A 55,070-nucleotide genomic window follows, 5' to 3' on the forward strand; every position below is an offset into this window, starting at 1 on the left:
CGGTGATCGGGTTGCCGGCGACGACGCCCATCATCAGCCGCGAGCCGGTGCCGGCATTGCCGAAATCGAGCGGCGCGTCGGGCTGGGTCAGGCCACCCACGCCCACGCCCTCGACGCGCCACTCGCCCTCGCCAAGGCGCTCCACCGTGGCGCCGAGCGCGGCGCAGGCCCTGGCGGTGCCCAGCACGTCCTCGCCTTCCAGCAGCCCGGAAATGCGGGTCTCGCCCACGGCCAGCGTGCCGAAGATGAGCGAACGATGCGAGACCGACTTGTCGCCCGGCACGCGGACCGTGCCCTTGAGCGCCGGCGAGAGGCCGGCACGCGCGGGCATCGGCGCGCCGGCATGGCCACTGGCGACCGGCGCGGCCGTCGTGATGGAGGGCGAAAGGGGGCTCGTCATCTCGCTGGCCTTCTCAAACGGCGATGGTAGTCTCAACCATCCTAGCGGAAGTAATCTCCGCCGGGAGCGAAGTTCGTCGGGGCGGGCGCACGCCGGCGCGCCATCCCGGCGGGCGCCGTCCTAGCACGAGCGCGTTATCGCCGTCACGGTCCTGCAATTGCGCGCTTGACTCGGCCGGAACGGCAGTTCAATGGGTGCACCCCTTTTCATCACCACTCCCGAGGTTGCCAACCGTGGTGAAACCTGAACTTGGTACCAAGCGCATCTGCCCGGTCACGGGGCGCAAGTTCTACGACCTGAACAAGGATCCGGTGATCTCGCCCTATACCGGCCAGATCGTGCCGATCGCCGTGGCCATTGCCAGCCGCGCGCGGCCGGAAGCCGCCCGCCCCGTCGAGGAAGCCGAGGTGGAGGAGACCGCCGAGGTCGAACTCGTCTCGCTGGAGGATGCGGACGAGGAAGCCGCCGGCAGCCCGACCAAGGCCGCCGCGGCCGATGACGACATCGAGATCGACGAGGACGTCGAAGCCGATGACGATGACGACACCTTCCTCGAAGAAGACGAGGATGGCGATGATGACGTGGCCGACCTGATCGGCGACGGAATCGAGGACGACGAGGAAGCCTGAGGAAAAAGCGCTGGGGACAGCGCGGCCAACACGAAGTGAAGGCTTGCAGTCCTCATCGTCCTGTGGTTTACGACCATCCCGCTCCGGTCACTGCGCCGAAGCGATCCGCCGGGTGAGACACCCAAGGCGCTGAGCGAAAGCCCGGCGCCCATCCGGCAACCCCCGGTGGGGCCATAGCTCAGTTGGGAGAGCGCTTGAATGGCATTCAAGAGGTCGGCGGTTCGATTCCGCCTGGCTCCACCAATCTTCCCTCCCGGAAATTCGGGATCCTGAAATTCACCCTCGCCGGCCACCGGCATCGCACCGGGATATTGCTCCCGCCGCGCCTACCTCTCCTGACCCTGCTCCGTTCCCGGCAAGACGCGCGAATCACGTTCGGCGATGGGCGGCTTCACGCCCCGCCCCGCAAACGCGCCCCTGTCGGGAGGGCCCACGTCCGGCGCCTCAAAGGCACGGCGGGTGATTCGCACGCGGGCGACACACGCGGGCGACACCGGCCCTTTGCTCGCTTTGCGCCGCGCGTGATCACCGTTCGGATATCCCGGCGCGAGGGAACAACCCGCCATCGCTCTCGTTGCCCATGGGGTAACGGAGAGGCACGACGTGTTCATCAAGCTGCTTTCGGAAGTCGATGGGCTGCGCACCTTCGCGGTCATCCTTGAAACCGGCGACGAGGCGATGACGGCGCTTCGCGACGTCGCCGAGCGGGAGGGCCTCACGGCCGCCCATGTTTCGGCCATCGGCGCCTTCAGCCAGGCCACGATCAGCTATTTCGACTGGGAGCGGAAGGAATATGAGAAGATTCCGGTGCGCGAGCAGGTCGAGGTCGCCGCGCTCTCGGGAGACGTCGCGATCGGGCCGGACGGCAAGCCGGCCGTTCATATCCATGTGGTTCTCGGCAGGCGCGGCGGCGTCGCGGTGGCCGGCCATCTGGAGGACGGCATGGTCCGGCCGACGCTTGAGGTCATCCTGACCGAGACGCCCGCTCACCTGCACAAGCGGGTGGATGCGGCGAGCGGCCTCGCGCTCATCTCGCTATAGGCGGCCCGTGCGACGGGCGTAGCGCGGCCGACCCGCGCCCGGCTCAGCCCGCGACCTTCGCCAGTTCGCGCCGGGCGGCCTCCAGCCGTGCCCAGGTCGCCTGACTGGCGCGAATCAGCTTGAGCCGCTCCTGCGGTGACAGCGCCGGGTTGCGGGCCCTGGAGATGGCGAAGGAGTAATCCTCCAGCTCGATATCGACTTCCAAGAGCAGTTCGCGGACTGACCGCATCTTTTGTTCCTCCCGGGGCTCTGGCGAAGCAGCCCCGCCGACGCGGAGCCGCAGAAATAACCCGAGCGTGCGGCTTTGGTTTCCTCGCCGAACACCCAGTCCGGCGGCGATCATCGCCAGCAAGGTGGCCAGCAGGGTGGCCAGCAGGACGGCGCCAAGGACAATCCGGGCAGTTTCGGCAACCATCCCGAACGCGACAGCGAGGCCGGCCGAAAGCGCGGCGAGCCCGGCAAGGGCGGCACGACATAGCCCAGCCCGCCTCGGGCCGAGACGATGAAACCCGCTCCGACCCGTGTCGGGGCGGGTTTTCCATGTCTTGCAGGCGGCATAGGGAACCGGATCGGGACCCGACCGCGGCGTGTGGGAGGCGCCACCCGCCGCCATGCCGGCTACGCCGCGCCGCGAGGATCGACGCGGCGCATGCGCCGGCGGCTGGCTGGAGCGTCCACCCTTTCCCGGACGATGGCGGATACGGTCCGCGCCGAACGTGGCGGGCTGGAGCCACGCCCGCCGCTCAGCGGCGCTTCAGCAAGGCCTCGTATTCGCGGCTCAGCGTGGCGATTTCCTCCGCCGCGAAGGGCCAGGCGCCGACAGCGACGCCCTGGCGAATCTCATGGGCGAGCACCGGCCAATAGCGGTCCACCAGAGGGGGGATTTCGTCGTCGCGCACCCCCACCCCCTTGAGATCCAGGGTGCAGATGGCGCGGGCGGTTTGTTCTGTGTGACGCATTTACCGCCAATAGCATGCGGCACCTGTCGCTTGTGTTCACCAGTGCACACAAAATCGAGGCCCTCCGGCGCGCCGGGTGACGCACACCGGCACCGCCTGCACCGTCGGCAATTGCCGTTAACGCCACGCACGACGTTTCAATTGTCGCATCTCCGGCATAGGGTTGCCGGAAGGCGCCGATTGCCCGGCGCGCACCGCCGGCGCGAACCAGTCGGCATCCATCACTCGGCACCAGACACTCGGGAGAGACAACGATGCAGCTCGGAATTGTCGGTCTTGGCCGCATGGGCGGGAATATTGCACGCCGGCTCACGAAGGCCGGCCATGCCTGCGTGGTCTGGGACCGCAACGAGGACGCCGTGAAGGGGCTGGCCGCCGAAGGCAATACCGGCGCCTCCGGCCTTGCCGATGTCGTCGCCAAGCTGGACGCGCCGCGCGCGGTGTGGGTCATGCTGCCGGCGGGCGGGCCGACCGAGGCGACGGTGACGGAGCTTGCCGCGCTGCTCGCGCCGGGCGACATCATCATCGACGGCGGCAACAGCTTCTACAAGGACGACATCCGGCGCGCCGCCAGCCTGGTCGAGCAGGGCATCGCCTATGTCGATGTCGGCACCTCGGGGGGCGTGTGGGGGCTGGAGCGCGGCTATTGCATGATGATCGGCGGCGCCAAGGCGGCGGTGGATCATCTCGATCCGATCTTCGCCGCGCTGGCGCCCGGCCGCGGCGAGATTCCGCTCACCCCCGGCCGCGAGGGGCGCGACAAGCGGGTCGAGCAGGGCTACATGCATGCCGGCCCGGCCGGCTCAGGCCATTTCGTCAAGATGGTGCATAACGGCATCGAATATGGGCTGATGCAGGCCTATGCCGAAGGCTTCGAGATCCTCAAGCACAAGGATTCGACCGCGCTGCCCGAGAACGAGCGCTTCTCGCTCGACATGGCCGACATTGCCGAAGTGTGGCGGCGCGGCAGCGTGGTCTCGTCCTGGCTGCTCGACCTCACCGCCATCGCGCTGACCAAGGACGACACCCTCGGGGACTTCCCGGGTGAAGTCGCCGATTCGGGCGAGGGACGCTGGACGGTCATGGCCGCGATCGAGGAGGCGGTGTCGGCGGAAGTGCTCTCGGCCGCGCTCTACACCCGCTTCCGCTCGCGGCAGGAACACACGTTCGGCGAGAAGATGCTCTCGGCCATGCGCTTCCAGTTCGGCGGCCATACCGAATTCAAGAAGTGATCCCGCGGCCAGCAAGCGAGTAGACAAGTTCCATGGGAAGCGAGACCGTCGTTCTCGGCCAGAAGGTGCTGGCGCCCGATGCGGCGCGGGCACCGGCCTCGACCTTCTTCATCTTCGGTGCCTCCGGCGACCTGACCAAGCGACTGCTGCTGCCCTCGATCTACAACCTCGCCAATGAGGGCGTTCTCGACGACAACTTCGCCGTCATCGGCGTCGATGGCGTCGAGCGCAGCGAGGAGGATTACCGCGCCTATCTCACGGACGAGGTGAAGAACCTGCCAGGCTCGCTCGACACCGAGGGCGAGACCTGGAAATGGCTGATGAATCGCATCGGCTACATTGCCGGCAACTTCGAGGACCCCGCCACATACGGGCGCATCCGCGAACGCCAGGCGGCGCGCGCGCAGCAAACCGGGAACGCGGTGTTCTACCTCGCGGTGGCCCCGCGATTCTTCGCCACCATCTCCGAGCAGCTGGGCGCTGCCGGCCTGCTCAACGAGGAGGCCGGCGCCTTCCGCCATGTCGTGGTGGAAAAGCCGTTCGGCACCGACCTGCCCTCGGCGAAGGCGCTGAACCGGCGCCTGCTGGCGGTGGCCAGCGAGCGGCAGATCTACCGGATCGACCATTTCCTCGGCAAGGAAACGGTGCAGAACATGATGGCGCTGCGCTTCGGCAACGGCATCTTCGAGCCGATCTGGAGCAAGGAATATATCGACCATATCCAGATCACCGCCGCCGAGACGGTGACGGTGGAGCAGCGCGGGCGTTTCTACGACGCGACCGGCGCGCTGTGCGACATGGTACCGAACCACATGTTCCAGCTCCTCGCCATGACCGCGATGGAGCCGCCCAATTCCTTCGACGCCGACGCCGTGCGCACCGAAAAGACCAAGGTGATCGAGGCCATCCGCCACATGCGCCCGAGCGACGCGATCGGCAGCGCCGTGCGCGGCCAGTACCGCGCCGGCTTCGTCAATGGCGAGGCGGTGAAGGACTATCGCGCGGAGAAGGATGTCGATCCGAAGAGCCGCACCGAGACCTATGTGGCGCTGAAATGCTTCGTCGATTCGTGGCGCTGGAACGGCGTTCCCTTCTATGTGCGCACCGGCAAGGCGCTCGGCGTGCGGCGCACGGAGATCGCCATCCAGTTCAAGCGCGCGCCGGGCGTGCTGTTCCGCCATCTGCCGACCGCGCTCAAGCCGAACCTCATGGTCATCCACGTCCAGCCGGACGAGGGCGTCTCGCTGCGCTTCGCCGCCAAGGTGCCCGGCCGCAAGGTGCGGCTGTCCGAGGTCGAGATGGACTTCCGCTACACCGACTACTTCAAGGCGGCGCCCTCCACCGGCTATGAGACGCTGATCTATGACTGCCTGTGCGGCGACCCCACGCTGTTCCAGCGCGCCGACACGATCGAGGCCGGATGGGAGGCGGTGGAGCCGATCATCGAGGCGGTCCGGGGCGGCGAAGACGACGTGCAATTCTATTCGGCCGGCTCGAACGGGCCGGCAATGGCCGACGTGATGCTGGCCCAGGATGGTTTCCAGTGGCTTCCGCTGGAACGGGAGCGCCCGCGATGAGCGATATCAAGAAAGACCTGCCCCGCCGCATCCGCCTCATGGTGTCGGATGTCGACGGCACGCTGGTGAACCGCGAGAAGCAGGTCGCCCCGGCAACGGTCGAGGCGGTGGCGCGGCTGCGCGCGGCGGGCGTCGCGTTCGCCGCCGTCTCGGCCCGGCCGCCGCGCGGCATGAAGATCCTGGTGGAGGCGCTGGGGCTGGATATTTTCGGTGGCTTCAATGGCGGCTCCATCCTGAGCGGCGGCTTCGACGTGCTTGAGCAGCATTTCGTCGCGGAAGACGCCGCGCGCCGCTGCATCGAGATCATGGCCCCGCGCGGCGCCTCGATCTGGGTGTTCGCCGACAATGAGTGGTACCTCACCGATCCCGACAACACCTATGTGGCCGGGGAAATCCGCACGGTCGCGTTCCAGCCGACGCTGGTCAGCGATTTCGGCGACCACCTCGCCCGCGCCGGCAAGATCGTCTTCTCCTCCACCGATTTCGACATGCTGGCGAAAAGCGAGCCGGAGCTGCAGGCGCTGGTGGGAGACGGCGCCACGGCGCGGCGCTCGCAGAACAAATATCTCGACCTGACGCCGCCCGGCACCGACAAGGGCCATGCGGTGCGGGCCTTTGCCCGGCATTACGGCGTGGCGCTGGACGAGGTGGCGGTGATCGGCGACATGGCGAACGACCTGCCGATGTTCGAGGTCGGCGGCCTTTCCATCGCCATGGGCAATGCCTCCGACGCGATCAAGCAGCAGGCGGATCTGGTCACGCTGAGCAATGCCGAGGATGGCGTCGCCCACGCCATCGAGCAGTTCGTGCTGCCGCGGGCGTAACAGGCCGCGCGGGGCCACGGCCATGAAGCCGAACCGCCCCGCGCGCCAAACTCAGCCCGAGAATTCGGTCTCGTGCTTGAGCACGTCTTCCGCCTCGGGGTTGAGCGGCTGGGCGGCGCGCTCGGGCGGCATGAGCGGCTCGGGCTCGACAAAGCCGATCTGCCCGTCATCGGTCGGCTGCAGGCGCTGACGGCGCAGACGCTCGACATCGCGCTGGCGCACGTCGACGATCGTCGCCTGGGCGGTCTCGGCGTCGATGCCGTTGGCGCGCAGCGTGGCTTCGCCGAAGGCGAGGGCCGATTCAAAGGTCTCGCGGATCTCGTAGTCCACGCCCTTCTCCCGCAGGGTGATGGCGTGGGTGCGATCATAGGCCCGCACATGCAGCCGGACGCCGGGCACGTTGGCCTGCAGGATCTCGACGATGCGGTCGGCGGTGTCGCGCTTGTCGACGCAGATCGCGACCACGCGCGCGCGCTCGACGCCGGCCGCGCGCAGCACGTCCAGCCGCGTGCCGTCGCCGTAATAGATGCGGAAGCCGAAGCGCCCGGCGCTCTGGATCATCTCGACATCATTGTCGATGATGGTCACTTCCAGCCCCTGCGCCAGCAGGCATTGCGAGGCGATCTGGCCGAAGCGGCCGAAGCCGACGACCAGAACCGAGCCATGCGCCTCGCTGAAATCGGCCTCGGGCGGCTCGCTGCCCGCCGCCGCGCGATCCAGCCGCTGGGCGATGCGCTCGCCGATCAGCGCCACGGGCGGGCCGAGCAGCATGGTCATGGCGGCGCAGGCGGCCAGCATGTCGCTCTGGCGCGCGGTGATCAGCCCGAGCCCGAGCGCCAGCGGAAACAGCACGAACGAGAATTCGCCCGCCGGCGTCAGCACGGAGGCCGAGCGCACGGCATCGGCCCGGCTGCCATCCGAGAAGCGGAACACCGTCCACACCGAAACCGCCTTGACCAGCGTGATCAACAGCGTCCCGACGATCAGCAGCGGCGCATTGGCGAGCACCACGTCGAGATTCATCGACATGCCGACGCCCATGAAGAACAGCGCCACCAGCAGCCCGCGGAAGGCATCGACATTGGCTTCCAGTTCGTGGCGGAAGCTCGATTCGGACAGCATCACGCCGGCGAGGAAGGCGCCCATCGCCATCGACATGCCGACCGAGGCCATCAGCCCGCCGGCGCCCAGCACCACGAGCAGCGCCGCCGCCGTCATCACCTCGCGCGCGCCGGAATGGGCCAGCACGCGGAATAGCGGGGTCAGCAGATAGCGCCCGGTGCCGATGACGACGGCGATGGCCGCGACGATCATCAGCACGTGGCCCATCGATTCGGTGAAGGTCTGCTCCTCATGCCCGCCCGGCGCCAGCAGCGGCAGGAAGGCGATGAGCGGCACCACCGCCATGTCCTGGAACAGCAGCACCGCGAAGGCGCGCTGGCCATAGGGCTGGGCGAGGCCGTTATTCTCCCCCAGCAGCTGCAGCGCGATCGAGGTCGCCGACAGCGCCAGCGCGAGCCCCGCCACGGTGGCGGCGCGCCAGTCGAAACTGTCGCCGGCATAATGGGTGAGCACGGCGACGGCCGCCCCGGTGAACACCAGCTGGGCGGTGCCCATGCCGAAGATCGCCTTGCGCAGCGCCAGCAGGCGCGAGACCTGCAATTCCAGCCCGATGATGAACAGCAGCAGCACGACGCCGATCTCGGCGACGGTGAGGATTCGCTCGGGATCGCGGAAGGCGCCGATGCCGGAGGGGCCGATGGCGACGCCGGCAAGAAGATAGCCGACTATAGGCGAGAGCCCCAGACGCCGGGCGACGGGAACCGCGATGACGGCGGTCGCCAGGAAGATCAGCGCCGCGATCAGGAATCCCTGGCCCTCACCGTGCATTGCTCATCCGCTCCCTCGCCACTGCCCGCCGCGCCGTTCTACCGCCAGGGATGCTGCCGCCGCATGGCAGAACAATGGTGCTTTATGGACCTTATGGCGCTGGTCCGCTTCCCCATCGGAGCATCTTTCGGCCCGGAGGAAAATGGCTGGTGAGCCTGCGCCGGCCGGAAGGCACAGATTGCCGTGCGGACGCAATAATGGCGCGGGCGCATATGCCAAAACGCCCGGTCAGGAGCCGGGCGTTCGTTCTCAGAAGCGGATCGGAGCCGGGCCGGTCCCGGCGTCAATGCGCGGGGTGATGCGCCGAGGTCGGGCCGGGCGGGTTTTCCGTGGGATGGGCGGTGGGAATCGAATCACGCTTCACCGGCGGCAGGCTCTTCAGCGCCTCGAACACCAGCGGGGAGAGGCCCTCGCCGCCGGCAGCCAGGTGATCCTCGATGCGCGCGCGCATGCGCGGATCCCAGAAATCCTTGATGTGCTTGGCAATGCCCGGCACGGCGCGGCCGTGCTTCTGCGCCTCGAAGAACTTGCCGATCTGGTTCGCCATGTAGACGAGCCGTTCCATCGTATTAGCCGACATGGGCGGCCCGCTCCTTCTCTGCCCCGTCCAGCGCGATGCGATGGGGGTGGGTGAACACTTCGAATCCGTCATCGCGGGCGATCGCCGCCAGCGTGATGCCCGCCGCTTCCGCCGTGCGGACGGCGAGCGCGGTGGGCGCGGAGACCGCCACCAGCACGGATGCCCCGAGCATGGCGGTCTTCTGCACCATTTCGATCGACACACGGCTGGTCAGCAGCACGATGCCGCCGTCCGCCTCGCGGCCCTCGCGCAGGAGATGGCCGACCAGCTTGTCCAGCGCGTTGTGGCGCCCGACATCCTCGCGCACCGCCACCAGCCCGCCATCCCGCTCCCAGAAGGCGGCGGCATGCACCGCCCGCGTCTGGTGGTTGAGCGTCTGCGCCGGGGACAGCGCGGCAATGGCACGGGAAATGTCCGCCGCCGTGAAGCGCCGCCCCTCCCCCACCGCCCGTGCCGGCTTGACGGCGAGTTCCAGGCTTTCCACGCCGCACAGGCCGCAGCCGGTGGGCCCGGCGATCTGCCGGCGGCGCGCCACCATCTGGCCGGCACGCTCGGCATTGATCCACAGGCGAATCTCGACGCCGACGACACCGTCCTCGTGGTCGAATTCCAGCGTCTCGATCGATTCGACATCGGACAATTGGCCGATGACGCCCTCGGTGAGGCTGAAGCCGTAGCCGAAATCGGCGAGATCGGCCGGCGTCGCCATCATCACGGCATAGGTCGAGCCGTTATGCACGATGGCGACCGGCGTCTCCTCGGGGATCGCCCGCTCGCCCGCCCTCGCGCCGGAGGGCCCGACGGCAAGGCGGGAAACGCGGACGACCGGGGGGATCATCGCTCGCCCTCCGCTCACTCCGCCGCGGCGGCGATGCGCCGGCTCTGGCGGGTGAAGGCGTCATAATCCTCCTGCCACTCGGACGGGCCGTTGGAGCGGGAGATCTGCACCGCCGTCACCTTGAACTCGGGGCAGTTGGTCGCCCAGTCCGAGAAGTCGGTGGTGACGACGTTGGCCTGCGTGCCCGGGTGATGGAAGGTGGTGTAGACCACGCCCGGCGCCACGCGGTCGGTGATCTCCGCGCGCAGCGTGGTGCCGCCGGCGCGGCTGTCGACCCGCACCCAGTCGCCGTCGCGCACGCCGCGCTGCTCGGCATCGTGCGGGTGGATCTCCAGCACGTCTTCCGGATGCCAGGCCACGTTCGCCGTGCGGCGGGTCTGCGCGCCGACATTGTAATGGCTGAGGATACGCCCGGTGGTGAGCAGCAGCGGGAAGCGGGCGCCGGTGCGCTCGTCGGTCGGCACATATTCGGTGACGACGAACTTGCCCTTGCCGCGCGCGAACCCGTTGATGTGCATGATCGGCATGCCATCGGGATTGGCATCGTTGCACGGCCACTGCACCGAGCCCATCTCGTCCAGCTTCTTGAAGGAGACGCCGGCAAAGGTCGGGGTCAGCGCGGCGATCTCGTCCATGATCTGCGAGGGGTGGGTGTAGTTCCACCCCAGGCCCATCGCATTGGCGAGCAGCTGCGTGACTTCCCAGTCGCCATAGCCGTTCTTGGGCGCCATCACCTTGCGCACGAGCTGGATGCGGCGCTCGGCATTGGTGAAGGTGCCGTCCTTCTCGAGGAAGGTGCAGCCCGGCAGGAAGACATGGGCGTAGGCGGCGGTCTCGTTCAGGAACAGGTCCTGCACGATGACCAGTTCCATGGCCGCGAGGCCCGAGGCGACGTGATGCGTGTCCGGGTCGGACTGCAGGATGTCCTCGCCCTGGATGTAGATCGCCTTGAAGGTGCCGTCGACGGCGGCGTCCAGCATGTTGGGAATGCGCAGGCCCGGCTCGGGATCGAGCGGACGGCCCCACATGGCCTCGAAGGTGGCGCGGGTGGCGTCGTCGGAGATGTGGCGGTAGCCCGGCAGCTCATGGGGGAAGGAGCCCATGTCGCACGAGCCCTGCACGTTGTTCTGGCCGCGCAGCGGGTTCACGCCGACGCCGCGACGGCCGATATTGCCGGTCGCCATGGCGAGGTTGGCGATGGCCATCACGGTGGTGGAGCCCTGGCTGTGCTCGGTGACGCCGAGGCCGTAATAGATCGCCCCGTTGCCGCCAGTGGCATAGAGCCGGGCGGCGCCGCGGATCAGCTCGGCCGGCACGCCGGAAATCTTCTCGACCTCTTCGGGCGAGTGGCGCTTGTCGGCGACGAACTCGGCCCAATCCTGGAACTCGTCCCAGTCGCAGAACTGGCGGACATAGGCCTCGTTCACCAGCCCCTCGGTCACGACCACATGGGCCAGCGAGGTGACGATGGCGACATTGGTGCCGGGCTGCAGCGGCAGGTGGAAATCCGCCTTGATATGGGCCGAGCGCACCAGATCGATGCGGCGCGGATCGACCACGATCAGCTTGGCGCCCTGGCGCAGCCGCTTCTTCATGCGCGAGCCGAACACCGGGTGGCCGTCGGTCGGGTTGGCGCCGATGATGAGGACAACATCGGTATCCTCGATCGAATCGAAATCCTGCGTGCCGGCCGAGGTGCCGAAAGCCTGGTTCAGGCCATAGCCGGTCGGCGAGTGGCAGACGCGGGCGCAGGTGTCGACATTGTTGGTGCCGAAGCCGGCGCGGATGATCTTCTGGACGAGATAGGCTTCCTCATTGGTGCAGCGCGAGGAGGTGATGCCGCCGACCGACTTGCGGCCATAGGCTTCCTGGATGCGCGCCAACTCGGACGCGGTGTGGCTGATCGCCTCTTCCCACGACACTTCCCGCCACGGGTCAGTGACCTTGGCGCGGATCATCGGCTTGGTGATGCGGTCCTGGTGCGTGGCATAGCCCCAGGCGAACCGGCCCTTGACGCAGGAATGGCCGCGATTGGCCTTGCCATCCTTCCACGGCACCATGCGCACCACTTCCTGGCCGCGCATTTCCGCCTTGAAGGTGCAGCCGACGCCGCAATAGGCGCAGGTCGTGACCACCGAATGCTCGGGCGTGCCGATCTCGATCAGCCGCTTCTCGGAGAGGGTGGCGGTCGGGCAGGCCTGCACGCAGGCGCCGCACGAGACGCATTCGGAGGTGAGGAAGGCTTCCGACTGGCCCGCCGAGACGCGCGAGCCGAAGCCGCGGCCGGAAATGGTGAGCGCGAAGGTGCCCTGCACTTCCTCGCAGGCGCGCACGCAGCGATTGCAGACGATGCACTTGGCGGGGTCATAGGTGAAGTACGGGTTCGACTCGTCCTTCGGCATGACCAGCTCGGAGGTCGGGGCGAAATGGTTCGCGCCTTCCATGCCGTAGCGCACTTCGCGCAGGCCGACCGCGCCGGCCATGTCCTGCAGCTCGCAGTCGCCATTGGCGGCGCAGGTGAGGCAGTCCAGCGGGTGGTCGGAGATATACAGTTCCATCACACCCTTGCGCAGCTGCGCGAGGCGCGTCGTCTGGGTGTGCACCTTCATGCCGGGCATGACCGGCGTGGTGCAGGAGGCGGGCGTGCCGGCGCGGCCCTCGATTTCGACGAGGCAGAGACGGCAGGAGCCGAAGGCATCCAGCGAATCGGTGGCGCAGAGCTTGGGGATCTGCGTCCCCATCTCCATCGCCGCGCGCATGATGGAGGTACCTTCGGCGACCGAGATTTCCATCCCGTCAATGGTGAGCGTCACCATCTTGTCGGTCTTGGGAGCGGGCGTGCCGTAGTCGATCTCATGGACGAGAGACATGGGTTGCGTCCTTCTCATTCGGCGGCTTCGAGGCGGCGCGGCGGGGCGCCGAACTCCTCGGGGAAATGGTTCAGGGCACTCAGCACCGGATAGGGGGTAAACCCGCCAAGGGCGCAAAGGGATCCCAGCTTCATGGTCTGGCAGAGGTCGGTCAGCGTCGCGAGGTTGGCCTCGACGCGCTGGCCGGCGATGATGCGGTCCATCAGTTCCACGCCGCGCGTCGAGCCGATGCGGCAGGGCGTGCACTTGCCGCAGCTCTCGACCGAGCAGAACTCCATGGCGAAGCGCGCCATCTTCGCCATGTCGGCGCCCTCGTCGAACACGACGATGCCGCCATGGCCGATCAGCGCGTCCTTCGCGGCGAAGGCCTCGTAGTCGAAGGGCAGGTCGAACTGCCAGGTCGGCACATAGGCGCCGAGCGGGCCACCCACCTGCGCGGCCTTGACCGGCTTGCCCGAGGCGGTGCCGCCGCCAATGTCATTGACCAGTTCGCCCAGCGTGATGCCGAAGGCGGTCTCGAACAGGCCGCCGAACTTCACGTTGCCGGCAATCTGGATCGGCATCGTGCCGCGCGAGCGGCCCATGCCGAAATTGGCGTAGAACTCGCCGCCATCGGCCAGGATATGCGGCACGGCGGTAAGCGAGAGCACGTTGTTGATGACGGTCGGCTTCTGGAACAGGCCCTTGTGCGCCGGCAGCGGCGGCTTGGCGCGCACCGTGCCGCGCTTGCCCTCCAGGCTGTCCAGCAGCGCGGTCTCCTCGCCGCACACATAGGCGCCGGCGCCCATGCGCACTTCCATGTCGAAGCTGTGCTGCGAGCCGGCAATGTTGACGCCCAGCATGCCATGGGCCCGGGCGACCTGGATCGCCTTTTCCATGGCGGCAATGGCGTGCGGATATTCCGAGCGGGTGTAGACGAAGCCCTTGGTGGCGCCCACCGCGATGCCGGCGATGGTCATGCCCTCGATCAGCTCGAACGGATCGCCTTCCATGATCATGCGGTCGGCGAAGGTGCCGCTGTCGCCCTCGTCGGCATTGCAGACGATGTATTTGCGGTCCGCCTTGGCGTCCGCCACGGTCTTCCACTTGATGGCGGTGGGGAAGCCGGCGCCGCCGCGTCCGCGCAGGCCCGACTTCTTGACTTCCTCGATGATCTCGACCGGGCCGAGCGCGAGCGCGCGCTCCAGCCCCTTGTAGCCGCCATGGGCGCGATAATCGGAGAAGGAGGCGGGATCGACGATGCCGCAGCGCGCGAAGGTGAGGCGCGTCTGCTTCGCCATGAAGGGGTGTTCCTCCGGCTTGCCGATGCGCAGATCATGCGCCGCGCCGGTCAGGAAGCCCGCTTCGAACAGGGCTTCCACGTCATCCGCCTCGACGGGGCCATAGCCGATGCGCCCCTCTGACGTGGCGACCTCGACGAGCGGCTCCAGCCACAGCATGCCGCGCGAACCGGTGCGGATGATCTCGACCGGCTGGCGACGCTTCAGCGCGGCGGCCTCGATGGCGGCCACCACCTCGTCGGCGCCGCAGGCAATGGCGCAGGCGTCCTTGGGAACGTAGATGCGAATGCTCACGGCGTTTGCGTTCACGACTGGGCCTCCGCGATCAGCGCGTCGAGACGACGCTCGGTGAGACGGGCGACGATGCGGCCGTCCAGCATGGCGGAGGGCGCCGTGGCGCACAGGCCGAGGCAATAGATCGGCTCGACGGTGACGCGGCCATCCGCCGTGGTCTCGCCCAGCTTGCAGCCGAGCCGGTGCTCGGCATGGTCGGCCAGCGCATCGCCGCCGGCGGCCTGGCAGGCCTCGGCCCGGCAGAGCTTCAGCACATGCCGGCCCGCCGGCTCATGGCGGAAATCATGATAGAAGGTAACGACGCCATGCACTTCGGCGCGGGAAATGTTCAGCAGCTCGGCGAGCATCGGCACGATGGCGTCGGGCACGTGGCCGAACGTCTCCTGCACCGCGTGGAGCATGGGCATCAGCGGCCCCTCGAGGTGCGAGAATTCCTCGATCACCGCGCGGGCGCGCTCCTCGCTCCAGGGTTCGTAATGCGGCATCTTCTCCCGGGCCTTCTTTTAAAGTTTTCCAAACGAACCATCGCGCGCGGCGAAACCGAAATCAATCCGGGCGTTCCGTGCCTTGATAGAATTTTTCTATCGTCAAGGTGCGGCCACGTCGCAGCTGTGGATGGCGGCGTCGATTTTGTTCCTCAAATGTTCTTGACGGCATCCGGTAAGCCGCTACGCTGACCTCGCGGAGGCGGGATTTCCGGCGAGCGGTGGGGGCGCGGCATGGTCCAGCGCGTGGCGACGGTGGCATTCGAAGGCGTCGAGGCACGGGCCGTCGACGTGCAGGTGCAGGTCAGCCCGGGCCTGCCGGCCTTCAATCTGGTCGGGCTGGCCGACAAGGCCGTCACCGAGGCGAAGGAGCGGGTGCGCGCGGCGCTCATCGCCTCCGGCCTCGCCCTGCCGGCCAAGCGCATCACCGTGAATCTCGCCCCGGCGGACCTGCCCAAGGAGGGCAGCCATTACGACCTTCCCATCGCGCTCGGGCTGATGGCGGCGATCGGCGCCTTCCCGCCCGAGGCGCTGGACGGCTTCACCGTGGTGGGCGAACTGGCGCTCGACGGGCGCATCGCCCCCGTGGCCGGCGTGCTGCCGGCGGCGATCGGCGCCAATGCGCGCGGCCATGGCCTCATCTGCCCGGCCGCCTGCGGGCCGGAGGCCGCCTGGGCGAGCCCGGACCTCGCGGTGCTGGCGCCGCAATCGCTCATCCAGCTGGTGAATCATTTCGCCGGGCGCCAGAACCTTGCCCGCCCCGAACCCCGGCTCGACGGCGGGGCGGCGGCATTGCCGGACCTCTCCGACGTGAAGGGCCAGGAGACCGGCAAGCGGGCGCTGGAAATCGCCGCCGCCGGCCGCCACAATCTCCTGCTCAGCGGCCCGCCGGGCTCGGGCAAGTCGATGCTGGCGCAGCGCCTGCCCTCCATCCTGCCTCCGCTCGCCCCGGCCGAACTGCTCGAAGTGTCGATGATCGCCTCGGTGGCCGGCACGCTGCAGGGCGGCGCGCTGACCAACCGGCGCCCGTTCCGCGCGCCCCATCATTCGGCCAGCATGGCGGCGATGGTGGGCGGGGGCATGCGGGCGCGGCCGGGCGAGGTCTCGCTCGCCCATAATGGCGTGCTGTTTCTCGACGAATTGCCGGAATTCGCCCCGGCCGTGCTGGATTCGCTGCGCCAGCCGCTGGAGACCGGCGAGGCGGTGATCGCCCGCGCCAATCATCGCATCGCCTATCCCGCCCGCTTCCAGCTGGTGGCCGCCATGAACCCCTGCCGCTGCGGGCGGGCCGGCGAGCCCGGCTATACCTGCCGCCGTGGCCCGCGCTGCGCCGGCGACTATCAGGCGCGGCTGTCCGGCCCCTTCCTCGACCGCATCGACCTCAATCTCGACGTGCCGGCGGTCTCCGCCATCGACCTGGTGCGCCCCGGCCCGGCCGAGGCGAGCGCGGTGGTCGCCGCCCGCGTCGCCGAGGCGCGGCACGCCCAGCGCGAGCGCTTCCTGGCGCTGGGCCGGCCGGACCTGTTCACCAATGCCGAGGCGAGCGGGCCCATCCTGGAAGAGATCGCCGCGCCCGACGCGAGCGGCGCGGCGCTGCTGGCCGATGCCGCCCGGCTGATGCGGCTGTCCGCCCGCGGCTATCACCGGGTGCTGCGGGTGGCGCGCACGCTGGCCGACCTCGCCGGCGCGGAAAATGTGGGCCGCGCCCACCTCGCCGAAGCGTTGGCCTATCGCGCCAGCGCCGACCGCACCACCGCCGCGGCCTGAGAAAGCCGGGGCACGGCGCCGTCGAAGCCGGCTGAAGTCAACCGTGCGTGGGGTTCGGCAGCCGCATCCCGCACCCCCGCGCGAGCCCGCTCGCTTTCCGAAGCTGCGGAGGCCTATGCCAGCCTGGCCGCATCCCGCACCCCCGCGCGAGCCCGCTCGTGCGCCGAGAAGGCCGGAATGCGGCCGCCCCGGCGGGTGTTCGCCCGCGCGAGGCCCGGATGATGAGCGGGTCGCGCGGAAGAAACCGCCGTCACGACCTGTCACATGCGCGTCCTACAGATGTGATTCCAATCAGATGGCGCTATAAGTGCAATTCGAGGCTGGGGACCTTGCCATGACCGATGTGGTTGGCGACGCAAATGTCGAGGCGGGTTCAGCGGGCGCTCACCCGGCGCTGCGGGCGCTGTTCAAGCCCCCCTTTCTCTCCCCCGCGCTGCTGAAATCGCTCACGCCCGGCTATCGGCCGGCCGGCGCCCCGCCGCTGCCCTTCATGCCGTCGGCTTTCGCGCCCTCCCGTTTCATGCCGGCGCTGCGCTCCTATTCCGGCCTGCGCCATCGCGAGAGCCGCGCCAATCCGGGCCCGGCGAGCCTGGGACGCATCGGCGCGCTGGAGGTTCGGCTGGCCACCACCGCGGCCGACGTGCGGCGCGCCCAGCGGCTGCGCTACGAGGTGTTCTACGAGGAGATGTCAGCCATCCCGGCGGCGACGGTGCGCCTCGCCCGCCGGGATTTCGACGCGTTTGATGCGTTTTGCGATCATCTTCTGGTGCTCGACCACGATAATTGCCGCATGGTGCGCGGGCGCCGGGTGCCGAAAGTGGTCGGCACCTACCGGCTGCTGCGGCAGGAAATCGCCGCGCGCCATGGCGGGTTCTACACCGCCGGCGAGTTCGACATCGCCCCGCTGCTCGCCCGCCATCCGCACCGCCGCTTCCTGGAACTCGGCCGCTCCTGCGTGCTCTCGCCCTATCGCACCAAGCGCACGGTCGAACTGCTCTGGCATGGCATCTGGGCCTATGTCCGCCGCCACGGCATCGATGTGATGTTCGGCTGCGCCAGCCTGGAGGGTTCCGATCCGCGCGCGCTCGCCCGGCCGCTCGCCTTCCTGCACCATTTCGCTCCCACCGAGGCCGAGTGGCTGGCGGACGCGCTGCCGCGCCACGCCGCCGCGATGGACCGGCTGCCGCGCGAGGGGATGGACGCCAAGGCGGCGCTGAACGAATTGCCGCCGCTCATCAAGGGCTATCTGCGGCTCGGCGCCATGATCGGCCGCACGGCGGTGGTCGACCATCAGTTCGGCACGACGGACGTGCTGATCGTGCTGCCCATCGAGCGAATCAACCCGCGATATATCGACCATTTCGGCGTCAATGCCGAGCGCCACGCCGCCTGAGGCGCGGCGTCGAGACGCTTCGTAGCGAGAGCCGGGCATCGCGGATCCGGGATCAAGCCCGCGCGTGCGGGACACCGAGGCCAGCGGTCTTGAGGCTGGCGGTCTTGAGGCCGGCGGTCTTGAGGCTGGCAGTCTTCCCGTGCCTGCGCGCGGTCGCGTGCCGGCTCGGCGCGTCCCGATCGGCGACGTGACCCACGATGTGGCCCACGACATGGCCGACGTCGTGGAACCAGGGCGCCTCTCCTTGCATCCGCGCGCTGGACAGGCGGGGCGCATCGGCGCCGAATATCTGCGGCAGCCGAGCGACGGTGGCGGGAGTCTCGATGAGGCGCCGGGCGGGGCACGCGGGGTACCGAAACGCGGCCCGCACCCGCACGACTCCATCGCGCGCGGCATTTTCGCCAGCCCGCCCTCTTGCCGGCCTTGCGCACCTTGGCCGGCCCGCCCATATCTGTCGCAACGGGATGCCCTTGCGGGGTCCCACAACACAAAGTCGCTTCAGACAAGGACTTTGGGAGCATGTCGCGTATTCCCTCGCTGTCGAGCCCCTTCCTGCTCGGCTTTGATGAGGTCGAGCGGGCGCTCGATCGCGTCATCAAGGGCTCGGACGGCTATCCGCCCTATAATGTGGAGCGGGTGGCGCAGCCGGGCCTGCCGGAGCGGCTCCGGATCACGCTGGCGGTCGCCGGGTTCACCCGCGACCAGCTGGAGGTGACTCTGGAGGAGAAGGAGCTCGTCATTCGCGGCCGCCAGGCCGACGAGCCCGAGCGGGTCTATCTTCACCGTGGCATCGCCGCCCGTCAGTTCCAGCGCACCTTCGTGCTGGCCGACGGCATGCGGGTTCTGGGTGCCGAAATGAAGAACGGACTTTTATCGGTTGACCTCGTCCGCCCGGAACCTGAACGTGTCGTCCGGCGTATCTCCATTGCGACGGACGAGTGAGGGCTTTCCCAAGCCGGTCTCGACAGCTCGAACAGGAGTCGGACCATGACCAATGATTTCCAGCTCAACGCGGCGTCGGCCAGTGAGGCACTGGCCGGTGGCCTCTCGCCGGAAGCCTTCGCCAATCTCGGCGGTGGCCAGATCGCCTATGTGAAGCCGATCACCTCGGAGGAGGCGTCGTCGCTCTTTCCGCAGGCGCGGCTGGCGCCCGGGCTGCAGCTCTACACGCTGCACGCGGCCGACGGCACGCCGATGATGCTGACCGACAGCCGCGAGGCCGCCATTGCCAGCGCGGCGCAGAACGAATTGATGACCGTCAGCCTTCACTGAGCGACCGGCGCGGCGGCTCGTCAGGGCTTTCCTCGCGGGCCACGCCACCGCCCAGAACCGGAAAAACCCGTTCGGCCCCCCCGGGCCGGACGGGTTTTTGTTGGCACGGCCGGGGGCATCATCCGTTCCGTATCCGGAACGACCCGCCCCGCCGGCATCCCCCGCGCGCGGCCTCCTCAGCCGCGGCGCTTGGCTTCGATCGCGTCCCACACGAGGGCGGCGATGTCCGGCCCGCCGAGCCGGCGCACGGCGCGGATGCCGGTGGGGGCGGTCACGTTGATCTCGGTGAGATAGCCGCCGATCACGTCGATGCCGGTCAGCAGCAGGCCCTTGGCGCGCAGCGAGGGGCCGAGCCGCTCGCAGATCTCGCGCTCGCGAGGGGTGAGGTCGGTTTCCTTCGCCGCCCCGCCGCGCACCATGTTGGAGCGCAGGTCGCCCTCGCTCGGCACCCGGTTGACCGCACCGGCAAACACGCCATCCACCAGAATGATGCGCTTGTCGCCCTCGCTCACCGCCGGCAGGAAGCGCTGCACCACCCAGGGCTCGCGGAACACATTGGCGAACAGGTCGTAGAGCGAGCCGAAATTGAGATCGTCGCGGGTGAGGCGGAACACCGAGGCGCCGCCATGGCCATAGAGCGGCTTGACCACGATGTCGCCGTGCTCCTGCCGGAACGCCTTGATCTCCTCGAAGTCGCGGGTGATCAGCGTCGGGGGCATCAGATCCGGGAATTCGGTGACGAAGATCTTCTCCGGCGCGTTGCGCACCTCGCGCGGGTCGTTCACCACCAGCGTCTTCGGATGCACGCGCTCCAGAAGATGGGTCGCGGTGATGTAGTTCAGGTCGAAAGGCGGATCCTGCCGCATCAGGATCACGTCGAAACTGTCGAGCCGCACCCGCTCGCGCGCGCCCAGCGTGTAGTGATCGCCCTTGATGTCGCGCACCTCGACCGGCTCGACGGTGGCAAAGACCTCGCCATCGCGCATGGCGAGGCGATCGGTGGTGTAATAGGAGAGCCGGTGGCCGCGCGCCTGCGCTTCGAGCATCAGCGCAAAGCCGGAATCCCCGGCAATGTTGATGCGATCCAACGGGTCCGTCTGGATGGCGACGTTGAGAATCATGGCAATTCCGTCTCGGCAGAAGGCGCGCCCCGGCTGTACGGGCACGCACGAGGGGGCCGGCGGGAAGACCGGCATGTCGGCTCCTGATGTAATCCCTCCGCGCCTCGCGCGCCATGGTGGCGCGGCACCCGCGCGAGCGCGTTTTCACGCCGGGCTGGCGCAAGGGAAGATGCGCCGGGCCACCGCGCCGGCAGGGGCGGTGAATGGCGCTCCGCCGGCCGGCGCTACTCGGCCTCGAAGGCGCCGGGCAGATGCACGGGCTTTGCACCGGGCGCCACCAGCACCACGTCGAGCCGCAGATCCAGCCCGGCGAGGTCCGGATGGCCGGCGAGGTAGACTTCCGCCGCGCCGGCAATGCGCCGGCGCTGGCGCGGCAGCAGCGATTCGGCGGCGCGCGCCAGCGAGGCGCGGGCCTTTACCTCCACGAACACGACCAGACCGTCGCGCCGCGCCACCAGGTCGATCTCGCCGCGCGGGGTGCGCACGCGCCGCGCCAGAATAACGAAGCCCTGCCGCTCCAGCAGCGCGGCCGCCACCGCCTCGGCATCGACGCCACGGGAGAAGGCGGCGCGCTTCGCCTCGGTCATGGCGCCCATTCCATCCTGTTGACCCCAGTCGCGCGGGTCACGGTGCGTCACCCGGCGCGCCGCCCGGCGCGTCAGGTCGTGCGTCGGCGGGCGCGTCGTCGCCCCCATCCTGCAGCGCGAGAGCGCGGGCATAGACCGCGCGCTTGGGCAGGCCGGTCGCCGTCGCCACCGCCGCCGCCGCGTCCTTCACCGAGAGCGAGGCCAGCGCGCGGCGCAGGGCGGCATCGAGATCCTCCGCGCGCGCCTCCTCCGCCAGCGGCGGGCCGACCACCAGCACGATCTCGCCCTTGGGCGACCCGGCCTCGGCATAATGGGCGGCCAGCGCGTCGAGCGGGCCGCGCCGCACCTCCTCGAACGCCTTGGTCAGTTCGCGGCACACCGCCGCCGGTCGGGGCCCGAGGCCGGCGGCGAGATCGGCGAGGCTCTCGGGCAGGCGCGGGCCGCTCTCATAAAGCACCAGCGTCGCCGGCAGCGCCTTGAGTTCGCTGATGCGGGTGCGCCGCGCGCCGCTCTTGGGCGGCAGGAAGCCCTCGAAGAAGAAGCGGTCGGTCGGCAGGCCGGCGGCCACCAGCGCCGCGAGGCTGGCCGAGGCGCCCGGCACCGGGATGACGCGGTGGCCGCCGGCGATCGCCGCCTCCACCAGCTTGTAGCCGGGATCGGAGACCAGCGGCGTGCCGGCATCCGACACCAGCGCCACCACGCCGCCCTCGGCCAGCCGGCCGAGGAGGCGCGGTCGCATGTGCTCGGCATTATGGTCGTGATAGGCGACCAGCGACGTTTCGATGCCGTAACGATCCAGCAGACGCCGCGTCACCCGCGTGTCCTCGCAGGCGATGAGGTCGGCGCCGGCCAGTGTCTGCAGCGCCCGCAGCGTCACATCGGCCAGATTGCCGATCGGTGTCGCGACAATGTGAAGACCCGGCTCGGGGCGTGCCGCCGGCACGACCGAACCGGCAAGGCGGAACTGGCGGGGACGCGTGGCGTCAGAAGGCGTATGGCTCATGCCTTCCTCATAGCAGATCGGCCGGCGAACCGACCGCGCGCGCCGGCAAAATCCGCGCGTCCGCCGGGGCGTTCCGTGGATATGTCGCCGCGCGCCCGGCCGTGCGGCGTGACAGGACGCGTCGACGCGTCCTAAAGATAGGTTAACGCGCGCCACGAGCGGCGGAAATTCAGGCCCCGAGCCCGGCACGCATGGACGACAGCTTCATTTCCGCCCGCCGCCGGCGCCGCGTCGCCTTGCAGACCAGCCGTCGCGCCTTCCTCCTCATGGCCGGGAGTGCCACGCTGGCCGCGTGCGGCTCGACGCGCGAGGCCGCGCCGCCGCAGGCGCAGCTGCCACCCGCCGAGCCGGTGGCGCCGCAGCAGCCGGCCAATGTGATCGGCGGCGGCGCGGTGCGCGTCGGGCTGATCCTGCCGCTCGGTGCCAGCGGAAATGCCGCGCTGGCCGCGCAATCGCTGCGCAACGCCGCCGAGATGGCGATGGCCGAATTCACCGGCGCCAACATCCAGATCATCGTCAAGGATGACGGCGGCAGCGGGCCGGGCGCGCAGGCCGCCGTGCAACAGGCCATGGACGAGGGCGCCCGCGCCATCATCGGCCCGGTTTTCGCCCACACCGTCGCCGCCGCCGGGCTTGTGGCCCGCCCGCGCGGCGTGCCGGTGGTCGGCTTCTCGACCGATACCAATGTCGCGACGCAGGGCGTCTATCTGCTCAGCTTCCTGCCGCAGACCGATGTCGAGCGCGCCGTGCGCTACGCCGCCTCGATCGGCCGGCGCGGCTTTGTCGGGCTGGTGCCGGACAATGCCTATGGCTCGGTGGTCGAGGCCGCCTTCCGCGAGACCGTGCCGGCGACCGGCGGGCGCATTCTCGGGCTGGAGCGCTACGGCACCGGCGGACAGGCGCCGTTCGCCGAGGCCGCGCGGCGCCTCGCTCCCTCCGCCATGCAGGCGGATGCGCTGTTCCTGCCCGACGCCGCCGATGCGGTGCCGCAGGCGCTGCAGGCTCTCGATGCGGCCGGCGTTCCGCTCGCGGGCAAGCAGTTGATCGGCACGGGCCTGTGGGACGACCGCCGGCTGTTCGCCGCTCCCTCGGTGGCGGGCGGCCTCTTCGCCGCGCCGGACCCGGCAGGCTTCCGCGCCTTCACCGAACGCTACCGCGCGCGCTACAGCCGCGAGCCGGTGCGCACCGCCACGCTCTCCTATGACGCGGTGACGCTGATGGCGGCGCTGGTGGCGGCCCATGGGGAGACCGGCATCAGCGATGCGGCGATCCAGAATCCGTCGGGCTTCACCGGCATTGACGGCATTTTCCGCTTCCGCGCCGACGGCACCAACCAGCGCGGCCTCGCGGTGATGCAGATCGGCAATGGCGCGGCACAGATCGTCAGCCCCGCCCCGCGCAGCTTCGCGCAGGCGACATAGGGGCCTCTTGGCAAGGCCTTTTGGTATAAAGCTTCTTGGTAAAGCCATCTGCCGTCATCCCGAACGGCCGCGGGCGGATCCGGGATGACGGGCGGATGGGGAAACGTTCCCGCCTCACGCCGCCAGATCCGCCACGATGGCGTCGAGCACGGGGAAGCCGCGCGGGGTGACGCGCAGGCGCCGGCCGGGCATTTCCTCGATCATGCCTTCCTCAAGGAGGGCGACGAGGCGGGCGGGATCGAAATCGCGGCCGGACAGCTGCGCGAAGCGGTCGCGGTCAATGCCTTCCGCCAACCGTAGCCCCATCAGCAGGAATTCATCCGCCTGCTCGGAGCGCGCCAGCCTCTCATCCGTGAGGATGCCGTGGCCATGCGTCTCCACCCGCGCCAGCCAGTCCTCCGGCCCGCGCTCGGTGGAAGTGGCGAAGCGGTCCTCATCCACCACCAGCCGGCCATGCGCGCCCGGGCCCAGCCCGGCATATTCGCCATAGCGCCAGTAAAGCTGGTTGTGCCGGCTCTCGGCGCCGGGCCGGGCGTGGTTGGAAATCTCGTAGGCCGGCAGGCCGGCCTGCTCGGTGGTCTGCTGCGTCACATCCCACAGCGCGCGGGCCAGTTCGCCATCGGGCACGATCAGCTTGCCGGCGGCATGGAGCGCGGCGAAGGGCGTGCCGTCCTCGATGGTCAGCTGGTAGAGCGAGAGATGCTCGCAGCCCTCGCCGATGGCGCGCCGCAATTCGGCCGCCCACGCTTCCGGCGTCTGGCCGGGACGGGCATAGATGAGATCGAACGACACCCGCTCGAAGGCGGCGCGCGCCACCGCGACGGCGGCCAGCGCCTCCGCGGCGCTGTGCATGCGGCCCAGCGCCTTGAGCGAGGCATCGTCGAGCGCCTGCACGCCCAGCGAGACGCGGTTGACGCCGGCGGCGCGATAGCCGCGGAAGCGCCCGGCTTCGACGCTGGTGGGGTTGGCCTCCAGCGTCACCTCGGCACGGGCGTCGAGCGGCCAGGCAGCATCGATCGCCTCAAGGATGGCGCCGACCGTGCCGGGCTCCATCAGCGAGGGCGTGCCGCCGCCGAAGAACACGCTCTGCGTCCGCCGCTGGCCGATGCGCGCGCGCATATGGGCGATTTCCGTGCGGAACGCCGCAAGGAAACGCGCCTGATCGGGCGGGGAATGGCGCACATGCGAGTTGAAGTCGCAATAAGGGCACTTGGCCTTGCAGAAAGGCCAATGCACATAGACGCCGAAGCCGGGATCGGCCGGCGGCGGGGCCTGCCGCGCGCGGGGATCAGCCAAGGCGGTCTTCAAGCGGGGTAGCGTCCCCGTCATCGAAGGTCGCCCCGAGGGACGCCTGCGCCAGGGCCATGAAGGCACGGGCCCGGTGCGACAGGCCGCGCCCGAGCGGGGGCAGTCCGTGCTTCTCGTCGCCCGTCATCTCGCCGAACGTGCGCTCGTGACCGTCCGGCTGGAACATCGGATCATAGCCGAAGCCGGAGGGACCGCGCGGCGGCCAGACCAGCGTGCCCTCGACAATGCCCTCGAAATCCTCGACATGGCCATCCGGCCAGGCCAGGCAGAGGGCGGAAATGAAGAAGCCCCGGCGATCCTCGGGCTCATCGGCCCCCGCCTCGCGCAACTCTTCCTCGACCCGCGACATGGCCTTGTAGAAATCCTTCTCCGGCCCGGCCCAGCGGGCGGTGTAGAGGCCCGGCGCGCCTCCCAGCGCCTCGACGCAGAGCCCGGAATCGTCGGCGAAGGCCGGCAGGCCGGTGGCGGTGGCAGCGGAAATCGCCTTGATGCGGGCATTCTCGCCGAAGGTGAGCCCGGTTTCCTCGGGCTCGGGCAGGTCCAGTTCGCCCGCCGAGACGGCCTCGACGCCATAGGGCGCGAGCAGGCCGCGCATTTCCTCGAGCTTGCCGGGATTATGCGTGGCAATGACGATCCGGCCGGTCAGGCGGCGGTGCTGTTCCATCGGCGCAGGTCCCCTCAGGCCACGGCGAGCTTCTGCAGGTCGACAAGCCTGCCCACGCCCTTGCGGGCCAGGCCGAGCATGGTGTTGAACTCGGCTTCCGTGAAGGGGGTCTTTTCCGCGGTGCCCTGCACCTCGACGAAGCCGCCGGTGCCGGTCATCACGAAGTTCACGTCGGTCTGCGCATCGGAATCCTCGACATAATCGAGATCGAGCCGCGCCTCGCCGTCGACAATGCCGCAGGAGACGGCGGCGACATGGTCGCGCAGCGGGAGGGTGGAGATCATGCCGCGCGACTTCATCCAGCTCAGGCAATCATGCAGCGCCACCCAGGCGCCGGTGATCGAGGCGGTGCGGGTGCCGCCATCGGCCTGGATCACGTCGCAATCGACGGTGATCTGACGCTCGCCGAGCTTTTCGAGATCGACGATGGCGCGCAGCGAGCGGCCGATCAGGCGCTGGATCTCCTGGGTGCGGCCGGACTGCTTGCCGGCGGCGGCCTCGCGGCGGGTGCGGTCATGGGTGGCGCGCGGCAGCATGCCGTATTCCGCCGTCACCCAGCCACGCCCCTGCCCCTTCAGCCAGGGCGGCAGGCGCTCTTCCAGCGTGGCGGCGACGAGGACATGGGTCTCGCCGAACTTGACGAGACACGAGCCTTCGGCATGGCGCAGCACGCCGCGCTCGAAGCTGACGGCACGCATCTCGTCGTGCGAGCGGCGGGAAGGGCGCATGGCTGAATTCTCCTGAACTGTCGGCGCCCTTGTAAGGGTGGCGCGCCGGGTGCGCAACGCCACGTTGGGCCGCGCGCGCGTCGCCGGGGAAGCGATCGTGCCCCCAAGCTTGAACCGGCGCCGCGATTGCCGAACTATATATGTTGTGCCACCAACAGGACCGGCATCGCAAAAGAGACAGGCGTGATCATGGCCTTCGACCCTCTCATGTCCGCCACGCCGTCGCTCGCCCGGCTCGACGAACGCTCGCGCGAGATCTTCCGCCAGATCGTCGAGACCTATCTGGCGACCGGCGAGCCGGCGGGCTCGCGCAACATCTCCCGCCTCATTCCCATGACGCTGTCGCCCGCCTCGGTGCGCAACGTGATGGCGGACCTGGAAGCGGCCGGCCTCATCTTCGCGCCGCATACCAGCGCCGGGCGCCTGCCGACCGAACTGGGGCTGCGCTTCTTCGTCGATGCGCTGCTGGAAATCGGCGACGTCTCGGAGGACGAGCGCAACTCGATCGAGACGCAGGTGCGTGCCGCCGCCAAGGCGCAGACCGTGGAAGGCGTGCTGGCGGAGGCAACCAACCTTCTGTCCGGCCTCACCCGCGGGGCGGGCGTCGTCACCACGACGAAGAGCGACACGCGGCTGAAACATATCGAGTTCGTCGCGCTCGATCCGACACGCGCGCTGCTGATCCTGGTGTCCGAGGATGGCGAGGTGGAGAATCGGCTGGTGCCGCTGCCCACCGGCCTGCCCGCCTCGGCGCTGGTCGAGGCGACCAACTTCCTCAATGCCCGCACGCGCGGGCGAACCCTGGCCGAGCTTCGCCACGAGGTGGAGCGCTCGCTCACCGCACGGCGCGCCGAGCTGGACGAGGTCACCGCCCGCGTGGTCGAGACCGGCCTCGCCAGCTGGTCCGGCGGCGACAAGGCCGAGCGCCGGCTTATCGTGCGCGGCCAGACACGGCTGCTGCACGACCTGCGCGCCATCGAGGACCTGGAGCGCGTGCGCCTGCTGTTCGACGACCTCGAATCCAAGCAGGAGGTGGTCGACCTCCTGGGCCGCGCCGAGGAGGCGCAGGGGCTGCGCATCTTCATCGGCTCCGAGAACAAGCTGTTCTCGCTCTCGGGCTCCTCCACCATCGTGGCGCCCTATCGCGACGGGCAGGGAAGGGTGGTCGGCGTGCTTGGGGTGATCGGCCCGACACGGCTGAACTATGCCCGCATCGTGCCCATGGTGGATTTCACCGCCCGGGTGGTGAGCCGGGTGCTGGCCGGTCCGGGGATTGACGCGGCTTGATTTTTCGCGCCCGCAACCCGATATGGCGGGCGTCCGCGTGGCGTTGTCGCGCGGGTAGTCCATTCCCGACGAGGTACCTATGAGCGAAGACACCCGCAACCCGGCGGAACAGCCCGACACTTCGGCCAGCGTTCCCCCCGAGGCGAGCGCGCCGGCGCCGGAGGACATCGCCGCCCAGTTCGCCGCCGAAAAGGAACGGCTGGAGGCCGAGATCGCGAGCCTGAAGGACAAGTTCCTGCGCGCCTTCGCCGAGGCCGACAATGTGCGCCGCCGCGCCGAGCGTGAGGTCGCCGACGCCAAGGTCTACGGCATTACCGGCTTCGCGCGCGACGTGCTGACCGTCGCCGACGATTTCGAGCGGGCCCTCGCCGCCATCGACGCCGATGCGCGCGCCAAGGCCGAGGGCACGCTGAAGACGCTGCTCGACGGCATCGACCTCACCAGCCGCGCCCTGACCCAGACGCTGACCAAGCACGGTGTGGCGAAGATCGAGCCGGAAGGCGCCAAGTTCGACCCGAATCTGCATCAGGCGATGTTCGAGGTGCCGAATACCGAGATCCCGTCCGGCACGGTGGTGCAGGTGGTGCAGCCCGGCTACACGATCGGCGGCCGTGTGCTGCGTCCCGCGCTGGTCGGCGTGTCCAAGGGCGGCCCGAAGGCCGCGCCGGCCGAGACCCCCGCCGCGCAGGGCTGAGTTCGACGAGCGCCGCCGGATGCCGCGGCGCTCGTCACCCCACCATGACTCTTGCCGCAGTGGCCCTTACCGCAGTTCGATGCCGTCGCGCAGGCCGCGCATGGCATCGAAATTGGCGTCGAAACCGTCCGCCGGGGCGACGCCGACCATGCGCAGGTAATTGCCGCGGCTGAAGCGGATCCACTGCGCGACCTTGAGCGGCTTGCCGCTCTGCACTTCCTCCGCCGAGGCGATCACCTCGATGCCCGGCTGCCCGCCGATGCGCAGCGGGCCGCCCCGCTCGATGCGCAGGTTCTTCACGCCCGGCACGGTGGCGATGGCGCGCTTGGCGAGGCTCTCGCGCTCTTCCTCGCGCACGTCCCCGCGCGCGACGGAAGCGATGAAATAAGGGTGCTCACCCGCCGCATCCGGCCCGGTTCCCTCGCCCTTGACGCCCTCGCCCTTGACCAGCAGCACGGCCGAAGCGCCCAGCACCTTCAGCACGCGATAGCCTTCCATGTTGGCGATGGAGAAGGGCAGGCGCGCCAGCATCTCGTCCTGCGTCGGCGGCGCCCGGAAGGTGATGCTGCGCAACGCCGCCTCGATCATCGCATCGGAATATCCCGCGCTGGCCGCTTCGGGAAACTGCACCGTCACCATGGCGGCGGTGGTGTCATTGCGGGCGACCAGGATCCATTTCTTCAGCGCCACCGCGCCGACACTCTGGTAGCCGGCGAACAGCATGCCCTTGCTGCCATTGGCCAGCTCGAAATCGCGCTTGCTCTCGATGGTGATGTTCTTGCCCTGCAGCGCCTCCGGGCGGAAGCTGGCGATGACATCGTCATAGGCGGCGGCCGGCACTTCGAGGATCAGGATCGCCGCCTGCGCACCGCGATTCTCGAAGCCGCTGACGCCGGGAATCTCCACCATGCCCGGCGGTGGCTCGAGGCCGACCGAGCCCTGATTGGGAAAGACCGCCTGCGCGGCGGCCGGCAGGACGCCGGCCAGCAGGAGCGGCAGGCAGGCCAGCAGCGCGGCCAGAATGGCGGCGATGGGGGCGCGTATCGGGCGGCGCATTCCTTATCCTTCAGATGGCGCGGGTGGAACCGGCAGGCCGGCACCCCGCAGCGTCGGGCAAGAGCGGTGATCGGTAGGCAAGAGGCGTGAACAGGAGGCAAGGGGCGGGAGGCGTGGTCGAACCCCGTTGTTTACGCGCAAAAAGGCGGAATTTCGCCATGATCCGCCATATGCACGCGACGTAACGTCAGATTGATGCGTCCGGGCTGGCGCAGCAGGGTCGAGCTTTCCGGCAGGATGCGGTCGATGCCGTGAAAGGCGAGCCGGCTCGGCCCCGACAGCAGCAGCGCGTCGCCCGAGGCGAGGCGGATCGAGCGTGTGGGATCCTTGCGCGCCGTCCCGCCGATGCGGAACAGCGCCGTGTCGCCCAGCGAGAACGACAGCACCGGGGCGGAAAATTCCGCCTCGTCGCGGTCCTGATGCAGTCCCATGCGGGCACCGGGCGCGTACCAGTTGATGAGGCAGGCCTCCGGCGCCAGCGTCGTGCCGGCAAGTTCCGCCCAGGCCCGCGTGAGCAGATCGGGAAAGGGCGGCCACGGCTCGCCGGTTTCGGGATGGGTCGGCTGGTAGCGATAGCCGGTCTGGTCCGACACCCAGCCGAGCGGCCCGCAATTCGACATGCGCACCGAGAACGGCTTTCCCGTGCGCGGCATGCGCGGGGTGAACAGCGGCGCGGCGATGAGGATCTGTCGCAGTTCCTCCGCCAGCGCTTCCTGCCCCGGCCTGTCGAGCCAGCCGGGCCACCACAGGCAGCCGGGAGCGATTTCGATCGGCGCGGGGGTAGCCGACGCCATGCGTCAGAGCTTCCTCAGCGCCACCGCCTCGACCTCGTGGTCGCCGCCCTTGCGCAGGATCAGGTCGGCGCGCTGGCGGGTCGGCAGGATGTTCTCGCGCAGGTTCGCGAGGTTGATCGTGTGCCAGATCGCCCGCGCGGTGGCGTCGGCCTCGGCGTCGGAGAGGGTGGAATAACGGTGGAAATAGGCGGCCGGGTCGCGGAACGCGGTCTGCCGCAGCCGCATGAAGCGCTCGACATACCAGCGCTCCAGGATCGCCTCGTCGGCATCGATATAGATCTTGAAGTCGAAGAAGTCGGAGACGAAGGGAATGCCCTTGCCGTCCTTGGGCGGGCGCGAGGTCTGCAGCACGTTCAGCCCCTCGACGATGAGGATGTCGGGCTGGTCGACCTCGACCGATTCATTCGGCATCACGTCATAGTTGAAATGGCTGTAGATCGGCGCCCGCACCGGCCGCCGGCCGGCCTTGATGTCGGACAGGAAGTGCAGCAGCGCCGGCAGGTCGTAGCTCTCGGGAAAGCCCTTGCGGCTCATCAGCCCTTCCTGCTCCAGCACGGCATTGGGCAAGAGAAACCCGTCGGTCGTCACCAGCGCCACCTTGGGCGTGTTCGGCCAGCGCCCGAGCAACGCCTGCAGCACGCGCGACGTCGTGGACTTGCCCACCGCCACCGATCCGGCGACGCCGATAATATAGGGCATCTTGCCGCCTTCCTCGGGGCCGAGGAAGCGCTGCATGGCGCGGAACAGCTTCTGCGTGGCGCCGACATACATGGACAGAAGGCGCGAAAGCGGGAGATAGATCTCCTCGATCTGGGACAGCGACAGCCGGTCGTTCAGCCCCTGCAGCCGGGCGATCTCGTCCGGCTGCAGGGGCTGGGGCGTGTCGGCGCGCAGCGTCGCCCATTCGGCGCGCGTGAAATTGCGGTAGGGCGAGAGCCCGCGTTCGTCGAGCTTCATTTCCATCGGCACGTTTCCCGGTCCCGTCGCCCGGGCGTTGAGATCGCAGGGCGTTGGATCGACCGATACCACATCGGCCCGGGCCGTCACACGGCCGTCACGCGGCCGGAAGGCGGGAAAGGGCCGTGCCCGCCCGTCAGCCCGGGCGGGACGCCTTCTCCTCCAGGCCGGACTGGCGCGTGCGACGGGCCAACTCGGCATAGACGTCTTCCAGCGGCACGCCGCGCGCCTGCAACAGCACGACCAGATGGTAGAGAAGATCGGCGGTTTCGGAAACGACGGCTTTGGTATCAGCACCGACCGCGGCGAGCGCGGTCTCCACCGCCTCCTCGCCAAGCTTCTGCGCGCATTTGGCGACGCCCTTGGCCAGAAGCGTGCGCGTATAGGATGCCTCGCCCTCCCCCGTCGCCCGCCGCGCGACGAGGGCGGCGAGTTGTTCCAGAGTCACGCGTTCACTCAGATCCGCCATATTCCGCCACCTTGTCCGCCTCGCTCAAAACGTGTCGCCGCCGCCGCCGCGGACCGGCAGCCCGGCCGCGGCGAGCCGCTCCTTGGCTTCACCGATGGTGAAGGTGCCGAAATGGAAGATCGACGCCGCCAGCACCGCCGAGGCGCCGCCGTCGCGGATGCCGTCGACCAGGTGATCGAGCGTGCCCACCCCGCCCGAGGCGATGACCGGCACCGACACGGCGTCGGAAATGGCGCGGGTCAGCTCCAGGTCGAAGCCCTCGCCGGTGCCGTCGCGATCCATCGAGGTGAGAAGAATCTCGCCGGCGCCGAGCGACACGACTTCGCGGGCGTAGTCGACCGCGTCGAGGCCGGTGCGGTTGCGCCCGCCATGGGTGAAAATCTCCCAGCGCGGCGGCTCGCCGGGCGCGGACACTTTCTTGGCGTCGATGGCAACGACGATGCACTGCTCGCCGAACTTGTCCGCCGCCTCGCGCACGAATTCGCGCCGGTTCACCGCCGCGGTGTTGATCGACACCTTGTCGGCGCCGGCATTGAGCAGCGCCCGGATATCTTCCACCGTGCGCACGCCGCCGCCCACGGTGAGCGGCATGAAGCACTGCTCGGCGGTGCGGCTCACCACGTCGATCAGCGTGCTGCGCGCCTCGACGCTGGCGGTGATGTCGAGGAAGCACAATTCGTCGGCGCCGGCGGCGTCATAGGCCTTCGCCGCCTCCACCGGATCGCCGGCATCGCGCAGGTCGACGAATTTCACGCCCTTGACGACACGGCCGTCCTTGACGTCGAGGCAGGGAATGACGCGAACCTTGAGGCGCGACTCCTCGCTGGACTTCATCCCGCTCATGCCGGCAGCCCCGCCACCAGCGCCAGCGCCGCGCGCGGATCCAGCCTTCCATCATAGAGCGCGCGCCCGGTAATGGCGCCCTCCAGCTTTTTCGCGCGCGGCTCCAGCAGCGCCTTCACATCCTCGATCGAGGCGAGGCCGCCGGAGGCGATGACGGGAAGCGAGATGGCATCGGCCAGCGCGATGGTCGCCTCAAGGTTGAGCCCCTTCAGCAGGCCGTCGCGGGCGATGTCGGTATAGATGATGGCGGCGACGCCGGCATCCTCGAAGCGCCGCGCCAGTTCCAGCGCGGTAAGCTCGGAGGTCTCCGCCCAGCCTTCCACCGCCACGTGCCCGTCTTTGGCATCTAACCCCACCGCGACGCGGCCGGGGAAGCGGCGCGCCGCCTCCCTCACGAAGGCCGGATCGCGCACCGCCGCCGTGCCGAGGATGACGCGCGTTATGCCCTTGGCCAGCCAGGCCTCGACACCTGCGAGATCGCGAATGCCGCCGCCGAGTTGCACCGGCATGGCGACGGTCTCCAGGATGCGCTCGACCGCGATCGCGTTCACCGGCTTGCCGGCAAAGGCGCCGTCGAGATCGACAATGTGCAGGTAGCGAAAGCCCTGGGCCTCGAAGACGGCCGCCTGCTGCGCCGGGTCGTGGTTGAAGATGGTGGCCCGTGCCATGTCGCCCTGTTGCAGGCGCACGCACTTGCCTTCCTTGAGATCGATGGCGGGAAAAAGGATCACGGCGTCCACGCGAGGAAATTGGCGAGAAGGGCGAGGCCGAGGCGCTGGCTCTTCTCCGGATGGAACTGGGTTCCGGCAATGTTGTCGCGGCCGACCACCGCCGTGACCTTGCCGCCATAGTCGCTGGTGGCGATCACGTCGACGGGGCGCGCCGCATTCAGGTGATAGGAATGGACGAAATAGGCGTCGAGGCCGGCCGGCCCCGTGGGGATGCCGGCGAGGAGTGGGTGCGGGCGCACCAGATCGAGCGAATTCCAGCCCATGTGCGGAATCTTCAGCGCGGGATCGGTGGGGGCGAGCTTGACCACATCGCCCTCGATCCAGCCAAGGCCCCGCGTTTCGCCGTGCTCAAGCCCGCGCGTCGCCATCAGCTGAAGGCCCACGCAGATGCCCAAAAACGGCGTGCCGCGGCCGAGCACCGCCTCGGTGAGCGCCTCGACCATGCCCGGCACGGCGTCCAGCCCGCGCCGGCAGTCGGCATAGGCCCCCACCCCCGGCAGCACGATGCGATCGGCGCGGCGCACCACCTCCGGGTCGGCCGTCACCAGCACGGTGCGGTTGCCGGCGCTCTCGCGGGCGGCGCGCTCCAGCGCCTTGCCGGCGGAATGAAGATTGCCCGAGCCATAGTCGATCAGGGCGACAGGTGCGGGCGGCATCATCGGCCAGCCTCCGGAAACAGGCCGAGCACCGGGCCCGCCGTGGGGCGCGGAACCGGCGTGACAGCAAGGGGGGAGCCCGGGCTGCGGGCGAGCGGGCGAAGGCCCGCCCCGCCGAGCCGGGCCTCGAAATAGCGCTGCTCGGCCGCTTCCAGCGTCGGCGCAGCCACCGCCCCGGCCTCCTCGAAGCCGCGCCACCCAAGGCTCGACCGGCGCAGCGACGGCAGCGCGATGGCGACCGCGATATTGACCAAGAGCGCCAGCAGCGGCACGCCACGCTCAAGCTCCAGCTGGCTCGCCGCGAAACCGATCAGCCCCTGCAGCAGCACGTAGCCGATCAGAGCGAGCCACAGCCGATGGACGAGAAGCACCAGCGGCGCGAGGAGAATCGCGCTCCACGACAATTTCTCCGGCACGAGGACGACGCCGTCCGCCCAAGCGAGCGTGTTCGCCGTCTCGTCCGCGCCGTCCGGCTCGAAAACCGTCCACACCGTCAATGTTCCGCCTCCGAAATCAGCCGCGCCTCAGCCCCCGAGGCTGCCTTTGGTGGAGGGGATTTCCCCCGCGCTCGCCGGATCGATCGCCACCGCTGCCCGGAGCGCCCGGGCGAGGCCCTTGAAGCAGCTCTCGGCGATGTGGTGGGCGTTCAGCCCGTACAGCGTCTCCACATGCAGGGTCAGGCCGGCATGGATGGCGAAGGCCTGAAAGAACTCGCGCACCAGCTCGGTGTCGAATTCGCCGATCTTGGCCGCGGGGAATTCCGTGCGGAAGACGAGGAAGGGCCGACCGGAAATGTCGAGCGCGACGCGGGTCAGCGTCTCGTCCATCGGCATTGCCAAGCTCGCATAGCGGGTGATGCCGCGCATGTCGCCCAGCGCCTGGCGCAGCGCCTGACCGAGCGCGATGCCGACATCCTCCACCGTGTGATGGAAATCGATATGCAGGTCGCCGGTCGCCTGGATGTCCATGTCGATGCGCGAATGGCGGGCGAGCAGGTCCAGCATGTGGTCGAAGAAGCCGACACCGGTCGCGATCGTCGCCTTCCCCGTGCCATCGAGATCGATGGCGAGGCGGATCTGCGTTTCCTTGGTGGCGCGGGTAATGCTGGCCGTGCGCATGGGCGGATCGAGCTCCCGGAAGAGCCGGCGTCTTAGCAGCTAAGTTGCTGGGATGCCATATGCGCCCGCTCGGCCGCCATGCACGCGGTGGAGGCGCCGGCGCGCCGGCGAGTTGCGCTGGCGCTTTGACGGCTTAAGTAAGGGTTTCGACCGGAGCCCTCGACAGCAGAGCCTTTCATGAGCCATTCCCCCGACACGATCTACGGCACCACCATCGTCTCGGTCCGCTCCGGCGGGCGCGTCGCCATTGGCGGCGACGGGCAGGTGACGCTCGGCAACACGGTGATGAAGTCGAATGCGCGCAAGGTGCGCCGGCTGGGCAAGGGCGACGTGATTGGCGGCTTCGCCGGCGCCACGGCCGATGCCTTCACCCTGTTCGAGCGGCTGGAAGCCAAGCTGGAACAATATCCCGGCCAGCTGCAGCGCGCCGCGGTGGAACTGGCCAAGGACTGGCGCACCGACCGCTACCTGCGCCGTCTCGAGGCGATGATGATCGTCGCCGACGCCAATGTGACGCTCGTGCTCACCGGCACCGGCGATGTGCTGGAGCCGGAAAACGGCATCGCCGCCATCGGCTCGGGCGGTGGTTTCGCCCTCGCCGCGGCGCGTGCGCTGGCCGATAGCGGGCAGGATGCGCAGGCCATCGTGCGCAAGAGCCTCGCCATCGCCGCCGATATCTGCATCTACACCAACCATAATGTGGTGGTGGAGACGATCGGGTGACATCGCCCCGTCGTCCCGGACGCCGACGGCGATCCGGGACCGCGTGACGCTCTCTCATTTTCCTGCGATCCCGGCTCGGCGCCCTGCGGCCGCCGGCCGGGATGACGGCCATCGGAACAGAAACAGCCCATGACCAATTTCTCGCCCCGCGAAATCGTCTCCGAGCTCGACCGCTACATCGTCGGCCAGCACAAGGCCAAGCGGGCGGTCGCCATTGCGCTGCGCAACCGCTGGCGACGCCAGCAGCTGGAGGGCCAGCTGCGCGAGGAGGTTCTGCCGAAGAACATCCTGATGATCGGGCCGACCGGCGTCGGCAAGACCGAGATTTCCCGCCGCCTCGCCAAGCTGGCCGGCGCGCCCTTCCTGAAAGTCGAGGCGACCAAGTTCACCGAGGTCGGCTATGTCGGGCGCGATGTCGAGCAGATCGTGCGCGACCTCGTGGAGGTCGGCATCGGCCTCGTCCGCGATGCCCGCCGCAAGGGCGTGGAAGCCAAGGCGCATCTGGCGGCGGAGGAGCGCGTGCTGGACGCGCTGGTCGGCGCCACCGCCTCATCGGGCACCCGCGAGAGCTTCCGCAAGAAGCTGCGCGACGGGCTGATGGACGACAAGGAAATCGAAATCGAGATCACCTCGGGCGGCGGGCAGGGCATGCCCATGTTCGAGATTCCCGGCATGCCCGGCGCGCAGATGGGCGCCGTCTCGCTGGGTGACATGCTGGGCAAGGCGTTTGGCGGGCGCTCCAAGCCGCGCCGCGTCACCGTGAAGGACGCGCACCCGCTGCTGCTCTCCGAAGAGGCCGACAAGCTGATCGACCAGGACGCCATCGTCCAGGAAGCCATCCGCTCGGTGGAGGAGAACGGCATCGTCTTCCTCGACGAGATCGACAAGATCGCCGGCTCGGAGCGGCGCGGCGGCGCCGATGTCAGCCGCGAAGGCGTGCAGCGCGACCTGCTGCCGCTCATCGAGGGCACCACGGTCTCGACCAAGCACGGCTCGGTGAAGACCGACCACATCCTGTTCATCGCCTCCGGCGCCTTCCATGTGTCGAAGCCCTCGGACCTGCTGCCCGAGTTGCAGGGTCGCCTGCCCATCCGCGTCGAGCTGGAAGCGCTGACGCGCGGGGATTTCACCCGCATCCTCACCGAGACCGAGGCCAGCCTCGTCAAGCAGTCGGTGGCGCTGATGGGCACCGAGGGCGTCTCGCTCACCATTACCGGGGATGCGGTGGAGGCGATCGCCGATATCGCGGTGCAGGTGAATGCCAGCGTCGAGAATATCGGCGCGCGGCGGCTGCAGACGGTAATCGAGCGGGTGCTGGACGACCTGTCCTTCACCGCGCCGGACCGCGCCGGCGAAGCCATCGTGATCGACGGCGCCTATGTGCGCGAGCGCGTGGCGGACCTGGCCGGCAACACGGACCTGAGCCGCTACATCCTCTGAATCGGCTCCGGAACGATGAGGCGCGGGACCCTCGCGCCGCGCGTTTCACGTGAAACCGACCCTCGTCATCCCGGAGAGCGATCCCGGCTCTGCGGCTTCGCCTTCGGCCGGGATGACCTGCGGAGTGGGCATCACCCCGGCCGGCTGAGGATCTTCAGCCGGCCCAGCAGTTCGGCCACCGCGTCGGGCGGCAGTGTGGCGATCTCGCGGGCGAGCAGGTTGGCGAGTTCGGTTGCCTCCGGCGACAGCCCGGCCGTGTCCACCACCACGCGCGGATCGGAGATTTCCGCCAGCAGCCGCAGCGCCTCCGCCTCGTCCCAGATGACGTTGAAATAGGCCATGATGCGCTGGAGCATCATGAAGGTCGGCTGGCCGCGCTTGCCGTGCTCCAGCGCGGAGAGATAGGCCGCCGAGACGCCGATGGCCTGCGCCATCTGCGACAGCGTCACGCCGCGCTCGGCGCGCAATTCGCGCATGCGGCGGCCGAACGGCGTCATCGCCCGCTCTCCCGCATCCGGCGCACCCGCACATAGAGCGCGCCCTCCCCGCCATGGCCGCGCCCGGCGGTCTCGAAGCCGATCACCACGGTGCGCAGTTCCGGCGCCGCCAGCCATTGCGGCACCAGCCGCCGCAGCACGCCGCGCCCGCCTTCGCCGTGAAGATGGGCCGAGGCATCGCCTTTCCCGGTAATGACCAGAACCAGCGAATGGCCTGCGCCCTGCGCCCCGCGCAGGAAGGAAATCAGCCTTCCATGCGCGGCGGCCTGGGTCATGCCGTGCAGATCGAGCCGGGCATCGACCTCCGCCCCCCGCGTGAGGCGCCGGCGCATCTTCGGTTCCAGCGGCGCGAGCGGGGCGATGGGTGGACGGGAGGGCGATGGCGGCATCCGCACCGGTGGATGGTCCGGCGCCTTGAGCGGGGCGGGAGGACTCTCCGGCACGGGTTCGGGCGCCACGGCCGCGGCCTCCACAGGCTTGACCGGAAGGGGGCGCAGCCGGCTCACCGCGCGGGTGACGTGCTCCCACAGCGCCGCCTCTTCCGGCGCCAAGATGCGCCGGCGAACAATTCGCGCCACGGGTTTCGGCTCCGCCCGCACGCCACTCCTGGCGCCGTTCTTCGCACTTTTCGTCGAGCCGGGTTTCGCGCCCGGCCCGCCCTTCCCCTCCCCACCGTTCATTGCGCGCCCGAAACGTTTGCGGCCGGGATGACGGGGCGGGGAATTGAGGGACCGGGAATTGCGGGGCGGGGCTTAGGCAGCGGCACGAGGCGGCGCGTGGGATCGAGCGTGCGGGGCAGCAGCACGACGAACTCGCCGGGATGCTGGATGCGGCCGGCCACCGAGCCGGCCTGCCCGCCGGCGCCGAAGAAGATGTCGGCGCGCGCCGGGCCGACAATGGCGGATCCGGTATCCTGCGCGATCATCAGCCGGCTGAAGCTCTCCAGCGCGCCGCCGTCGCCGGTGGGCAGTTCGGCGCGGATGAAGAAGGGCGTGCCATAGACATGGATGCGCTTGTCCACCGCGATGGCGCGTCCGGCGGCCAGCGGCAGGCCCTGCGCGCCCACCGCGCCGTCGCCGGCCTTCAGCTCGCGGGCGACGCGGAAGAACACATAGGAGCGGTTCTGCCGCATCAGCGCCCGCCCCGCCTCGGGATGCTCGGTAATATAGGCGCGGATCGCGTCCATCGACATTTTCTCGCGCGGTACCAGCCCCTGCTCGATCAGCAGGCGCCCGACCGGCGTATAGGGCTGGCCATTGTGCCCGTCATAGTTCAGCCGCAGCACCTCGCCATCGGCGAGACGCACGCGCACCGAGCCCTGGATCTGGGCGAAGAAGGCATCGGCCGGCTCCTTGATCCACACCAGTTCGAGCCCCTTGTCGGCGAGCGCGCCGTCCTCGATGGCGGCGCGGTCATAATAGGGCACCATCTGGCCGGCGGGATCGCCATCCACCCGGCGAAAGGCCTTGCCGCGATTGGCCGGCTGCCCGCCCGAGGGCGGCGCCTCGAGGATGAGGTCGGGCGGACGGCGGTAGAGCGGGGTCGCATATACGTCCGTGCGCACCCGCGAACCCTCGATCTCCGGCTCGTAATAGCCGGTGAGGAAGCCCTGCTTCTGGTCAAGCGGAGTGATGCGGAAGGGCCGGAATTCCATCTCGAAAAAGGCCCGCGCCCGATGTTCCGACACATGGGAGGGCAGATGCGCCGCCCGCCGGCAGACGCCGCGCAGCGCGGTGAAGATCGGGCGGGGCGGCGTCACCAGGTCGTCTTTGGCTCTGATGACCGAGCAACTGCGGCGAAAGGCGGCGAGCGCCTCGCCCACGCCGTGGGCGTGCCAGCCCGGCAGGTCGCGATAGGTCAGGGGTTCAAGCCCGGCCTCGGGAAAGAGCGGCGGCGGCGCGGGGCCGTGGCGGGCGGCCGGAGCCGCCTGCGCAGAACCGCCCTGCCCGGCCGCCGTGCAAAACGGCAATCCGGGCAATAGCAGCAATCCCGTCAGGACACAGGATGCGAAAGCGATGAGAAGAGGCGCGCGCACCCCGTCATCTTCTCACGAAGCCGCTTCGGTGGCGACCAGCTTCCAGTTCGGGTCGCGCGCCCCGAGGTCGCGCGAGAAGGTCCACACATCGGTCACGTCGACCACCTGGTCGGCATCGCCGTCGATCACCTGGCCGTCGCGGCTGCGCGTGGCCGAGATCAGCTGCGACAGGAAGCGCAGGGTGATCTGGGCGGTGCGACCCTTGACGCCGGCATCGAGAATGTCGGCGCGGTTGATGCCGACAAACTGCGTTTCCATCTTCTCGCCGCGCTGCTCGCGCTCGGCGATGGCGGCGTTGAAGCCGTCGAACACCTCGCGGGCAAGCAGTTCCTTGAGCGTCGCGCGGTCACCATTGGCAAAGGCGACGACGATCATCTCATAGGCCGACCGGGCGCCGCTGAGGAAATGCTGCACATCGAAGCCGCGCTCCTGGGCGGCGATGGCGTCGAGCCCGTTCGCCACCGCGGAGCCGACCTCGGCCACCCCGGCCCAGCGCGCCGGCAGCGGCGCCTCGGGATCGGCCGGCTCGACCGGCTCGGGCAGGTTGGCCGGCTCGGCCGTACCGGGGAAATTCACCACCTTGTCGGTGGCGCCCGCCGGCGCCTTGGCCGCATCGCGGCGCGAATAGGGATCATAGGGCGGCCGTTCGCGCCCGGTCCTCTGTCCCAGCACGCTGCGCAGCCGTATGAAGATGAATACGGCGAGGGCCAGGAAGATGATCGTATAGATGTCGAACACGTTTCACGCCGCCGTTTTTACCCGCTACCGAAACCGCTTCCGGCAGGGTCCTTGGATAAGGTGGTGCGGGTCGCGACCGATTCCAATGGAAGCAATCGCCACGCTCGCCCCGTGTATTTACGACGTCCGGCCGATTTCGCCAGCCTGCCAATGCCGCAAGGTCATCACTTCACGCGGAAAGCGCGGTTTTCGCGCGGCTTTCCCGGGCAAGACTAACGGAAGCATGCCACCGAGGCCAACCCCATCGGCCCCGGTCTCGCGTCGGGGGCTGCCTTGTGAGCGGACGGCAACCGTGTTAGCGACACGCGCCCTATCTTGAAGACCGCCGACCTCAGGCAGGATCCAGCGCGCGGCGCCCATGCCGGCGGGCCTGAAGGGCACCGGCGGACACGGAGACCTTGATGGCCGAGAACGAGAACGCCGCACCGCTGCCCACCCTGCAGGTGCTGACGCAGTACACGAAGGATCTCTCCTTCGAGAATCCCGGCGCGCCGGAAACCCTCGCCATTGGCGGCCAGCCGCAGATCGGCATTCAGATCAACGTGAATGCCCGTCCGATCGGCAGCGAATATGAGGTCGTCCTCAAGATCGACGCCAAGGCCGAGCTGAACGGCAAGACGCTGTTCGCGCTCGAACTCGCCTATGGCGGCATCTTCCGCGCCCAGAACGTGGCGCAGGAGACCATCCATCCCTTCATCATGATCGAATGCCCGCGCATGCTGTTCCCGTTCGCGCGGCAGATCGTCGCCGACACGGTGCGCAATGGTGGCTTCCCGCCGCTGATGATCGATCCGGTGGATTTCGTCACGCTCTATCGCCAGCGCATGGCGCAGGTGCCGCCGAGCGGCGTCCTCGCCTCCTGAGGCACCCTGCCCTTCCCGCGCGGCCGGGTCGTCACGTCTCGGCCGCGTATTCCTTCCAGATCGCGTTTTCGCCCAGCGCGGCGACAAAGGCCTGGTGCGCGGCGATTTCCTCCGGGCTCAGGCGTGGCGCCAGGGCGCGCGGACGCTGGCGCGGGCCGGCCTCCCGGCGCTCGGCCAGAACCGCCCCGCTTTCCACCACGGTGAGGCTCAGCGCGGTCTGCTTGCCCCCGCACAGTTCGGCATAGACCTCCGCCAGCAATTCGGAATCCAGCAGCGCGCCATGCTTGGTGCGGCGCGAACTATCGATACCGTAGCGCGCCATCAGGTCGTCGAGCCGGTTCGAGGCGCCCGCATGGCGGCGGCGGGCGAGGCTCAGCGTATCCACCACCCGGTCGAAGGTGAGGGCCGGGCGGCCGAGCCGGGCCAGTTCCGCATTGATGAAGCCGATATCGAAGGCCGCGTTGTGGATCACCAGCGGGTCGCCCTGAATGAAGGCGAGGAAGTCATCCACGACATGGGCGAAAAGCGGCTTGTCGGAGAGGAACTCGCGCGACAGGCCGTGGACGTTGAACGCCTCCACCGGCATGTCGCGCTCGGGATTCAGGTAGACATGGTAGACTTGGCCCGTCGGGATGCGGTTGAGGATCTCGACGCAGCCGATTTCCACCAGCCGGTCGCCGGTCAGCGGGTTGAGGCCGGTGGTCTCGGTATCGAGGACGATCTCACGCATCTGTCTTCTTCCTGCGCAGGCGGGCGACAAGCTCGGCGACCGCCGTCCGGGCGGACTCCAGCCCATGGCCGGTATCGATGATGTAGTCGGCCCGGCGGCGTTTTTCCGCGTCGGGCATCTGCCGCGACAGGATCGCCGCGAATTTCGCCTCCGTCATGCCCGGACGGGCCAGAACCCGGGCGCGCTGCACCGATTCCGGCGCGGTGACGACGAGAACGGCGTCGACCCGGTCCTCAATCCCGGTCTCCAGCAGCAGCGGGATGTCCAGCACGGCGATCGGCTGGCCCGCCGCCGCCGCCGCGTCGAGGAAAGCGCGCTCGCGCGCCCGCACCAGCGGATGGACGATGGCTTCCAGCCGCTTCATCGCCGCGTTGTCGCCCAGCACATAGGCGCCCAGCCGGGTGCGATCGACCTTCCCGCCGCTCACCACACCGGGAAAGGCGGCCTCCACCGGCGCCACACCTTCCGCGCCGTAGATGGCATGCACGGCCGCATCGGCATCATGCACCGGCACGCCGACATCGCGGAAAAACGCGGCGGTGGTCGACTTGCCCATGCCGATCGAGCCGGTGAGGCCGAGGCGGAAAGGCCGGCCGACGGCACGCGGCGCGCTCATTTCAGCTGCCCCTTGGCCGCCAGATCGGCAACAAGGCGGGCGCGCAGTTCGGCCGTCACGTCGGGGCGCACACCGAACCAGCGCTCGAAGCCGGGCACGGCCTGGTGCAGCAGCATGCCGAGGCCATCCACCGTGGCGAGGCCCCGCGCCTTGGCCGCCTTCAGCAGCGGCGTTTCCAGCGGCACATAGACAATATCCGTCACCAGCGCGTCGGGGGAGAGCGCGGACAGATCGATATCGAGCGCGGGCTGGCCTTTCATGCCGAGCGAGGTCGTGTTGACCAGCAGGCGGCAGCCATTCAGCCGGCCGGCAAGGTCGCGCCAGTCGATGGCGAACACGCGCGGGCCGAATTGCGTGCGCAGTGCCTCGGCCCGCGCCAGCGTCCGGTTGGCCACCACCACCCGGTCGATGCCGCGCGTGACGAGGCCATGCACCACCGCCCGCGCCGCGCCGCCCGCACCCAGCACCACCGCTTCCCCCAAAGCCCGCGCCCATTCCGGCTCGGCGGCATCGAGATTGGCGAGGAAGCCGTGCACATCGGTATTGGCGCCGTGCAGAACGCCGTCCGCCAGCCACAGCGTGTTCACCGCGCCCAGCGCCGCCGCGACCGGATCCAGCTCGCGCGTCGCGCGGAAGGCAGCCTCCTTGTGCGGCACCGTCACATTGCCGCCGACCAGCCCGCTGGCTTTGAAATCGGCGAGAAAGCCCTCGATCGCGTCGGGCGGCACGTCGCGCAGGCCGTAGCTGCCATCGATGCCATGCTTTTCCAGCCAGTAGCCATGGATGAGGGGCGAGCGCGAATGGGCGATGGGGTGGCCGATGACGGCGGCACGGCGGGTCACAACAGGTCTCCCTGACGGCGCAGAAAGGCGAGGAGCGGCAGCAGCGGCAGGCCGAGAATCACCGAATGGTCGCCCTCGACCCGCTCGAACAGGTGGATGCCGAGCCCTTCCAGCTGATAGCCGCCGACGCTGGTGGACACCGCTTCCCCGGCCGCCGTCAGATAGGCCTCGATCGCGGCGTCATCGAGCGTCCGCATGCTGAGAAACGCGGATTCCACGCATCCGAACAGGATGTCCCCATCCCGCGCGACGGCGATCGCCGCATGAAGCGCATGGGTGCGGCCGGCCAGTTCGCGGATCTGCGCGCGCGCGCCGGCACGGTCCGCCGGCTTGTGAAAGGCCCGCGCGCCCAGCGCCAGCGTCTGGTCGGCGCCGATCACCAGCCGGCCGGGGCGCATTCGGCTGCCGGCCAGCGCCTTGGCTCGTGCCAGAGCGGTGGCAACCTCGGCGGGGCCGGCGCCCGCGGCGACCGCATCGGCCTCCAGCCCCCGCTCGTCCACATCCACGCTGAACGCCTCGTGCGGCAACCCGGCGGCCTGCAGCAGGGCGCGCCTCGCCATGCTTTTGGAGGCCAGAACCAGCGGCGCGGCACCGCGCCAGAGCGGATTGGGCGCGAGGGGCTCCTGCGGCGATTGCGGCATCGGGGCCTCACCCACGCGCTCAGCCACCGGTGCTCTCGGAGATACGGCGGCGATGTTCCTGCAGCAGGCCGATAATGGCGGCGGCGGTTTCCTCGATGGACCGGCGGGTGACATCGATCACCGGCCAGCCATGCCTGGCGCACAGCCGGCGCGAGAAGCTGATTTCCTCGGCTACCGATTCGCGATCGATATAGGCGTCGTTGGGCTGGCTGGCATTGAGCCCGAGCAGCCGGTTGCGGCGGATCTCGATCACCCGTTCGGCGCTGGCCACCAGCCCCACCACCAGCGGGCGTTTCAGGTCCGACAGGCCGGGAGGCACGGGGATGTTGGGCACCAGCGGGATATTGGCGGTCTTGATGCCGCGATTGGCGAGATAGATGCTGGTCGGCGTCTTGGAGGAGCGCGAAATGCCCAGCAGCACGACGTCCGCCCCCTCCAGCCCGTCCGTGTGCTGCCCGTCATCATGCATGACGGTGTAGTTCATCGCGTCGATGCGGCGGAAATATTCGCCATCCAGCTGGTGCTGGCCGCCCACGCGCGGTTCCGGCGCGCCGCCAATATAGGCCTGGAACAGCCGCACCACCGGCGCCAGCACCGAGAGCACCGGCACGCTGTTGGTCTGGCAATAGGTCTTCAGCCGGTTGCGCAATTCGGGATCGGTCAGCGTGTAGAGCACGATGCCGGGAAATTCCTCGATCGCCTGAATGGCCTTGTCGAGCTGCTTGTGGGTGCGCACCAGGGGGTACACATGCTCGATCGGCCGGACCGAGCTGTATTGCGCTGCCGCCGCCCGGCCGACGCTGATCAGCGTCTCGCCGGTGGAATCCGAGACGAGGTGCAAGTGGTAATAGCTTTCCGACTCGCGGGTCGCGTCAGTCACGCCGGTCATCCACAGGCCTGTGTATGGAATGGGAACAAGCCACGCGGCGGAGCGGTTAGCAAGTGCGGCCTGGGGACAGCGGCCCGTTCTCTCCACAGGGCCGGCCGCTGTGCGAATCTTTACGCACCGTCCGGCGAACTGCGTGGATAAATCGCAGGCTCCGCGCAAGCCCCTGACAATGGTAGGATTCGCCCAGCCGCGCGGGGCGGCGCCGGCGGGTCAGCCTGGGGACGGCTTGTGGTGCGGCGGGAACCTGTCTAATGCCCTCACCTAAACACAGACAACTCTTAGTCAAAGAGATTAATTAAGTATGAATGGGCAGGGGAAAAGCGAAGCGGGTGAACGCATCGTCAAGCATGTGCTGGACGGGCACGTCGCGGCACGCACGCCGATCTGGATGATGCGACAGGCCGGCCGCTACCTGCCGGAGTACCGGGCGGTGCGCGAGCAGGCGGGCGATTTCCTCACCCTCTGCTACACGCCCGATCACGCGGTCGAGGTGACGCTGCAGCCGATCCGCCGCTTCGGCTTCGATGCGGCGATCCTGTTTTCCGACATCCTGGTCGTGCCGCATGCGCTCGGCGTCGATCTCAGCTTCGAGGCGGGCGAGGGGCCGCGGCTCAGCCGCACCACCAATCTCACCGAACTCAACGCGCTGCGGGACGATCTCGATCCCAGCCGCATCGAGCGCGTGCTGGAGGCGGTAGGGCGGATCCGCGAGGAACTGCCCCGCGAGACCACGCTCCTGGGCTTCTGCGGCGCTCCCTGGACCGTGGCGACCTATATGGTGGCCGGACGGGGAACCCCCGATCAGGGACCCGCGCGGCTGGCCTCGCTGACCGATCCGGCGTTCTTCCAGGCGCTGATCGACCGGCTGGTCGATACGTCCGCCCGCTATCTCATCGGCCAGCTCAAGGCCGGGGCGGACGCGGTGCAGATCTTCGACAGCTGGGCGGGGGTGCTTGACCCGGAATCCTTCCGCCGCTGGAGCATCGAGCCGATCCGCCGCATCGTGGCGCTGGTTCGCGCGGAGGTGCCGGATGCGCGCATCATCGCCTTCCCCAAGGGGGCGACGCTGGCCGGGCTCACCGAACTGGTGCTGGCTACCGGCGTGAACGCGGTGGGACTGGACTGGACGGTGGAACGGCGGGACACCCGCCGGGCGGTCGGCGGCCGCGTGGCGCTGCAGGGCAATCTCGACCCGCTGGTGCTGATCGCTGGCGGGGCGGCGCTCGATGCGGCCGTCGACGCGCTGGTGGAGGATTTCCGCGGCGCGGCGCATATCTTCAATCTCGGCCACGGCATCCGCCCGGAGACGCCGATCGCCCATGTGGAACGGATGATCGCCCGGCTGCGCGGCTGAGGTTGCGGACGAGGGGAGGGACAGCGCCATGCTCTACGACTGGATCAAGGCGCTGCATGTCATCGCCATCCTCTCCTGGATGGCGGGCCTGCTCTATCTGCCCCGGCTCATGGTCTATCACTGCGCCGCGCCGGCGGGTTCCGCCCAATCGGAAACCTTCAAGGTGATGGAGCGGCGCCTGCTCAAGGCGATCATGAACCCGGCGATGATCGTCGCCTGGCTCGCCGGCCTCTATCTCGTCTGGGAGGGTGGCTGGTATCGCGCCGGCTGGTTCCACGCGAAATTCGCGGCGGTGCTCGCGATGAGCGCCTTTCACGGCTTTCTGTCGGCACGGGTGCGGGAGTTTGCCGGGGATGCCAACACGAGGTCGGCGCGGTTCTACCGGTTCGCCAACGAGATTCCGACGCTGCTGATGATCGCCATTGTCATTCTGGTCATCGTTAAGCCATTTTGATCGGCTTCAAGCAGCACAGGCAGGCTTGCGCCGAATCGTGGCTTTGCCTATGTTGCCTTCACTTCCACGAAGCTGGCTGACGCTCCGTTTTGCTCGGCACCTCCCCGGTGTCGATGGTGTGTCGGACAGGAGGCCGGATCTGATGCCGGCCGTGTCCTCAGACCAGCGCTTCTCATCCTTTTCGTCCCGTCGGCTTGTTCAGGCTCGGACGGGATAATTCCAACTTCCGAGGCCTTTTCCCATGGGGGAAATGAAGCTCCAGGACCTCAAGTCCAAAAATCCGGCCGAACTGCTCGTCTTCGCGGAAGAGCTGGAGGTCGAGAACGCCAGCACGCTGCGAAAGCAGGAGCTGATGTTCGCCATCCTCAAGCAGCTGGCCGCCAAGGACACCGATATCATCGGCGAAGGCGTCGTCGAGATCCTCTCCGACGGCTTCGGCTTCCTGCGCTCGCCGGATGCCAATTACCTGCCCGGGCCGGACGATATCTATGTCTCGCCCAGCCAGATCCGTCGTTTTGGCCTGCGCACCGGCGACACGGTCGAGGGGCAGATTCGTTCGCCGAAGGATGGCGAACGCTATTTCGCGCTTCTCAAGGTCAACACGATCAATTTCGAAGACCCCGAGAAGATCCGGCACAAGATCAATTTCGACAATCTGACGCCGCTCTACCCGGACGAGCGCTTCAAGCTCGAGATCGAAGATCCGACCCGCAAGGATTTCTCGGCCCGCATCATCGATGTGGTGGCCCCCATCGGCAAGGGCCAGCGCGCGCTCATCGTGGCACCGCCGCGCACCGGCAAGACCGTGCTGCTGCAGAACATCGCGCAGTCGATCACCACCAACCATCCGGAATGCTATCTCATCGTGCTGCTCATCGACGAGCGGCCGGAGGAAGTCACCGACATGCAGCGCTCCGTGCGCGGCGAGGTGGTGTCCTCCACCTTCGACGAGCCGGCCCAGCGTCACGTGCAGGTCGCCGAGATGGTGATCGAGAAGGCCAAGCGCCTTGTCGAGCACAAGCGCGACGTCGTCATCCTGCTCGATTCGATCACCCGCCTCGGGCGCGCCTACAACACCGTCGTGCCGTCCTCGGGCAAGGTGCTGACCGGCGGTGTCGACGCCAACGCCCTGCAGCGCCCCAAGCGCTTCTTCGGCGCGGCGCGCAACATCGAGGAGGGCGGCTCGCTGACCATCATCGCCACGGCGCTGATCGAGACCGGCTCGCGCATGGACGAGGTGATCTTCGAGGAGTTCAAGGGCACCGGAAATTCCGAGGTCATTCTCGACCGCAAGGTGTCGGACAAGCGCGTCTTCCCGGCGCTCGACATCACCCGCTCGGGCACCCGCAAGGAAGAGCTGCTCGTGCCGAGCGACGTGCTGAAGAAGATGTATGTTCTGCGGCGTATCCTCAACCCGATGGGCACGGTCGACGCCATCGAGTTCCTGCTCGACAAGCTGCGCCAGACCAAGACCAATGCCGACTTCTTCGACTCCATGAATACCTGAGTACATCCGACGGCGCGCAAGCAGGGAAGGCGGAAGGATGAAGCGTTTCACCCATCATCTCGCCGCCCTCCCTCTCCTGGCGCTGCCGGGTGGTTCGGTCGCGCTGGCCGGCGTCGCCGAGCGCGAGCCGCCTTCCGCCGTGTTGTGGCTGCTCGTGATCGGCATTGCCGCGTTAAGCTGGGTGATGGCCTGCCGTCGCTGGTGGCTGCCGCTGGCGATCTGGGTGCCGGCCGCGCTGTTCATTTCCAGCCTCGTTGCCGACGTGGCCGACCCGGTGATCGGGCCGGCGCTGCGGGAGGAGCTGGGGCTCGGCTACATCCTGCAGCTCGACCTCGCCGGGGCGCTGGTTCTCGTGCTGCCGCTGATGGTCGCCAATATGTGGTTCACCCGCAAGGAGTGACGAGCGGTGTCGCGCGCCATGCGGGAGGAATACGTTCAGTGCAATCCACGATTTTAAATCGCCTCCGAAACGATAGCTCGCACACTTGACTCAGGACGGCCGTTTCGGCTGCGCTCCGATCCATTCATCGCAGATATGCAAATGGTCGCCAGCGGTCATTTCTGGCCATCTGGCGGGGTATGGGTGTTTTTCTCCACCGTTTGTCCACAGGGTTCCCCACAATCGCGCCATCTGGCGGGAACTGCGACGGGCCGGTGTCTGTCGCGGAATCGCGGAGGCTCCGGCGCTGTTTGCCCGGGGCATCGAGTGACCCGGACGCTACATCCCCGCTGTTCCGACCCCGCGAAACGCCGTGCGATTCCACGGAAGATGGCCAAGACCTCTTCAGGTCTCCTCCGCCCGTTCTGCCATGACCAGATTCACCAATTGAGTCACGTCCGAAACGGGCAGCGAGCACGTCGCGCCGGCGCAGTAGAACGCGGCGGGTGACGCGGCGGACGACACCGCTTCGGCCTTGGCGCGGGCGGGGTGATCGGCGGGCAGGGCGGCGGCATCGGTGACGCGCTGGATCACGATATCGACGCGCGGCAGCCGGAACGCCGCCTGTGCCAGCGCATCGGCGCGCTCACCGGTGCCGACAATGACGATTTCCGGCGCGCGCAGCCGGGTGTCGAGCGCGTTGAGCAGGCCGGCATGGCCGTAGAGCGAAGGTGCGGCACGCGGCAGCAATCCCTCGAACAGACGGTCGGCGCGGGCGCGATAGTCCTCATCTCCGGTGAGCGCGGCGAGGCGCAGCAGATTGCGGGCGATCAGCGCATTGGGATTGGTGACGGCATCGTCGGCGGTCGCCTCGGGGCGCAGCAGCAAGCCTTCGGCATCGTCGGCGGTGAGATAGTAGCCGCCATCTTCGGCTCCATGATGCGCCTCCAGCATAGCCTGCCAGTCGATGGCGTGCGCGCGATAGCTCGGCTCGCCGGTGGCCTGGTGAAGGGCGAGGGCGGCTCTCACCATGGCGGCATAGTCGGAGGAAAGGCCGGGGAACACCAACTGGCCCTGACGCCAGCTATGGCCGAGCCGCTGCCCGAGCGTCATCGATTCGGCAATGAAACGGAAGGCGTGCGCTGCCAGTTCGATCCATTCCGGCCGGCCGAGCCGATGGGCGGCATCGGCCAGCGCGGCGATCATCAGCCCGTTCCAGTCCGCCAGCACCTTGTCGTCGCGGCCCGGCGGCACGCGGGTCTCGCGCAGCTTCAGCAGCTTGTCGCGCAGCATGGCGAGGCGCAGATCATCGCTGGCCGAGCGCTCCACCTCCTTCAGCCGGTTGGGAATGGAGGTGCCTTCCCAATTGCCGAAGGGGGTGATGTCGTAGTGGCGGGCGAAGAACTCGGCATCCTCGGGGCCGAGCGCGTCCAGCACCTGCTTGAGGGTCCACACATAATAGCGCCCCTCATGGCCTTCCGAATCCGCATCGAGGCTGGCGGCAAAGGCGCCGCCGTCGGTGAGCATCTCGCGCTGCAGCCAGCCCACCGTCTCCTCGGCGCGGGCGCGGAACAGATCCGCCTGTGTCCCGCTATAGGCGAGGGCGAGCAATTCGAGGATCTGCGCGTTGTCGTAGAGCATCTTCTCGAAATGCGGCACCAGCCAGCGCTCATCGACGCTGTAGCGGGCATAACCGCCGCCGATATGATCGTAGATGCCGCCCTCGCTCATCCCGTCCAGCGCGTGCAGCGCCGCGTTGCGCAGCCGCTCGCGGCCGGTGCGCTCCGCGCCGCGCCAGAGCAGTTCGATGAACGGTGTGTTGGGAAATTTCGGCGATCCCTGCAGGCCGCCGTGCTCGGAATCCATGATGCCGAGGATGCGCCCGGCGACATCGTCCAGCTCGTTGACGCCGATCACCACCTGGCCCGCCGGCCGCGCCTTCTGCCGCAGCCGGCCCAGGATCGCCTCGCGATTGGCGGCGATGCGGGGGTCTCCCGAGGCATAGGCGCCCGCCATGGTCCTGAGCACCTCGACAAAGGCGGGTTGGCCGTATTTCGCCTCGCGAGGGAAATAGGTGCCGCCCCAGAAGGGCGCGCCTTCGGCATCGAGGAACATGGTCATCGGCCAGCCACCCTGCACGCCGAGCTGCTGCAAAGCCGACATGTAGATCTGGTCGACCTCCGGGCGTTCCTCGCGATCCACCTTGATGTTCACGAACAGCTCGTTCATCACGCTGGCGGTGGCGGCATCCTCGAAGCTCTCATGCGCCATGACATGGCACCAGTGGCAGGCCGCATAGCCGATGGACAGCAGCACGGGCCGGCCGCTGCGCCGGGCCTCCGCAAAGGCCTCCGGCTGCCACTGCCACCAGTCGACAGGATTGTCCTTGTGCTGCAGGAGATAGGGGCTCGCGGCATGCTCAAGACGGTTCGGCAAGGCGTCTCTCCGGCGTTGGGCAACGGTGTGGGGGCAAGGGTGTGGGGGCAAGGGTGTGGGGCAGCGGATCGCGCAGGCGGTTCCGCTCACAGAGATAGGGCGTAGCGGGTGAGTGTGCAGCAGGAAAGCGCAAATCAGGCGACCACGATCGCCGCGGTATCCTCCGGTGCGGGGGCTTCGGCGGTGGCGGTGATCCGGGTTTCCGGGCCGCAGGCGGGGCCCGCACTGCAGACGCTGGCCGGCATGTTGCCGGAGCCGCGCCGGGCCCGGCTGGCCACGCTGCGCCACCCTGCCGACGGCGCCGCGCTTGATAGAGGCCTGGTGCTGTGGTTTCCCGGCCCGCGCAGCGCGACGGGCGAGGATCTCGCGGAACTGCAGATCCATGGCGGCCCGGCGGTGGTCGCGGCGGTGCTTGGCGCGCTGTTCAGCCTTGGGGGAATTCGCCCGGCCGAGCGGGGCGAATTCTCCCGCCGCGCCTTTCTCAACGGCCGGATGGACCTGACCGAGGCCGAGGGACTGGCCGACCTCATTTCGGCGGAGACCGAGGGGCAGCGCCGCCTCGCCTTCGCCCACGCCTTCGGTCATCTCGGCCAGCGCGTGGAGGCGTGGCGCTTGCGCCTCGTTCGCGCCATGGCGTTGATCGAGGCGGGCATCGACTTCGCGGACGAGGACGATGTTCCGGCCGAGGCGCGGGCGCTGGCCCGGCCGGAACTGCAGGCATTGCTCGCAGAACTGGAGGCCGCCCTGGCCGATCGGCGCGGCGCCATGATGCGCGAGGGCGCCGTGGTGGCGATCGCCGGCCTGCCCAATGCCGGCAAGTCCTCCCTCATCAATGCGTTGGCGGCGCGCGACGTCGCCATCGTCTCCGATGAGCCGGGCACCACGCGTGACGTGCTGGAGGTCGCGCTTGATCTGCGTGGCCACAAGGTCACGCTGCTGGATACGGCGGGGCTGCGCGACGCTGTCGGCAAGGTGGAGGCGGAAGGCATTCGCCGCGCGCGCCATCGTATCGCGCAAGCGGATCTCGTGCTGTGGGTGCATGACGCCAGCGTCGGCCGACCTCCATTCGCCCGACCGGAAATCGACGCGGCCCCCGCCGGGGCGCTGTGGCTGGTCGCCAGCAAGATCGACGCGGCGACGGACGAGTACGACGGCACCGTGCCGGGCTGGGCCGAACAGCGGCTGGCGCTGTCGGCTGCGACCGGCGCGGGTGTCGATGGGCTGGTCGATGCGCTGGCCGGTTTCGTCGGCACGCGGGCATCGGGCACTGATCATCCCGCGCTGATCCGCGCGCGGCACCGGCGCGACGCGACAGAGGCGGCTTGCCATGTGCGGACCGCCATGAGCGGGTGGGATGGATTGAGCGATGAACTGCTGGCGGAAGAGCTGCGGCTGGCCGCCCGCGCGCTCGGGCGGATGACCGGCGTCATCGGAGTCGAGGATGTGCTGGACGTCGTGTTCCGGGAATTCTGCATCGGCAAGTGAGCGAGGCGGGCGGGCGGATGGGCCCGGAGACTTGGATGGGATCGCGCAACGTTTCACGTGAAACAGAGGCCTTCCATCTCGTTCGATTCGCCGACGGAATGTTTCACGTGAAACCGCGACCCAAGCCCGCGCGCCAATTCCGCCTCTTGAGCCCCGCGCCCGTGGCGCTTGACGCGGGAGCGAGGACAGGGCTTTGTGCCGCCATCGCCGCGGCTCGTCAGGAGCCGCCGCCCGTCATCCCAGACATTGCCAGACATCGCCGGACCCATGACGCACCAGGCCGATCTTTTCTTCGACGTCGTCGTCATCGGCGGTGGCCACGCGGGTACGGAAGCCGCCGCCGCTGCCGCGCGGCTGGGCGCGCGCACGGCGCTGGTCACGCATTCGCGCGCCACGATCGGCACGATGTCGTGCAACCCGGCGATTGGCGGGCTCGGCAAGGGCCATCTGGTGCGCGAGATCGATGCGCTGGATGGGTTGATGGGCCGCGTGGCCGACCAGGGCGGCATCCAGTTTCGGGTGCTGAACCGGCGCAAGGGCCCGGCCGTGCGCGGGCCGCGGGCCCAGGCCGACCGCAAGCTTTATGCGCAGGCGATGCAGCGCGAGATCGATTCGCAGCCGAACCTATCTGTTGTGGAAGGGGAGGCGGATGAACTCCTGCTGCGCGAAGGCCAGGTAACCGGCCTCCGGCTGCTCGACGGCCGGACGATGACGACCGGCGCCGTGGTGGTGACGACCGGCACCTTCCTCAACGGGCTCATCCATATCGGTGACCGGCAGATGCCGGCGGGCCGCATGGGCGAGGCGCCGGCGCGCGGGCTGTCAGGCTCGCTCGCGCGTCTCGGCCTCACGCTCGGCCGACTGAAGACCGGCACGCCGCCGCGCCTGGATGGCCGCACCATCGATTGGGCGGGGCTGGACATGCAGGACGGCGATACGCCGCCCGAACCGTTCTCGACCCTCACGGCGACCATCACCAATCGGCAGGTTCAGTGCGGCATCACCCGCACCACGCAGGCGACGCATGAGGTCATCCGCGCCAATATCGCGCGGTCGGCGATGTATTCGGGGAACATCCACAGCGTCGGGCCGCGCTATTGCCCCTCGATCGAGGACAAGATCGTCCGCTTCGGCGAGCGCGACGGGCACCAGATCTTCCTCGAGCCGGAGGGTCTGGACGACCCGACCGTCTATCCCAACGGCATCTCCACCTCGCTGCCGGAGGACGCGCAGCTCGCCTTGCTCGCGACGATACCGGGGCTGGAGCGGGTGCGCATGCTGCGGCCCGGCTATGCCATCGAATATGATCATGTCGATCCGCGCGAACTGGAGCCGACGCTGGAGGTGCGCAAGGCGCGCGGCCTTTTCCTCGCCGGCCAGATCAACGGCACGACCGGCTATGAGGAGGCGGCCGCCCAGGGGCTGGTGGCGGGCATGAACGCCGCCCGTCGGGCGGCGGGTACCGACGGCGCCATTTTCGACCGGGCCGAGGCCTATATCGGCGTGATGATCGACGATCTGGTGACGCGGGGCGTGAGCGAACCCTACCGGATGTTCACCTCGCGGGCGGAATATCGCCTGTCGCTACGGGCCGACAATGCCGACCAGCGCCTGACGGCGCGGGGCGAGGCGCTCGGGCTGGTCGGTGCTGCACGGCGGACCCGTTTCGCGATCAAGAGCGCCGCGCTCGCGCGGGTGCGGGAATGGAGCGGCTCGGTCTCACTGACGCCGGGGGAGGGCGACCGGCACGGGCTGAGCCTCAACCGCGACGGTCAGCGGCGCAGCGCCTTCGACCTGCTGTCTTATCCGCATGCGGCGTGGGCCGACATATGCCGCATCTGGCCCGAGGCTGCGGGCGAGGATCCGCGCATCGGCGAGCAGCTGGAGATCGACGCCAAATACGCGGTCTATCTCCACCGCCAGGAGGCGGATATCGCGACCTTCCGGCGCGACGAGGCCGCGGCCTTGCCGGAACTCGACTATCGCTCCGTCGCGGGTCTCTCCAATGAGATCAAGGCCAAGCTGGATTCGATTCGGCCCCGTACCATTGGTCAGGCGGGCCGAATCGACGGGATGACGCCGGCGGCGCTGGCGCTGCTGGCGGCGCATGCGCGGCGGGCGCGGTAGGGCCGGGCGCGCTATAGTCGCGCCATGAACGCGAATGATTCGAATGCGGCTGGCCCATCCGGCCCTTCCTCCACCGAGGCCGCTCTCTCCGACCGTGCCCAGGCGCTGCGGCTGACCTCTGTTTCACGTGAAACAGAGGACCGGCTCGCCGCCATCGTCGCGTTGCTGGAGAAGTGGCAGCGCACGATCAACCTGGTCGCGCCGGCGAGCCTGCCGCGGGTATGGACCCGCCATGTCGCCGACTCGCTGCAACTGGTGCCGCTGGCGGGGGAAGCCCGGCGCTGGGTCGATCTCGGCTCCGGCGGTGGATTCCCCGGGCTGGTCGTCGCCGCCGTGCTGGCGGAGCGGGCCGGCGCGGACGTGACGCTGGTGGAGAGCGACACGCGCAAGGCGGCCTTCCTGCGCGAGGCGGCGCGGATCGCCGAACTGCCGGTGACGGTGCTGCCGGCCCGCATCGAGCAGGTGGCGGCCCGGATTGCTGCCGGCGTCGAGATTGTCTCGGCACGCGCGCTTGCACCATTGCCGCGCCTGCTCGAACTTGCGCAT

Annotated in this window: 57 protein-coding genes and 1 tRNA gene (2 of these 58 cut by a window edge); 24 read left to right on the forward strand and 34 right to left on the reverse strand. The window is 68.8% G+C overall.

What is annotated here, in order from left to right; translation table 11 throughout:
* Positions 1 to 400, reverse strand: partial view of a 3-phosphoshikimate 1-carboxyvinyltransferase gene (aroA, locus tag QOZ99_RS10010; RefSeq protein ID WP_370876826.1) — the start only. 1,046 nt of this gene lie to the left of the window's left edge; only the first 400 of its 1,446 coding nucleotides appear in the window; its start codon is at positions 398 to 400; its stop codon lies off the left edge, out of view.
* A gap of 233 nt (positions 401 to 633) precedes the next feature.
* On the opposite strand from aroA, the gene QOZ99_RS10015 reads away from it, so the two are divergent.
* The 3 genes from QOZ99_RS10015 (at position 634) to QOZ99_RS10025 (ending at position 2,070) form a co-directional block, all read left to right on the forward strand.
* Entirely contained in the window at positions 634 to 1,029 is a 396-nt protein-coding gene (locus QOZ99_RS10015; RefSeq protein WP_306889823.1) for a TIGR02300 family protein, read from the forward strand.
* A gap of 167 nt (positions 1,030 to 1,196) precedes the next feature.
* A tRNA-Ala gene (locus tag QOZ99_RS10020) sits at positions 1,197 to 1,272 on the forward strand.
* 360 nt (positions 1,273 to 1,632) lie between these two features.
* A complete protein-coding gene (locus QOZ99_RS10025) occupies positions 1,633 to 2,070 on the forward strand; it encodes a PPC domain-containing DNA-binding protein (protein ID WP_306889825.1) in 438 nt (145 codons plus the stop codon).
* A 43-nt stretch (positions 2,071 to 2,113) separates the two neighbouring features.
* Here the strand turns inward: QOZ99_RS10025 and QOZ99_RS10030 are convergent, their stop codons facing one another.
* A complete protein-coding gene (locus tag QOZ99_RS10030; protein ID WP_306889826.1) occupies positions 2,114 to 2,299 on the reverse strand; it encodes a hypothetical protein in 186 nt (61 codons plus the stop codon).
* A gap of 75 nt (positions 2,300 to 2,374) precedes the next feature.
* Between QOZ99_RS10030 and QOZ99_RS10035 the strand changes: the two genes are divergently transcribed.
* Positions 2,375 to 2,548, forward strand: a complete 174-nt coding sequence (locus tag QOZ99_RS10035) for a stress-induced acidophilic repeat motif-containing protein (protein ID WP_306889827.1) — start codon at positions 2,375 to 2,377, stop codon at positions 2,546 to 2,548.
* Between the two features lie 265 nt (positions 2,549 to 2,813).
* On the opposite strand, the gene QOZ99_RS10040 is transcribed toward QOZ99_RS10035, so the two are convergent.
* Positions 2,814 to 2,969, reverse strand: a complete 156-nt coding sequence (locus QOZ99_RS10040; RefSeq protein WP_306889829.1) for a hypothetical protein — start codon at positions 2,967 to 2,969, stop codon at positions 2,814 to 2,816.
* Positions 2,970 to 3,283: 314 nt separating this feature from the next.
* Here QOZ99_RS10040 and gnd point away from each other — a divergent pair, with 314 nt between their 5' ends.
* The 3 genes from gnd to QOZ99_RS10055 are packed head-to-tail and all read left to right on the forward strand — an operon-like array spanning position 3,284 to position 6,662.
* A complete protein-coding gene (gene gnd / locus QOZ99_RS10045; protein WP_306889830.1) occupies positions 3,284 to 4,261 on the forward strand; it encodes a phosphogluconate dehydrogenase (NAD(+)-dependent, decarboxylating) in 978 nt (325 codons plus the stop codon).
* 32 nt (positions 4,262 to 4,293) lie between these two features.
* Entirely contained in the window at positions 4,294 to 5,838 is a 1,545-nt protein-coding gene (gene zwf, locus QOZ99_RS10050) for a glucose-6-phosphate dehydrogenase (protein WP_306889831.1), read from the forward strand.
* Positions 5,835 to 6,662 carry an HAD family hydrolase gene (locus QOZ99_RS10055; RefSeq protein WP_306889832.1) on the forward strand — a complete coding sequence of 276 codons (828 nt, stop codon included), beginning with the start codon at positions 5,835 to 5,837 and terminating at the stop codon, positions 6,660 to 6,662. Before zwf ends, QOZ99_RS10055 begins: the two co-directional genes overlap by 4 nt.
* 51 nt (positions 6,663 to 6,713) lie before the next feature.
* On the opposite strand, the gene QOZ99_RS10060 is transcribed toward QOZ99_RS10055, so the two are convergent.
* The 6 genes from QOZ99_RS10060 to QOZ99_RS10085 all read right to left on the reverse strand — a co-directional run bounded on the left by QOZ99_RS10060 (position 6,714) and on the right by QOZ99_RS10085 (position 14,899).
* Positions 6,714 to 8,552, reverse strand: coding sequence for a monovalent cation:proton antiporter-2 (CPA2) family protein (locus QOZ99_RS10060; RefSeq protein ID WP_306889833.1), 1,839 nt, complete (start codon positions 8,550 to 8,552; stop codon positions 6,714 to 6,716).
* Positions 8,553 to 8,835: 283 nt separating this feature from the next.
* Positions 8,836 to 9,132 carry a formate dehydrogenase subunit delta gene (locus tag QOZ99_RS10065; RefSeq protein ID WP_306889835.1) on the reverse strand — a complete coding sequence of 99 codons (297 nt, stop codon included), beginning with the start codon at positions 9,130 to 9,132 and terminating at the stop codon, positions 8,836 to 8,838.
* Positions 9,122 to 9,970 carry a formate dehydrogenase accessory sulfurtransferase FdhD gene (fdhD, locus tag QOZ99_RS10070; protein WP_306889836.1) on the reverse strand — a complete coding sequence of 283 codons (849 nt, stop codon included), beginning with the start codon at positions 9,968 to 9,970 and terminating at the stop codon, positions 9,122 to 9,124. The genes QOZ99_RS10065 and fdhD overlap by 11 nt, the downstream gene beginning before the upstream one ends.
* Before the next feature lie 14 nt (positions 9,971 to 9,984).
* On the reverse strand, positions 9,985 to 12,840 hold the full coding sequence (fdhF, locus tag QOZ99_RS10075) for a formate dehydrogenase subunit alpha (protein ID WP_306889837.1): 2,856 nt from the start codon (positions 12,838 to 12,840) through the stop codon (positions 9,985 to 9,987).
* A 14-nt stretch (positions 12,841 to 12,854) separates the two neighbouring features.
* On the reverse strand, positions 12,855 to 14,414 hold the full coding sequence (locus QOZ99_RS10080) for a formate dehydrogenase beta subunit (protein ID WP_306889944.1): 1,560 nt from the start codon (positions 14,412 to 14,414) through the stop codon (positions 12,855 to 12,857).
* 11 nt (positions 14,415 to 14,425) lie between these two features.
* Complete coding sequence (locus QOZ99_RS10085) at positions 14,426 to 14,899, reverse strand: formate dehydrogenase subunit gamma (protein ID WP_306889838.1); 474 nt, start codon at positions 14,897 to 14,899, stop codon at positions 14,426 to 14,428.
* Positions 14,900 to 15,133: 234 nt separating this feature from the next.
* Between QOZ99_RS10085 and QOZ99_RS10090 the strand changes: the two genes are divergently transcribed.
* From QOZ99_RS10090 to QOZ99_RS10105, 4 genes are all read left to right on the forward strand, one after another.
* Positions 15,134 to 16,666, forward strand: a complete 1,533-nt coding sequence (locus QOZ99_RS10090) for a YifB family Mg chelatase-like AAA ATPase (RefSeq protein ID WP_306889839.1) — start codon at positions 15,134 to 15,136, stop codon at positions 16,664 to 16,666.
* Between the two features lie 490 nt (positions 16,667 to 17,156).
* The gene (olsB, locus tag QOZ99_RS10095) at positions 17,157 to 18,059 is read left to right on the forward strand and encodes a l-ornithine N(alpha)-acyltransferase (protein WP_370876834.1); all 903 of its coding nucleotides are present in this window, start codon (positions 17,157 to 17,159) and stop codon (positions 18,057 to 18,059) included.
* A 519-nt stretch (positions 18,060 to 18,578) separates the two neighbouring features.
* Positions 18,579 to 19,001 carry an Hsp20 family protein gene (locus QOZ99_RS10100; protein WP_183188795.1) on the forward strand — a complete coding sequence of 141 codons (423 nt, stop codon included), beginning with the start codon at positions 18,579 to 18,581 and terminating at the stop codon, positions 18,999 to 19,001.
* 45 nt (positions 19,002 to 19,046) lie between these two features.
* Positions 19,047 to 19,331, forward strand: a complete 285-nt coding sequence (locus QOZ99_RS10105; protein WP_183188794.1) for a BQ00720 family protein — start codon at positions 19,047 to 19,049, stop codon at positions 19,329 to 19,331.
* Between the two features lie 176 nt (positions 19,332 to 19,507).
* On the opposite strand, the gene gshB is transcribed toward QOZ99_RS10105, so the two are convergent.
* From gshB to rsmI, 3 genes are all read right to left on the reverse strand, one after another.
* On the reverse strand, positions 19,508 to 20,452 hold the full coding sequence (gene gshB / locus QOZ99_RS10110; RefSeq protein ID WP_306889841.1) for a glutathione synthase: 945 nt from the start codon (positions 20,450 to 20,452) through the stop codon (positions 19,508 to 19,510).
* A 224-nt stretch (positions 20,453 to 20,676) separates the two neighbouring features.
* The gene (locus tag QOZ99_RS10115) at positions 20,677 to 21,048 is read right to left on the reverse strand and encodes a YraN family protein (RefSeq protein WP_306889842.1); all 372 of its coding nucleotides are present in this window, start codon (positions 21,046 to 21,048) and stop codon (positions 20,677 to 20,679) included.
* A gap of 28 nt (positions 21,049 to 21,076) precedes the next feature.
* Entirely contained in the window at positions 21,077 to 22,042 is a 966-nt protein-coding gene (rsmI, locus tag QOZ99_RS10120; RefSeq protein WP_306889843.1) for a 16S rRNA (cytidine(1402)-2'-O)-methyltransferase, read from the reverse strand.
* Positions 22,043 to 22,233: 191 nt separating this feature from the next.
* Here rsmI and QOZ99_RS10125 point away from each other — a divergent pair, with 191 nt between their 5' ends.
* Entirely contained in the window at positions 22,234 to 23,463 is a 1,230-nt protein-coding gene (locus QOZ99_RS10125) for a penicillin-binding protein activator (protein ID WP_306889844.1), read from the forward strand.
* 114 nt (positions 23,464 to 23,577) lie between these two features.
* Here the strand turns inward: QOZ99_RS10125 and hemW are convergent, their stop codons facing one another.
* Genes hemW through rph form a run of 3 tightly spaced genes read right to left on the reverse strand, consistent with a single transcriptional unit; the run spans position 23,578 to position 26,163 of the window.
* Positions 23,578 to 24,759, reverse strand: coding sequence for a radical SAM family heme chaperone HemW (gene hemW / locus QOZ99_RS10130; protein WP_306889845.1), 1,182 nt, complete (start codon positions 24,757 to 24,759; stop codon positions 23,578 to 23,580).
* Positions 24,752 to 25,435: an RdgB/HAM1 family non-canonical purine NTP pyrophosphatase gene (gene rdgB, locus QOZ99_RS10135; protein WP_306889846.1), complete on the reverse strand. Its 684-nt coding sequence runs from the start codon at positions 25,433 to 25,435 to the stop codon at positions 24,752 to 24,754. Before rdgB ends, hemW begins: the two co-directional genes overlap by 8 nt.
* 14 nt (positions 25,436 to 25,449) lie before the next feature.
* Positions 25,450 to 26,163, reverse strand: a complete 714-nt coding sequence (rph, locus tag QOZ99_RS10140) for a ribonuclease PH (RefSeq protein WP_306889847.1) — start codon at positions 26,161 to 26,163, stop codon at positions 25,450 to 25,452.
* 189 nt (positions 26,164 to 26,352) lie between these two features.
* On the opposite strand from rph, the gene hrcA reads away from it, so the two are divergent.
* Together hrcA and grpE are read left to right on the forward strand one after the other, a co-directional pair.
* On the forward strand, positions 26,353 to 27,450 hold the full coding sequence (gene hrcA / locus QOZ99_RS10145) for a heat-inducible transcriptional repressor HrcA (RefSeq protein ID WP_306889848.1): 1,098 nt from the start codon (positions 26,353 to 26,355) through the stop codon (positions 27,448 to 27,450).
* Between the two features lie 79 nt (positions 27,451 to 27,529).
* Positions 27,530 to 28,144 (forward strand): nucleotide exchange factor GrpE, encoded by a 615-nt coding sequence (gene grpE, locus QOZ99_RS10150; protein WP_306889849.1) that lies wholly within the window; start codon positions 27,530 to 27,532, stop codon positions 28,142 to 28,144.
* A 66-nt stretch (positions 28,145 to 28,210) separates the two neighbouring features.
* On the opposite strand, the gene QOZ99_RS10155 is transcribed toward grpE, so the two are convergent.
* The 9 genes from QOZ99_RS10155 to hisB form a co-directional block, all read right to left on the reverse strand.
* The gene (locus QOZ99_RS10155; RefSeq protein WP_306889850.1) at positions 28,211 to 29,200 is read right to left on the reverse strand and encodes a hypothetical protein; all 990 of its coding nucleotides are present in this window, start codon (positions 29,198 to 29,200) and stop codon (positions 28,211 to 28,213) included.
* Positions 29,201 to 29,331: 131 nt separating this feature from the next.
* Entirely contained in the window at positions 29,332 to 29,994 is a 663-nt protein-coding gene (locus tag QOZ99_RS10160) for an alpha-ketoglutarate-dependent dioxygenase AlkB family protein (RefSeq protein WP_306889851.1), read from the reverse strand.
* A 3-nt stretch (positions 29,995 to 29,997) separates the two neighbouring features.
* The gene (gene coaA, locus QOZ99_RS10165; RefSeq protein ID WP_306889852.1) at positions 29,998 to 30,957 is read right to left on the reverse strand and encodes a type I pantothenate kinase; all 960 of its coding nucleotides are present in this window, start codon (positions 30,955 to 30,957) and stop codon (positions 29,998 to 30,000) included.
* Between the two features lie 130 nt (positions 30,958 to 31,087).
* Positions 31,088 to 31,420: a phosphoribosyl-ATP diphosphatase gene (locus QOZ99_RS10170; protein WP_306889853.1), complete on the reverse strand. Its 333-nt coding sequence runs from the start codon at positions 31,418 to 31,420 to the stop codon at positions 31,088 to 31,090.
* Between the two features lie 24 nt (positions 31,421 to 31,444).
* A complete protein-coding gene (gene hisF / locus QOZ99_RS10175; protein ID WP_306889854.1) occupies positions 31,445 to 32,263 on the reverse strand; it encodes an imidazole glycerol phosphate synthase subunit HisF in 819 nt (272 codons plus the stop codon).
* A complete protein-coding gene (gene hisA, locus QOZ99_RS10180; RefSeq protein ID WP_306889855.1) occupies positions 32,260 to 32,994 on the reverse strand; it encodes a 1-(5-phosphoribosyl)-5-[(5-phosphoribosylamino)methylideneamino]imidazole-4-carboxamide isomerase in 735 nt (244 codons plus the stop codon). Before hisA ends, hisF begins: the two co-directional genes overlap by 4 nt.
* Positions 32,991 to 33,650, reverse strand: a complete 660-nt coding sequence (gene hisH / locus QOZ99_RS10185; RefSeq protein WP_370876835.1) for an imidazole glycerol phosphate synthase subunit HisH — start codon at positions 33,648 to 33,650, stop codon at positions 32,991 to 32,993. The genes hisA and hisH overlap by 4 nt, the downstream gene beginning before the upstream one ends.
* Positions 33,650 to 34,141 carry a DUF2628 domain-containing protein gene (locus QOZ99_RS10190; RefSeq protein WP_306889945.1) on the reverse strand — a complete coding sequence of 164 codons (492 nt, stop codon included), beginning with the start codon at positions 34,139 to 34,141 and terminating at the stop codon, positions 33,650 to 33,652. The genes hisH and QOZ99_RS10190 overlap by 1 nt, the downstream gene beginning before the upstream one ends.
* A 33-nt stretch (positions 34,142 to 34,174) precedes the next feature.
* Complete coding sequence (gene hisB / locus QOZ99_RS10195; protein ID WP_306889857.1) at positions 34,175 to 34,768, reverse strand: imidazoleglycerol-phosphate dehydratase HisB; 594 nt, start codon at positions 34,766 to 34,768, stop codon at positions 34,175 to 34,177.
* Between the two features lie 177 nt (positions 34,769 to 34,945).
* On the opposite strand from hisB, the gene hslV reads away from it, so the two are divergent.
* Both hslV and hslU read left to right on the forward strand, forming a co-directional pair.
* Positions 34,946 to 35,491 (forward strand): ATP-dependent protease subunit HslV, encoded by a 546-nt coding sequence (hslV, locus tag QOZ99_RS10200; RefSeq protein WP_306889858.1) that lies wholly within the window; start codon positions 34,946 to 34,948, stop codon positions 35,489 to 35,491.
* A gap of 129 nt (positions 35,492 to 35,620) precedes the next feature.
* A complete protein-coding gene (hslU, locus tag QOZ99_RS10205) occupies positions 35,621 to 36,931 on the forward strand; it encodes an ATP-dependent protease ATPase subunit HslU (RefSeq protein WP_306889859.1) in 1,311 nt (436 codons plus the stop codon).
* A gap of 131 nt (positions 36,932 to 37,062) precedes the next feature.
* Here hslU and QOZ99_RS10210 read toward each other — a convergent pair whose 3' ends face one another.
* The 4 genes from QOZ99_RS10210 to QOZ99_RS10225 form a co-directional block, all read right to left on the reverse strand.
* Entirely contained in the window at positions 37,063 to 37,428 is a 366-nt protein-coding gene (locus QOZ99_RS10210; RefSeq protein ID WP_183188775.1) for a helix-turn-helix domain-containing protein, read from the reverse strand.
* Positions 37,425 to 38,006 carry a Smr/MutS family protein gene (locus tag QOZ99_RS10215; RefSeq protein WP_306889860.1) on the reverse strand — a complete coding sequence of 194 codons (582 nt, stop codon included), beginning with the start codon at positions 38,004 to 38,006 and terminating at the stop codon, positions 37,425 to 37,427. The genes QOZ99_RS10210 and QOZ99_RS10215 overlap by 4 nt, the downstream gene beginning before the upstream one ends.
* A gap of 98 nt (positions 38,007 to 38,104) precedes the next feature.
* Positions 38,105 to 39,406 (reverse strand): murein transglycosylase A, encoded by a 1,302-nt coding sequence (gene mltA / locus QOZ99_RS10220; RefSeq protein WP_306889861.1) that lies wholly within the window; start codon positions 39,404 to 39,406, stop codon positions 38,105 to 38,107.
* Between the two features lie 69 nt (positions 39,407 to 39,475).
* Positions 39,476 to 40,201 (reverse strand): Tim44/TimA family putative adaptor protein, encoded by a 726-nt coding sequence (locus QOZ99_RS10225; RefSeq protein WP_183188772.1) that lies wholly within the window; start codon positions 40,199 to 40,201, stop codon positions 39,476 to 39,478.
* A gap of 401 nt (positions 40,202 to 40,602) precedes the next feature.
* On the opposite strand from QOZ99_RS10225, the gene secB reads away from it, so the two are divergent.
* A complete protein-coding gene (gene secB / locus QOZ99_RS10230; protein ID WP_183188771.1) occupies positions 40,603 to 41,064 on the forward strand; it encodes a protein-export chaperone SecB in 462 nt (153 codons plus the stop codon).
* A 31-nt stretch (positions 41,065 to 41,095) separates the two neighbouring features.
* Here the strand turns inward: secB and dnaQ are convergent, their stop codons facing one another.
* Genes dnaQ through QOZ99_RS10255 form a run of 5 tightly spaced genes read right to left on the reverse strand, consistent with a single transcriptional unit; the run spans position 41,096 to position 44,782 of the window.
* Positions 41,096 to 41,794, reverse strand: a complete 699-nt coding sequence (gene dnaQ, locus QOZ99_RS10235; protein WP_306889862.1) for a DNA polymerase III subunit epsilon — start codon at positions 41,792 to 41,794, stop codon at positions 41,096 to 41,098.
* Positions 41,787 to 42,410, reverse strand: coding sequence for a dephospho-CoA kinase (gene coaE, locus QOZ99_RS10240; protein ID WP_306889863.1), 624 nt, complete (start codon positions 42,408 to 42,410; stop codon positions 41,787 to 41,789). The genes dnaQ and coaE overlap by 8 nt, the downstream gene beginning before the upstream one ends.
* Positions 42,407 to 43,252, reverse strand: a complete 846-nt coding sequence (locus tag QOZ99_RS10245; protein ID WP_306889864.1) for a shikimate dehydrogenase — start codon at positions 43,250 to 43,252, stop codon at positions 42,407 to 42,409. The genes coaE and QOZ99_RS10245 overlap by 4 nt, the downstream gene beginning before the upstream one ends.
* Positions 43,249 to 43,893, reverse strand: coding sequence for a Maf family protein (locus QOZ99_RS10250; RefSeq protein WP_306889946.1), 645 nt, complete (start codon positions 43,891 to 43,893; stop codon positions 43,249 to 43,251). Before QOZ99_RS10250 ends, QOZ99_RS10245 begins: the two co-directional genes overlap by 4 nt.
* A gap of 19 nt (positions 43,894 to 43,912) precedes the next feature.
* Positions 43,913 to 44,782, reverse strand: coding sequence for a pyruvate, water dikinase regulatory protein (locus QOZ99_RS10255; RefSeq protein WP_306889865.1), 870 nt, complete (start codon positions 44,780 to 44,782; stop codon positions 43,913 to 43,915).
* A 301-nt stretch (positions 44,783 to 45,083) separates the two neighbouring features.
* On the opposite strand from QOZ99_RS10255, the gene hemE reads away from it, so the two are divergent.
* The 4 genes from hemE to QOZ99_RS10275 all read left to right on the forward strand — a co-directional run bounded on the left by hemE (position 45,084) and on the right by QOZ99_RS10275 (position 48,497).
* Positions 45,084 to 46,136, forward strand: coding sequence for a uroporphyrinogen decarboxylase (gene hemE, locus QOZ99_RS10260; protein ID WP_306889866.1), 1,053 nt, complete (start codon positions 45,084 to 45,086; stop codon positions 46,134 to 46,136).
* A gap of 28 nt (positions 46,137 to 46,164) precedes the next feature.
* Positions 46,165 to 46,590, forward strand: coding sequence for a protoporphyrinogen oxidase HemJ (gene hemJ, locus QOZ99_RS10265; RefSeq protein ID WP_306889867.1), 426 nt, complete (start codon positions 46,165 to 46,167; stop codon positions 46,588 to 46,590).
* Positions 46,591 to 46,831: 241 nt separating this feature from the next.
* Positions 46,832 to 48,097, forward strand: a complete 1,266-nt coding sequence (gene rho, locus QOZ99_RS10270) for a transcription termination factor Rho (protein WP_183188764.1) — start codon at positions 46,832 to 46,834, stop codon at positions 48,095 to 48,097.
* A gap of 37 nt (positions 48,098 to 48,134) precedes the next feature.
* Positions 48,135 to 48,497 (forward strand): hypothetical protein, encoded by a 363-nt coding sequence (locus tag QOZ99_RS10275; protein WP_306889868.1) that lies wholly within the window; start codon positions 48,135 to 48,137, stop codon positions 48,495 to 48,497.
* Positions 48,498 to 48,881: 384 nt separating this feature from the next.
* Here QOZ99_RS10275 and QOZ99_RS10280 read toward each other — a convergent pair whose 3' ends face one another.
* A complete protein-coding gene (locus QOZ99_RS10280; protein ID WP_306889869.1) occupies positions 48,882 to 50,912 on the reverse strand; it encodes a thioredoxin domain-containing protein in 2,031 nt (676 codons plus the stop codon).
* Positions 50,913 to 51,020: 108 nt separating this feature from the next.
* Here QOZ99_RS10280 and mnmE point away from each other — a divergent pair, with 108 nt between their 5' ends.
* The 3 genes from mnmE to rsmG all read left to right on the forward strand — a co-directional run.
* Positions 51,021 to 52,397: a tRNA uridine-5-carboxymethylaminomethyl(34) synthesis GTPase MnmE gene (gene mnmE / locus QOZ99_RS10285; protein ID WP_306889870.1), complete on the forward strand. Its 1,377-nt coding sequence runs from the start codon at positions 51,021 to 51,023 to the stop codon at positions 52,395 to 52,397.
* Between the two features lie 267 nt (positions 52,398 to 52,664).
* Positions 52,665 to 54,524, forward strand: coding sequence for a tRNA uridine-5-carboxymethylaminomethyl(34) synthesis enzyme MnmG (gene mnmG, locus QOZ99_RS10290; RefSeq protein ID WP_306889871.1), 1,860 nt, complete (start codon positions 52,665 to 52,667; stop codon positions 54,522 to 54,524).
* Between the two features lie 24 nt (positions 54,525 to 54,548).
* Positions 54,549 to 55,070, forward strand: partial view of a 16S rRNA (guanine(527)-N(7))-methyltransferase RsmG gene (gene rsmG / locus QOZ99_RS10295; protein WP_306889872.1) — the 5' portion only. The gene runs 177 nt beyond the window's last position; the window shows 522 of its 699 coding nt (coding positions 1-522); its start codon is at positions 54,549 to 54,551; the stop codon falls past the right edge of the window.

Origin of the sequence: Ancylobacter amanitiformis, assembly GCF_030814815.1 — a bacterium.
Classification (GTDB): domain Bacteria; phylum Pseudomonadota; class Alphaproteobacteria; order Rhizobiales; family Xanthobacteraceae; genus Ancylobacter; species Ancylobacter amanitiformis.

Coding starts and splice junctions, on each gene's coding strand:
- QOZ99_RS10030 (WP_306889826.1), bottom strand. CDS start 2,299: ATGCGGTCAGTCCGCGAACTGCTCTTGGAAGTCGATATCGAGCTGGAG.
- gnd (WP_306889830.1), top strand. CDS start 3,284: ATGCAGCTCGGAATTGTCGGTCTTGGCCGCATGGGCGGGAATATTGCA.
- zwf (WP_306889831.1), top strand. CDS start 4,294: ATGGGAAGCGAGACCGTCGTTCTCGGCCAGAAGGTGCTGGCGCCCGAT.
- QOZ99_RS10055 (WP_306889832.1), top strand. CDS start 5,835: ATGAGCGATATCAAGAAAGACCTGCCCCGCCGCATCCGCCTCATGGTG.
- QOZ99_RS10060 (WP_306889833.1), bottom strand. CDS start 8,552: ATGCACGGTGAGGGCCAGGGATTCCTGATCGCGGCGCTGATCTTCCTG.
- QOZ99_RS10065 (WP_306889835.1), bottom strand. CDS start 9,132: ATGTCGGCTAATACGATGGAACGGCTCGTCTACATGGCGAACCAGATC.
- fdhD (WP_306889836.1), bottom strand. CDS start 9,970: ATGATCCCCCCGGTCGTCCGCGTTTCCCGCCTTGCCGTCGGGCCCTCC.
- fdhF (WP_306889837.1), bottom strand. CDS start 12,840: ATGTCTCTCGTCCATGAGATCGACTACGGCACGCCCGCTCCCAAGACC.
- QOZ99_RS10085 (WP_306889838.1), bottom strand. CDS start 14,899: ATGCCGCATTACGAACCCTGGAGCGAGGAGCGCGCCCGCGCGGTGATC.
- QOZ99_RS10090 (WP_306889839.1), top strand. CDS start 15,134: ATGGTCCAGCGCGTGGCGACGGTGGCATTCGAAGGCGTCGAGGCACGG.
- olsB (WP_370876834.1), top strand. CDS start 17,157: ATGCCGTCGGCTTTCGCGCCCTCCCGTTTCATGCCGGCGCTGCGCTCC.
- QOZ99_RS10100 (WP_183188795.1), top strand. CDS start 18,579: ATGTCGCGTATTCCCTCGCTGTCGAGCCCCTTCCTGCTCGGCTTTGAT.
- QOZ99_RS10105 (WP_183188794.1), top strand. CDS start 19,047: ATGACCAATGATTTCCAGCTCAACGCGGCGTCGGCCAGTGAGGCACTG.
- gshB (WP_306889841.1), bottom strand. CDS start 20,452: ATGATTCTCAACGTCGCCATCCAGACGGACCCGTTGGATCGCATCAAC.
- QOZ99_RS10115 (WP_306889842.1), bottom strand. CDS start 21,048: ATGGGCGCCATGACCGAGGCGAAGCGCGCCGCCTTCTCCCGTGGCGTC.
- rsmI (WP_306889843.1), bottom strand. CDS start 22,042: ATGAGCCATACGCCTTCTGACGCCACGCGTCCCCGCCAGTTCCGCCTT.
- QOZ99_RS10125 (WP_306889844.1), top strand. CDS start 22,234: ATGGACGACAGCTTCATTTCCGCCCGCCGCCGGCGCCGCGTCGCCTTG.
- rdgB (WP_306889846.1), bottom strand. CDS start 25,435: ATGGAACAGCACCGCCGCCTGACCGGCCGGATCGTCATTGCCACGCAT.
- rph (WP_306889847.1), bottom strand. CDS start 26,163: ATGCGCCCTTCCCGCCGCTCGCACGACGAGATGCGTGCCGTCAGCTTC.
- hrcA (WP_306889848.1), top strand. CDS start 26,353: ATGGCCTTCGACCCTCTCATGTCCGCCACGCCGTCGCTCGCCCGGCTC.
- grpE (WP_306889849.1), top strand. CDS start 27,530: ATGAGCGAAGACACCCGCAACCCGGCGGAACAGCCCGACACTTCGGCC.
- QOZ99_RS10155 (WP_306889850.1), bottom strand. CDS start 29,200: ATGCGCCGCCCGATACGCGCCCCCATCGCCGCCATTCTGGCCGCGCTG.
- QOZ99_RS10160 (WP_306889851.1), bottom strand. CDS start 29,994: ATGGCGTCGGCTACCCCCGCGCCGATCGAAATCGCTCCCGGCTGCCTG.
- coaA (WP_306889852.1), bottom strand. CDS start 30,957: ATGGAAATGAAGCTCGACGAACGCGGGCTCTCGCCCTACCGCAATTTC.
- QOZ99_RS10170 (WP_306889853.1), bottom strand. CDS start 31,420: ATGGCGGATCTGAGTGAACGCGTGACTCTGGAACAACTCGCCGCCCTC.
- hisF (WP_306889854.1), bottom strand. CDS start 32,263: ATGAGCGGGATGAAGTCCAGCGAGGAGTCGCGCCTCAAGGTTCGCGTC.
- hisH (WP_370876835.1), bottom strand. CDS start 33,650: ATGCCGCCCGCACCTGTCGCCCTGATCGACTATGGCTCGGGCAATCTT.
- hisB (WP_306889857.1), bottom strand. CDS start 34,768: ATGCGCACGGCCAGCATTACCCGCGCCACCAAGGAAACGCAGATCCGC.
- hslV (WP_306889858.1), top strand. CDS start 34,946: ATGAGCCATTCCCCCGACACGATCTACGGCACCACCATCGTCTCGGTC.
- hslU (WP_306889859.1), top strand. CDS start 35,621: ATGACCAATTTCTCGCCCCGCGAAATCGTCTCCGAGCTCGACCGCTAC.
- QOZ99_RS10210 (WP_183188775.1), bottom strand. CDS start 37,428: ATGACGCCGTTCGGCCGCCGCATGCGCGAATTGCGCGCCGAGCGCGGC.
- secB (WP_183188771.1), top strand. CDS start 40,603: ATGGCCGAGAACGAGAACGCCGCACCGCTGCCCACCCTGCAGGTGCTG.
- dnaQ (WP_306889862.1), bottom strand. CDS start 41,794: ATGCGTGAGATCGTCCTCGATACCGAGACCACCGGCCTCAACCCGCTG.
- coaE (WP_306889863.1), bottom strand. CDS start 42,410: ATGAGCGCGCCGCGTGCCGTCGGCCGGCCTTTCCGCCTCGGCCTCACC.
- QOZ99_RS10250 (WP_306889946.1), bottom strand. CDS start 43,893: ATGCCGCAATCGCCGCAGGAGCCCCTCGCGCCCAATCCGCTCTGGCGC.
- QOZ99_RS10255 (WP_306889865.1), bottom strand. CDS start 44,782: ATGACCGGCGTGACTGACGCGACCCGCGAGTCGGAAAGCTATTACCAC.
- hemE (WP_306889866.1), top strand. CDS start 45,084: ATGAATGGGCAGGGGAAAAGCGAAGCGGGTGAACGCATCGTCAAGCAT.
- hemJ (WP_306889867.1), top strand. CDS start 46,165: ATGCTCTACGACTGGATCAAGGCGCTGCATGTCATCGCCATCCTCTCC.
- rho (WP_183188764.1), top strand. CDS start 46,832: ATGGGGGAAATGAAGCTCCAGGACCTCAAGTCCAAAAATCCGGCCGAA.
- QOZ99_RS10275 (WP_306889868.1), top strand. CDS start 48,135: ATGAAGCGTTTCACCCATCATCTCGCCGCCCTCCCTCTCCTGGCGCTG.
- mnmG (WP_306889871.1), top strand. CDS start 52,665: ATGACGCACCAGGCCGATCTTTTCTTCGACGTCGTCGTCATCGGCGGT.